The 57,671-nt window shown below is 34.7% G+C and carries 40 protein-coding genes (2 of these 40 running past the window's edge); 16 read left to right on the top strand and 24 right to left on the bottom strand.

Annotated elements, in window-relative coordinates; all coding sequences use genetic code 11:
* Together BLP44_RS00670 and BLP44_RS00665 are read right to left on the bottom strand one after the other, a co-directional pair.
* On the bottom strand, positions 1 to 1,511 hold the 5' portion of the coding sequence (locus tag BLP44_RS00670; RefSeq protein ID WP_091128248.1) for a 1-deoxy-D-xylulose-5-phosphate synthase. Its footprint begins 277 nt before the window's first position; the window shows 1,511 of its 1,788 coding nt (coding positions 1-1,511); its start codon is at positions 1,509 to 1,511; its stop codon lies beyond the left edge, outside the window.
* Positions 1,512 to 1,562: 51 nt separating this feature from the next.
* Complete coding sequence (locus BLP44_RS00665) at positions 1,563 to 2,198, bottom strand: energy transducer TonB (protein ID WP_091128244.1); 636 nt, start codon at positions 2,196 to 2,198, stop codon at positions 1,563 to 1,565.
* 61 nt (positions 2,199 to 2,259) lie between these two features.
* On the opposite strand from BLP44_RS00665, the gene BLP44_RS00660 reads away from it, so the two are divergent.
* The 4 genes from BLP44_RS00660 to pbpC all read left to right on the top strand — a co-directional run bounded on the left by BLP44_RS00660 (position 2,260) and on the right by pbpC (position 11,850).
* Entirely contained in the window at positions 2,260 to 2,703 is a 444-nt protein-coding gene (locus tag BLP44_RS00660) for a nucleoside deaminase (RefSeq protein ID WP_008466631.1), read from the top strand.
* Positions 2,704 to 2,714: 11 nt separating this feature from the next.
* On the top strand, positions 2,715 to 3,347 hold the full coding sequence (locus tag BLP44_RS00655; RefSeq protein WP_091128240.1) for a hypothetical protein: 633 nt from the start codon (positions 2,715 to 2,717) through the stop codon (positions 3,345 to 3,347).
* Positions 3,348 to 3,523: 176 nt separating this feature from the next.
* Entirely contained in the window at positions 3,524 to 9,214 is a 5,691-nt protein-coding gene (locus tag BLP44_RS00650; RefSeq protein ID WP_091128236.1) for an alpha-2-macroglobulin family protein, read from the top strand.
* A gap of 260 nt (positions 9,215 to 9,474) precedes the next feature.
* The gene (gene pbpC, locus BLP44_RS00645) at positions 9,475 to 11,850 is read left to right on the top strand and encodes a penicillin-binding protein 1C (RefSeq protein WP_091128229.1); all 2,376 of its coding nucleotides are present in this window, start codon (positions 9,475 to 9,477) and stop codon (positions 11,848 to 11,850) included.
* 2 nt (positions 11,851 to 11,852) lie between these two features.
* Here pbpC and BLP44_RS00640 read toward each other — a convergent pair whose 3' ends face one another.
* From BLP44_RS00640 to BLP44_RS00625, 4 genes are all read right to left on the bottom strand, one after another.
* Positions 11,853 to 12,614, bottom strand: coding sequence for a hypothetical protein (locus tag BLP44_RS00640; RefSeq protein ID WP_091128225.1), 762 nt, complete (start codon positions 12,612 to 12,614; stop codon positions 11,853 to 11,855).
* Between the two features lie 12 nt (positions 12,615 to 12,626).
* Positions 12,627 to 13,415 carry a hypothetical protein gene (locus BLP44_RS00635; protein WP_091128221.1) on the bottom strand — a complete coding sequence of 263 codons (789 nt, stop codon included), beginning with the start codon at positions 13,413 to 13,415 and terminating at the stop codon, positions 12,627 to 12,629.
* A 149-nt stretch (positions 13,416 to 13,564) separates the two neighbouring features.
* Positions 13,565 to 15,109, bottom strand: coding sequence for an Rne/Rng family ribonuclease (locus BLP44_RS00630; protein WP_066032867.1), 1,545 nt, complete (start codon positions 15,107 to 15,109; stop codon positions 13,565 to 13,567).
* Positions 15,110 to 15,489: 380 nt separating this feature from the next.
* Positions 15,490 to 15,780: an HU family DNA-binding protein gene (locus BLP44_RS00625; protein WP_007805026.1), complete on the bottom strand. Its 291-nt coding sequence runs from the start codon at positions 15,778 to 15,780 to the stop codon at positions 15,490 to 15,492.
* Positions 15,781 to 15,920: 140 nt separating this feature from the next.
* Between BLP44_RS00625 and mutY the strand changes: the two genes are divergently transcribed.
* Genes mutY through gldD form a run of 4 tightly spaced genes read left to right on the top strand, consistent with a single transcriptional unit; the run spans position 15,921 to position 19,329 of the window.
* Positions 15,921 to 16,967 (top strand): A/G-specific adenine glycosylase, encoded by a 1,047-nt coding sequence (gene mutY, locus BLP44_RS00620; RefSeq protein WP_091128218.1) that lies wholly within the window; start codon positions 15,921 to 15,923, stop codon positions 16,965 to 16,967.
* A gap of 36 nt (positions 16,968 to 17,003) precedes the next feature.
* Positions 17,004 to 17,444 carry a single-stranded DNA-binding protein gene (locus BLP44_RS00615; protein WP_008466647.1) on the top strand — a complete coding sequence of 147 codons (441 nt, stop codon included), beginning with the start codon at positions 17,004 to 17,006 and terminating at the stop codon, positions 17,442 to 17,444.
* 27 nt (positions 17,445 to 17,471) lie between these two features.
* Positions 17,472 to 18,776: a gliding motility-associated protein GldE gene (locus BLP44_RS00610; RefSeq protein ID WP_091128211.1), complete on the top strand. Its 1,305-nt coding sequence runs from the start codon at positions 17,472 to 17,474 to the stop codon at positions 18,774 to 18,776.
* On the top strand, positions 18,769 to 19,329 hold the full coding sequence (gene gldD / locus BLP44_RS00605; protein WP_091128208.1) for a gliding motility lipoprotein GldD: 561 nt from the start codon (positions 18,769 to 18,771) through the stop codon (positions 19,327 to 19,329). The genes BLP44_RS00610 and gldD overlap by 8 nt, the downstream gene beginning before the upstream one ends.
* Before the next feature lie 116 nt (positions 19,330 to 19,445).
* Here gldD and BLP44_RS00600 read toward each other — a convergent pair whose 3' ends face one another.
* The 6 genes from BLP44_RS00600 to BLP44_RS00575 all read right to left on the bottom strand — a co-directional run bounded on the left by BLP44_RS00600 (position 19,446) and on the right by BLP44_RS00575 (position 31,197).
* Positions 19,446 to 19,886: a hypothetical protein gene (locus BLP44_RS00600; protein ID WP_091128204.1), complete on the bottom strand. Its 441-nt coding sequence runs from the start codon at positions 19,884 to 19,886 to the stop codon at positions 19,446 to 19,448.
* Complete coding sequence (locus BLP44_RS00595) at positions 19,867 to 24,243, bottom strand: RHS repeat-associated core domain-containing protein (protein WP_091128201.1); 4,377 nt, start codon at positions 24,241 to 24,243, stop codon at positions 19,867 to 19,869. The genes BLP44_RS00600 and BLP44_RS00595 overlap by 20 nt, the downstream gene beginning before the upstream one ends.
* A 7-nt stretch (positions 24,244 to 24,250) precedes the next feature.
* Entirely contained in the window at positions 24,251 to 29,350 is a 5,100-nt protein-coding gene (locus BLP44_RS00590) for an RHS repeat domain-containing protein (RefSeq protein WP_091128197.1), read from the bottom strand.
* Positions 29,351 to 29,415: 65 nt separating this feature from the next.
* Positions 29,416 to 29,937, bottom strand: coding sequence for a hypothetical protein (locus BLP44_RS00585; RefSeq protein WP_244511644.1), 522 nt, complete (start codon positions 29,935 to 29,937; stop codon positions 29,416 to 29,418).
* A 67-nt stretch (positions 29,938 to 30,004) separates the two neighbouring features.
* Positions 30,005 to 30,538, bottom strand: coding sequence for an OmpH/Skp family outer membrane protein (locus tag BLP44_RS00580; RefSeq protein WP_091128189.1), 534 nt, complete (start codon positions 30,536 to 30,538; stop codon positions 30,005 to 30,007).
* A 281-nt stretch (positions 30,539 to 30,819) separates the two neighbouring features.
* Complete coding sequence (locus BLP44_RS00575; protein ID WP_008466652.1) at positions 30,820 to 31,197, bottom strand: heavy-metal-associated domain-containing protein; 378 nt, start codon at positions 31,195 to 31,197, stop codon at positions 30,820 to 30,822.
* A 102-nt stretch (positions 31,198 to 31,299) separates the two neighbouring features.
* Here BLP44_RS00575 and BLP44_RS00570 point away from each other — a divergent pair, with 102 nt between their 5' ends.
* Complete coding sequence (locus BLP44_RS00570) at positions 31,300 to 32,166, top strand: DMT family transporter (RefSeq protein ID WP_091128186.1); 867 nt, start codon at positions 31,300 to 31,302, stop codon at positions 32,164 to 32,166.
* A 150-nt stretch (positions 32,167 to 32,316) separates the two neighbouring features.
* Here BLP44_RS00570 and BLP44_RS00565 read toward each other — a convergent pair whose 3' ends face one another.
* Together BLP44_RS00565 and BLP44_RS00560 are read right to left on the bottom strand one after the other, a co-directional pair.
* Complete coding sequence (locus BLP44_RS00565; protein ID WP_170830202.1) at positions 32,317 to 34,365, bottom strand: M16 family metallopeptidase; 2,049 nt, start codon at positions 34,363 to 34,365, stop codon at positions 32,317 to 32,319.
* Positions 34,366 to 34,377: 12 nt separating this feature from the next.
* The gene (locus BLP44_RS00560) at positions 34,378 to 35,700 is read right to left on the bottom strand and encodes a M16 family metallopeptidase (protein ID WP_091128179.1); all 1,323 of its coding nucleotides are present in this window, start codon (positions 35,698 to 35,700) and stop codon (positions 34,378 to 34,380) included.
* 273 nt (positions 35,701 to 35,973) lie between these two features.
* Between BLP44_RS00560 and rplU the strand changes: the two genes are divergently transcribed.
* The 3 genes from rplU (at position 35,974) to BLP44_RS00545 (ending at position 38,139) form a co-directional block, all read left to right on the top strand.
* The gene (gene rplU / locus BLP44_RS00555) at positions 35,974 to 36,417 is read left to right on the top strand and encodes a 50S ribosomal protein L21 (protein ID WP_008466656.1); all 444 of its coding nucleotides are present in this window, start codon (positions 35,974 to 35,976) and stop codon (positions 36,415 to 36,417) included.
* A gap of 24 nt (positions 36,418 to 36,441) precedes the next feature.
* The gene (gene rpmA / locus BLP44_RS00550) at positions 36,442 to 36,702 is read left to right on the top strand and encodes a 50S ribosomal protein L27 (RefSeq protein WP_008466657.1); all 261 of its coding nucleotides are present in this window, start codon (positions 36,442 to 36,444) and stop codon (positions 36,700 to 36,702) included.
* A 141-nt stretch (positions 36,703 to 36,843) separates the two neighbouring features.
* A complete protein-coding gene (locus BLP44_RS00545; protein ID WP_244511643.1) occupies positions 36,844 to 38,139 on the top strand; it encodes a hypothetical protein in 1,296 nt (431 codons plus the stop codon).
* Positions 38,140 to 38,231: 92 nt separating this feature from the next.
* On the opposite strand, the gene BLP44_RS00540 is transcribed toward BLP44_RS00545, so the two are convergent.
* Together BLP44_RS00540 and miaE are read right to left on the bottom strand one after the other, a co-directional pair.
* Positions 38,232 to 40,994: an AsmA family protein gene (locus BLP44_RS00540; protein WP_091128171.1), complete on the bottom strand. Its 2,763-nt coding sequence runs from the start codon at positions 40,992 to 40,994 to the stop codon at positions 38,232 to 38,234.
* A gap of 48 nt (positions 40,995 to 41,042) precedes the next feature.
* Positions 41,043 to 41,624 (bottom strand): MiaE family protein, encoded by a 582-nt coding sequence (gene miaE, locus BLP44_RS00535; RefSeq protein WP_066032854.1) that lies wholly within the window; start codon positions 41,622 to 41,624, stop codon positions 41,043 to 41,045.
* 113 nt (positions 41,625 to 41,737) lie between these two features.
* Between miaE and BLP44_RS00530 the strand changes: the two genes are divergently transcribed.
* Positions 41,738 to 42,979 carry a glycosyltransferase gene (locus BLP44_RS00530; protein ID WP_091128166.1) on the top strand — a complete coding sequence of 414 codons (1,242 nt, stop codon included), beginning with the start codon at positions 41,738 to 41,740 and terminating at the stop codon, positions 42,977 to 42,979.
* A 72-nt stretch (positions 42,980 to 43,051) separates the two neighbouring features.
* On the opposite strand, the gene BLP44_RS00525 is transcribed toward BLP44_RS00530, so the two are convergent.
* Both BLP44_RS00525 and BLP44_RS00520 read right to left on the bottom strand, forming a co-directional pair.
* The gene (locus BLP44_RS00525) at positions 43,052 to 43,930 is read right to left on the bottom strand and encodes a helix-turn-helix domain-containing protein (protein ID WP_091129755.1); all 879 of its coding nucleotides are present in this window, start codon (positions 43,928 to 43,930) and stop codon (positions 43,052 to 43,054) included.
* A 98-nt stretch (positions 43,931 to 44,028) separates the two neighbouring features.
* Positions 44,029 to 44,559, bottom strand: a complete 531-nt coding sequence (locus tag BLP44_RS00520; protein WP_091128164.1) for a carboxymuconolactone decarboxylase family protein — start codon at positions 44,557 to 44,559, stop codon at positions 44,029 to 44,031.
* Between the two features lie 362 nt (positions 44,560 to 44,921).
* On the opposite strand from BLP44_RS00520, the gene BLP44_RS00515 reads away from it, so the two are divergent.
* Positions 44,922 to 45,152, top strand: coding sequence for a hypothetical protein (locus tag BLP44_RS00515; RefSeq protein ID WP_091128160.1), 231 nt, complete (start codon positions 44,922 to 44,924; stop codon positions 45,150 to 45,152).
* A gap of 93 nt (positions 45,153 to 45,245) precedes the next feature.
* On the opposite strand, the gene BLP44_RS00510 is transcribed toward BLP44_RS00515, so the two are convergent.
* From BLP44_RS00510 to porU, 6 genes are all read right to left on the bottom strand, one after another.
* Positions 45,246 to 47,093, bottom strand: a complete 1,848-nt coding sequence (locus tag BLP44_RS00510; protein ID WP_091128156.1) for a hydrolase/aminopeptidase — start codon at positions 47,091 to 47,093, stop codon at positions 45,246 to 45,248.
* 91 nt (positions 47,094 to 47,184) lie between these two features.
* On the bottom strand, positions 47,185 to 48,822 hold the full coding sequence (locus BLP44_RS00505; protein ID WP_091128152.1) for a pyruvate dehydrogenase complex dihydrolipoamide acetyltransferase: 1,638 nt from the start codon (positions 48,820 to 48,822) through the stop codon (positions 47,185 to 47,187).
* 4 nt (positions 48,823 to 48,826) lie between these two features.
* Positions 48,827 to 49,825, bottom strand: a complete 999-nt coding sequence (gene pdhA / locus BLP44_RS00500; RefSeq protein WP_008466667.1) for a pyruvate dehydrogenase (acetyl-transferring) E1 component subunit alpha — start codon at positions 49,823 to 49,825, stop codon at positions 48,827 to 48,829.
* Positions 49,826 to 49,984: 159 nt separating this feature from the next.
* Positions 49,985 to 50,467, bottom strand: a complete 483-nt coding sequence (gene cdd / locus BLP44_RS00495; protein ID WP_091128148.1) for a cytidine deaminase — start codon at positions 50,465 to 50,467, stop codon at positions 49,985 to 49,987.
* A gap of 82 nt (positions 50,468 to 50,549) precedes the next feature.
* Complete coding sequence (gene porV / locus BLP44_RS00490; protein WP_091128144.1) at positions 50,550 to 51,755, bottom strand: type IX secretion system outer membrane channel protein PorV; 1,206 nt, start codon at positions 51,753 to 51,755, stop codon at positions 50,550 to 50,552.
* Positions 51,756 to 51,795: 40 nt separating this feature from the next.
* Positions 51,796 to 55,632: a type IX secretion system sortase PorU gene (porU, locus tag BLP44_RS00485; protein ID WP_091128142.1), complete on the bottom strand. Its 3,837-nt coding sequence runs from the start codon at positions 55,630 to 55,632 to the stop codon at positions 51,796 to 51,798.
* Between the two features lie 212 nt (positions 55,633 to 55,844).
* Between porU and gldJ the strand changes: the two genes are divergently transcribed.
* Together gldJ and BLP44_RS00475 are read left to right on the top strand one after the other, a co-directional pair.
* Positions 55,845 to 57,530 (top strand): gliding motility lipoprotein GldJ, encoded by a 1,686-nt coding sequence (gene gldJ / locus BLP44_RS00480; RefSeq protein WP_008466671.1) that lies wholly within the window; start codon positions 55,845 to 55,847, stop codon positions 57,528 to 57,530.
* 116 nt (positions 57,531 to 57,646) lie between these two features.
* Positions 57,647 to 57,671: the beginning of a UDP-N-acetylmuramoyl-tripeptide--D-alanyl-D-alanine ligase gene (locus BLP44_RS00475; RefSeq protein ID WP_091128137.1), read on the top strand. It continues 1,259 nt past the right edge of the window; 25 of the gene's 1,284 nt are visible here — the first part of the coding sequence; the start codon lies at positions 57,647 to 57,649; its stop codon lies beyond the right edge, outside the window.

The raw sequence follows: 57,671 nt of genomic DNA, 5'->3' as shown, positions 1-57,671 counted from the left end.
TGGGCAATTTCGTTGGAATGGGTTGATTCTTTTAGCGCTTCTATAACATTATTTCCAATTGTTCCGGCCGATAGCACAGCAACTTTCGTACCATCTTTCAAGCATTTTGCTTCATTCCAATTTATTTTTTCGTAATGTCCGAAATTTTCTACTTCCCAATTTGGTAAGACTCCACGACCTCTTGGATATCGAATCGCAATAGGCTGATCTATTCCAAATTGAACCGTATATAGAATGTTTTGCAGTTCAATTTCGTTCAACGGAGCATAGATCACCATATTCGGGATTGAACGCAGATAAGCGATATCAAAAACACCATGATGCGTTGCACCATCTTCACCGACTAATCCGGCACGATCCAAACAAAAAATTACAGGTAAATTTTGCAACGCTACATCATGAATCACTTGATCGTAAGCACGCTGTAAAAATGTAGAGTAAATATTGCAATATACAATCATACCCTGAGTGGCCATTCCTGCGGCAAGCGTTACAGCGTGCTGTTCGGCAATGCCTACATCAAAAGCACGTTCTGGGAATTCGTCCATCATAAATTTTAATGAACTTCCAGATGGCATAGCAGGTGTGATTCCAATTATTTTTTCATTTTTTTTAGCTAAGTCTAAAATGGTCAAGCCAAAAACATCTTGAAATTTAGGCGGAAGGTTTTCTTCAGATTTTAAATGAATTTCTCCAGTCGAAGCATCAAATTTTCCGGGCGCATGATATTTTACCTGATTTTCTTCGGCTTGCTGCAATCCTTTTCCTTTTGTAGTTACAATGTGAAGGAATTTTGGACCTTTTATCTTTTTAAGACGATTTAATTCTTTGATCAATTTAGGAAGATCATGACCGTCTATTGGCCCTGAATAATCAAAATTCAAAGATTTAATAATATTATTTTGTCGCGGATTTTTTCCGTTTTTAACCGAGGTAAGATATTTTTTCAAAGCACCAACGCTCGGATCAATTCCGATGGCATTGTCGTTTAGAATCACTAAAATATTGGCATCTGTAACTCCAGCATGATTTAAACCTTCAAAAGCCATTCCGCTTGCAATAGAAGCATCGCCGATTACTGCAATATGTTCTTTATCGAAGTCGCCTTTTAATTTAGAAGCAATCGCCATTCCGAGTGCTGCAGAAATCGAAGTTGATGAATGTCCAACACCAAAAGTATCGTAAACGCTTTCGCTTCTTTTCGGAAAACCCGAAACTCCTCCAATCTGTCTATTGGTATGAAAAATTTCTCTTCTTTCGGTCAGGATTTTATGTCCGTACGCCTGATGCCCAACATCCCAAACCAATAAATCATCTGGTGTATTAAAAACATAATGCAAAGCAATTGTAAGTTCTACAACGCCCAAACTTGCTCCTAAATGACCTTCTTTTACAGAAACAATATCAATAATAAACTGACGAAGTTCTTGAGCAACTTGAGCAAGCTGTTCTTCTTTTAAAAGACGCAAATCGGCAGGATTGTATATGTTAGAAAGTAAATCGCTTTTCATTGTATGGTAAAAAGCAAATTTACGGTTTTAAATTTAATTTTCTTGCCGAGTCTACTTCAATAAAATAGGAACAGAATATTGCATTCTGACTTTTTTTCCATTTGATTCTCCCGGCTGCCATTTCGGGCATAAACTTAAAACTCTGATAATTTCTTTTTCTAAAGGTTCTTCAACTGCTGGAGAACATTCAAGAAATGAAACACTTCCGTTTTTTTCTACAGCAAATGCAAGCGTAAAATTAAGTTTCCAGTAATTTACATTTTCTGGCTTTTTATATTCTTTCATGAAGAAAGTATGAAATTGGTCGATACCGCCTGGGAACTCAGCGTTAGAACTTGAAAAGGGTTTTAGGGATGATGCTGGATCATCTTTTTTTACTTTATCAGGTTCAGAAGATTTATCTTTGGTAGATTCTCCAGATACTGTTAGTATATTTTTCTTTAATGTAGCTTGTTCAACTTTTAGTGTAGGCGATTGCGTTTGTTCTAATTTCTTTCTGCTTATAGTAGTATCTACAGTTTGTGATTTTGTTGCTGAAATATTTGTGACAACTTCAACATTTTTAATTTCTTGTTTTTTATCTTCTTTGTTTTGACAGCCGAAAAAAAATACAGTTATAACCGCAGACAGCATTGGCAAAAACAATTTGTAGTTTGTCTGAAGAGTTATTTTATGTTTTTTTTCCATATTCTATTATCACGATTTAAAAGTAATAAAAAATAAGTTCTAAAATCCTATTTTTGCATCTATGGAAAATCCTTTTACTGACGAATATTTCATGAAAAAAGCTTTGCAGGAAGCAGAAGCAGCTTTTGAAAAAGGCGAAATTCCTGTTGGTGCTGTTATAGTTGTAGCCGATAAAGTTATTGCAAGAAGTCATAATTTGACAGAATTGCTAAATGATGTTACGGCTCATGCAGAAATGCAGTCTATTACCGCAGCGGCAAACTTTCTTGGCGGAAAATATTTAAAAGATTGTACGCTTTATGTAACACTCGAGCCTTGCCAAATGTGTGCAGGAGCTTTGTATTGGAGCCAGATTTCTAAAATCGTTTTTGGTGCGCGAGATGAACAACGCGGTTTTATTAATATGGGAACAAAGCTGCATCCTAAAACTACTGTTGTTTCTGGTGTAATGGCAAACGAAGCTGCCGATTTAATGAAACGTTTCTTTCTCGAAAGACGTAAATAATACTAAATAACATGACAGATTTTTCAGTAATAAAAAAGCTATTTCATATTGCAGAGCCAAATGGTTTTACAAACGATGAAATTCAAATTGTAAAAGATATCTTCGGACAGCTTCCTAACGTTTTTGTTGATTATTATGCTGAATTAGGTAAAATTCAAAACTTAAATCATACACAGGATTTGTTGATTGTTCCAGAACGTTTTCAATATTATAAAAACGATGATTATTTGATATTTTATTCTGAAAATCAAAAGGCATGCGTTTGGGGAATTTATAAAGAGGATTTGTCAAAATCTAATCCTCCAGTTTACATGAGTTATGATGAAAAAGAATGGAGTCTGGAAACAGAAACTTTGACAGATTTTTTCACTGCAATGGCTTATTTACAAGCAAGTTTCGCATTAGATTTTACTTGTGATACATTTTATGAAATCGAACCAAATGAATTAGATTTCATTACTCAGAATTTTTCAAATAAAGGAGTCTTTTTCAGGCAATGGGTTGAAGGAATAAAATTCTATGGAAATTATTCAGATGATGTAATTGTTGTCATAAACGGCAATCAAATGCATTATTCCTCAAAGACCGAAGAACACTTTCTTGAGATGGATAAAGTGTTGTCAAAATTAGGTTCTGAGCTTTGAGAGCCATGATAAAACTTCAACAAAAGTTAAATAATCATTATTAGAGAATTTTCTTCTTAAATAAATCAAGAAATAATTTACTTTTATCGTGATTTAATTTGTATTTTTCTGTTGCATCTTATAGCAGTAAAATCTATCAAATTTTGAATTTGTTAACCATTTAACTCTCAATAAAAGTGAAGGCAAAAAGACTATTTCTCGTATTTTTAGTGGTTTTTATATTTGAATCCTGTGGACGCAAATCAGCTGCAGATTTCAATTCTGATTTTTCGTTATTCAAAGATTACATTACTAGTTTTACTGGCGGTATCGTTTCTGCAGATTCTGATATCCGTGTGGTTTTGGCTTTCGATAAAAACGATTGGAAACCTAATCAGGAATTAGACAGCGATTTGTTTGATATTTCGCCCAGTGTAAGCGGAAAAGTGATTGCACTTTCAACAAATACTTTGGCTTTTATTCCAGAGAAAAAACTAAAAATGGGAACAGAATATCAGGTTACTTTAAACTTAGATAAACTGACTGCCATTCCAAAAGAGAAAGAAAAGGAACTTTCGAAATTCAATTTTACAGTCAAAACAGTAAAACAGGATTTTACCATTAATACAGGCGATATTCAGTCGTACAGCAAAGAATATCAATATTTAAACTGCGCTTTAAAAACAGCTGATAATATTGATTTGGAAACCGCTCAAAAACTGGTTGAAGCCAAACACAATGGAAATAATCTTAAAATTAAATTTGAGAAAGTATCTGGTCCGGCAAAAGAATTCCGTTTTATAATTGATAGTATTCAGCGTCAAACAGAAGCTTCAAACTTGGAAATTATTTATGATGGAAGTGATTTCGATATTGATCAGAAAGGACAAATTGATTTCCCGATTACAAGCATCAATGAATTTAAAGTTATAAAAGTTGAAGTTCCAGACGGAAACAATCAGCAGGTTTTAATTAATTTCTCAGAACCTTTAGAAAAAGGACAGGATTTTGCTGGATTGGTTTCGATTCAAAACACTAATAATCTGAAATTTTCTACACAAGGAAATTTACTTAAAGTATATTTTACGAATCAAAATGCGCCTAAAAAAGAAGAACCCGTAGCAGTAGTTGCAGAAGAGCCAGCTCCCGTCGCTGTAGATTCGGCTGCTGTTGTGGTTGATTCAGCCGCAGTTGCTGTAGATTCAGCTGCCACAGTTGCAGAAGAAGTAGTTGAATATGTGCCAGACGAAGAGCCAAAACAAGTTGTAACGGGTGAATTATTGTTGGAAGTTTTTCAGGGAATAGAAAGCCAGTACGGTAAAAAACTGGAAAACAATTATAGTGAGAAAATCTCTTTTGATCAGATCAAACCAAATGTTCGTTTTGTAAAAAATGGAACGATTCTGCCAAGTTCAAACAATTTAAAATTAAATTTCGAAGCTGTAAACTTAAGCGCTGTTGATGTAAAAGTGTATAAGATTTACAAAAATAATATTCTGCAGTTTCTTCAATACAACGAATTAAACGGCGGACAAAACCTTAAAAAAGTAGCGCAGCCAATTGCCAAAACTACGCTGAATTTAAGGGAAAGCACGCTCGTAAATCTCTCTAAATGGAATACATATGCCTTAGATTTATCTAAAATTATCAAGCCAGAACCAGGCGCAATTTACAGAGTTGAATTTGTTTATAAAAAGAAATATTCGCTTTATAAATGCGAAACATCAGAAGGAAATGACGACGAAGCGGAGGAGGAAGAAGTAGATGAAAACGACGTGAATTACAGCGGAAACTCTTACGACGATTATTACTATTATGACGATTACGATTGGAGAGAAAGCCAAGATCCTTGTACAGGCTCTTACTATTACAATGCAAGAATTGCAACTAATATTTTAGCTTCAGATTTAGGAGTTATTGCAAAAAGAGGCGAAAATAAATCGTATATATTTGCTGTAAACAATATCGTTACAACAGAGCCGGTGTCAAATGCTAGAGTTGATTTGTATAATTTCCAACAGCAAAAAATAGCAACAGAAGCAACAAGCAGTGAAGGTATTGCATCTTTCCAATTGGACAAATTCGCTTATTTTGCTATTGTAACTTTAGGCGATCAATCGACTTATGTGAAATTGGATGACGGACTTTCATTATCTGTCAGCAATTTTGATGTTGCGGGTGAAACTTTACAAAAAGGGCTGAAAGGGTTTATTTACGGAGAAAGAGGCGTTTGGCGTCCTGGAGATAATTTGTATTTGTCATTTATTTTGAATGATGCTGCAAATAAATTGCCTAAATCACATCCGATTAAATTCAGATTAAACGATCCGAATGGTAAAACAGTTTATCAGACCGTTCAAAAAACAAACGATTTAAACCATTACGCTTTTATAGTGCCAACAAATCAGGATGCGCCAACAGGAAACTGGGAAGCGATGGTGAGCGTTGGTGGAGCTAAATTCTATAAGAGTATTAAGATTGAAACGATCAAACCAAATCGTTTAAAAATTAAAAATACCTTTAGCAGAAAAACACTTTCGGCTTCTTACCCAAACATGGATAATCTTGAAGTGACCTGGCTTCACGGCGCAATTGCAAAGAATTTAAATGTAGAAATACAGGCGAAATTCTCTCAGCAGGCAACTACTTTTAAAGGTTATGAAAAATATACTTTTGATGATTTAGCACGTCAATTCAGCACAGAAGAAATTAATATTTTCTCAGGAAAATTAAATGAAAACGGAAAAGCATCTGTAAACATTCAGCCAAGATTACAAGGTCAGGCACCGGGAATGCTTCGCGCTTCATTCATTACAAAAGTGTATGAAGAAGGAGGAGATTTTAGTACAGATGTGATGTCAACAACTTATTCTCCGTACAAAACTTATGTTGGACTTAAAACGCCAGAACTGAACAAGTACAGCATGCTTGAAACGCGAGCAAACAATCGTTTTGATGTAGTTACAGTTGATGAAAACGGAAGACCAAAATCAGTTCGTAATCTTGAAGTAAGAGTTTATAAAGTAGACTGGAGATGGTGGTGGGATTCTTCAAGCGATAATTTGTCCAATTATAATTCGTCAAATGCTACAACTTCATACAAAACCTTTGTAATCAATACAGATTCAAGCGGAAAAGGAAGTTTCCAGTTTGCTTTAACAGATGAGGAATGGGGGCGTTACTTAATTCGTATTGAAGACGGAGAAAGCGGACATGCAACTTCTTTAACGGTAAATATCGATTGGCCAATCTGGTCTGGAAAAACACGCAACAGAGACGCTTCTACAGCGAATATGTTGGTTTTTTCTACAGATAAAAAGAATTATGCCGTTGGAGAAAAAGCACAGATTTCGTTCCCTTCAAGTGAAGGCGGACGTGCTTTAATTTCTGTAGAAAACGGTTCAAGAGTAGTGCAGACTATTTGGGCTGAGACTAAAAAAGGAGAAACTAAAGTTGAGGTTCCAATTACAGGAGCGATGGCGCCGAATGTATATTTTAATATCACATTATTACAGCCACACGCTTCAACCAAAAACGATTCGCCAATTCGTATGTATGGGATTGTACCAATCGAAGTGGTAGATAAAAACACGATTTTGGCACCAACTCTAAATATGCCAGATGTATTAAGACCAGAACAGCCATTTACAGTAAAAGTGGGCGAGAAATCAGGTAAAGAAATGACCTATACAATTGCTGTTGTAGATGAAGGTCTTTTGGATTTAACTCGTTTTAAAACACCAAATGCGTGGGATAGCTTCTATGTTCGCGAAGCTTTAGGAGTAAAAACTTGGGACGTTTACGATGATGTAATTGGTGCTTACGGCGGAAAAATAAACCAAATTTTCAGTATTGGTGGTGATCAGGATTTAGGAGGCGGAAAAGCTAAAAAAGCCAACCGTTTTAAACCTGTAGTGCTGTATTACGGGCCATTCAAATTAGGAAAAGGCGAAACAAAATCACATCAGTTAAAATTGCCAAAATATATTGGTTCAGTTCGAACAATGGTTGTGGCGGGAGATGCTGCTACAAGCGCTTACGGAAGCGTTGAAAAAGCAACGCAGGTTAAGAGTCCGTTGATGGTTTTAGCTTCATTGCCAAGAAAAATTTCACCATCAGAAAAAGTGACATTGCCAGTAACGGTTTTTGCAACTGAAAATAAAATTAAAAACGTAACGATTCAGGTAAAAACAAGCAACGGATTGAAAGTAGCAGGAAGTGCAATTCAAAAACTAAATTTTGCACAGCCCGATGAAAAAATGGCGTATTTCAATTTAGTTGTCGGTTCTGCAACCGGAATTGCAAAAGTTCAGGTAATCGCAACATCTGGAAGTGAGAAATCAGTTTATGATGTTGAAATCGATATGACCAATCCAAATCCAGTTACGAGTACTTTTACAGATGTTGTTTTAACGCCAAATAGCACTAAAACAATTTCATGGAAAACTTTCGGAATTGCAGGAAGTAATAAGGCAAGATTAGAAGTTTCGTCTATGCCATCTATGAATCTGAACGGAAGATTACAGTTCTTAATTCAGTATCCTCATGGCTGTGTAGAACAGACTACTTCGTCAGTTTTCCCACAATTGTATTTGGGTGATGTGGCTGATATTGATGCGAAACGCAAAGATCTGATTCAGAAAAATATTGCTGCTGGAATTGCGAGATTGGGTAATTTCCAATTATCAAATGGCGGAATGCCTTACTGGCAAGGAAATACAATTGCAGACGATTGGGGAACTTCTTATGCAGGACATTTCTTGATTGAAGCTGAGAAAAAAGGATATGTATTGCCAATTAATTTCAAATCAAAATGGTTAGGTTATCAGCAGAAAGAAGCAAAACAATGGCGTTTTGAACCGAAATACGGAAATGACTTAGCGCAAGCATATCGTCTATATACTTTGGCTTTAGCAGGAAATGCCGATTTATCGTCAATGAATAGACTTCGAGAGACAAAAGGCATTTCGAACGAAAGTATGCTTCGTTTAGCAGCAGCTTATGTTTTAGCAGGTCAGAAATCAGCTGGACAAAGTTTGTTCTTGAAAACGAGTATTGACGGAAGTTCAGATGGATACAGCTACTACTACTATTACGGCTCAAGCGAGAGAAACAGAGCGATGGCTTTAGAAACCATGCTTTTATTAGACCAGAAACAAAAAGCATTTGTAACGGCAACGAAACTTGCCAAAGAAATGTCAGCTAACCAATGGATGAGCACCCAGACAACGGCTTATTGTTTATATGCAATGTCAAAATTTGCTGTGAGTAACGGTCCAAAAGGAATCAATATTCAGTTTAGTAAAAACGGAAAAGGAGAGACGATAAATACAGGTAAATCGGTTGCAGACCGAAGTTTGTCTGTTGCTTCTGGCACAAACAGTATTACTTTGAAAAACAATAAAGCTAATACAGTTTATGTTCGTGTATTGAATACTGGAATATTGCCGATAGGACAAGAAAATGCAGTGCAAAGCGATGTTACAGCTTCTATTGTTTTCAAAAATAGAAAAGGAAGCGTGATCAATGTTTCAAGAATTAATCAAGGAACGGAGTTTATTGCTGAGGTTACGATTAAAAACCAAAGAGGAGAAAGTGTTCAAAACGTGGCGTTATCGCAAATTCTGCCATCAGGATTCGAAATTGTAAATACTCGCTTCACAGATTATGGAGACGCTGTAAATAATATTGCAGATTACATCGACATTCGCGATGATAGAACGAATTTCTATTTCGGAATGAAAGCGAGAGAAACTAAAGTGTTCAGAATTCTGTTAAACGCATCGTATTTAGGATATTATTACTTGCCTGGATTGCAATGCGAAGCAATGTATGATAATACGTTCTTAGCGAGAACAAAAGGATTCTGGGTTGAGGTGGTGAAATAAAGTTGTTAGCCACGAATTCACGAATTAATTTGTCATAATTTAAATTCGTGGTGAATAAAAAAATCCTTTTAATCCGCGTAATCTGTGGCAAAAAAACTTTGCGAGCTTTGAGAAAAAAAAGTCTCCCGCAGATTTTGCAGATCAAGCAGATAAAATAAATTCTGCTCAATCTGCCGAATTTGCGAGAGAAAAACTTTGCGCCCCGATAACTATCGGGATTGCGTAAATCTTTGCGCCTTTGCGGTGAAAAAAAATAAGTATTGAAAAATAAATTAAAAGCATTCCTCCAGCGCATTATAAACTGGATTAAAAAAAACAAATTAAAATCGGCAATTGCATTTCTGCTCTTGCTGATTTACTATTTTTCGATACCCCGAACTTTATTCAAAGAACCCTATTCAACCGTAATAGAAAGCAAAGAAGGAGAACTTTTAGGGGCTAAAATTGCCCGAGACGGACAATGGCGTTTTCCAGCACAAGATAGCGTTCCAGATAAATTCAAGAAATGTATCGTTTATTTTGAAGACGAATATTTCTATAAACATCCTGGTTTCAATCCTGGGGCAATGATCAATGCTTTTAAGCAAAATAGAAAAGCAGGAAAAGTTGTCAGAGGAGGAAGTACTTTAACACAACAAGTTATTCGATTATCCCGAAAAGGAAAAAACAGAACGTATTTTGAAAAAATAATAGAAATTATTCTCGCAACGAGATTAGAACTAGGTTATTCTAAAAATGAAATTCTTGAAATGTATGCAGCGCATGCGCCATTTGGAGGAAATGTTGTTGGACTGGAAATGGCCTCGTGGCGTTATTTTGGCGTACAATCCAATCAGTTATCTTGGGCGGAAAATGCAGTTTTAGCCGTTTTACCCAATGCGCCAAGTTTAATTTATCCAGGAAAGAATCAGATAAAATTATTAAACAAACGAAACCGGCTTCTGCTAAAACTTCATCAGGAAGGCATAATCGACAAGCAGACGTATGAACTTTCGATAGAAGAACCTTTGCCTCAAAAACCGTATGATCTTCCTCAAATTGCGCCTCATTTATTGCAGAGAGTGGCAAAAGATGAAGAAGGAACAAGGGTAAAAACTACAATTGATTATGCTTTGCAAAATCGTGTTAATCAAATTGCACGATATTATTATAATCAGTACAAACAAAATGAAGTTCATAATCTGGCCATTTTGGTAATTGATGTGCAGAATAGAAATGTAATGAGCTATGTTGGAAATTCTCCAACGGATAAAGACCATCAAAAAGATGTTGATATTATTGATGCGCCAAGAAGTACAGGAAGTATTTTGAAACCACTTTTGTACGGTGCTATGCTTGATGATGGCGAATTGTTGCCGAATACTTTAGTGGCGGATATTCCAACGCAGATTTCGGGATATACGCCTCAGAATTTTAATTTAACGTTTGACGGAGCTGTGCCTGCACATCGTGCTTTGTCCCGTTCGTTAAATATTCCCGCAGTTTTAATGCTTCAGGAATTTACTGTAAATAAATTTTACGAAGAGCTTCAAAAGTTTAAATTAAAGAATATTAATAAAACGCCTGATCATTATGGTTTGTCGCTAATTTTAGGAGGTGCCGAAAGTAACTTATGGGATTTATGCCGAACATACGCCAATTTATCTTCAACGTTAAATTATTACACAAAGCATCAAGCGAAATACAGAACTAACGAATTTACAGAACTCAACTATAAAAACGATTTTAAGCCTGATTTTGGCTCAGAAACTGATCAGAAGAATATTTTGGGCGCAGGATCAATTTGGTTGACGTACAACGCAATGGAAGAAGTCAACAGGCCCGAAGGAGACGAAGCTTGGAAGTTTTACGACAGTTCGCTTAAAATTGCATGGAAAACGGGAACCAGTTTCGGAAACCGAGATGCTTGGGCAATTGGAACCAATTCCAGATATGTGGTCGGAATTTGGGTTGGGAATGCGACAGGTGAGGGAAGGCCAACTTTGACGGGAGTAACCAGTGCGGCTCCAATTTTATTCGATGTTTTTAATTTGCTGCCAAGACAAAGATGGTTTGATACGCCTTATAATGATTTGGCCGAAGTTGAGGTTTGCCGTTTAAGTGGCTATCTGGCAAAGGATAATTGCCCGAAAATTAAGCAATGGGTTACTAAAAAAGGAAAATCGACTAAAGTTTGTCCTTATCACAGAACAATTCATTTAGACAAAACAGAGCAGTTTCAGGTAAACAGCAGTTGCGAGAGTATCGATAATATTGTAACTAAAAACTGGTTTGTATTGCCTCCTGTTATGGCATGGTATTACAAAAGCCAGCATATCGAATATTTGCCTTTACCGCCATTCAAAGAAGGATGCGAAGGAACGCAAACTACTACAATGGATTTTATTTATCCAAAGGCGAATAGTAAAATCTATTTGACAAAAGATTTCAATAGTAATGTCCAGCCCGTGATTTTAAAAGTGGCTTATTCCGAAAGAGACAAAGAATTGTTTTGGTATGTTGATGATGTTTATAAAGCTACTACCAAAACGTTTCATGAATTACCCATTACGCCAACAACGGGAACACATTATATTACAGTTGTGGATGCCAGCGGAAATGAAATCAGAAGAAAAATTGAAATTGTGAGGGAATAGGTTTATTGTATGATGTTGAGTTTCGTGTACACGTTTTTGTTTTTAGAAATTCGAAACGAGATTGAAGCAGTAAATCCTTCATAAGTTGGAATCTTTTCTTTGTTGTATGCAAACGAATATCCTAAACCTAAATCTATCATATTAAATACAGTTAAACCACCTACTGCATAAGCATTTTTAGAGGAACTGCCTGCTTTTACAAATAGAAGATAGTCTGTATTGTATGATAAATGAATATCGGGAAGTCCATAATATTTGCCATTATAGCTGTTTGTAATTCCATATCCTGCGCCCAAAAAGAGTTTATTTTTGCTTTGAGTTAGGCAAAATTCTAAACCTCCTGTGAGAAGACTTTTATCAGCAATTGAATAATTCAAATATAGAATTGGCCATTCTGGAATTTTAAATTTTGAATTAGTATTGCTTTTCTTGTAATTGGAATTGTTGGCATCAATCATTTTTCCATCCTTGTTAAACCATTCCGCTCTGCCAAATAATTGTTCCGCTTTATAATCACTTGAATAGCCTTGAAATTGCAATTGATTATTGATTAGATAATAATCCTTAATAATAAAAAGAGAATCGATGTTTTTGATTTTATAACCTATAGCATCTTTTGTTTTTACTTTTAAAGGTTTAATTCGGTAATAAAAAGCTATTTCCCTGTTGCTTGTTTTCCAGTTTTTATCAAAAAAGATTGTGTCATTTTGAGCTGACAATGGAGCAAGTAACATTAAGAAGATTATAGTGATGCAGGTTTTCATTTTTTAAATTATTTAGTAGCCTATAAATTGGCTGTAAGCTCTTCTATTTCTTGTAAATCTTAAATTTAGACTCATCGTAAATCCTTCAAAAGCCGGAGCTTTATCTGAATTATACGGTAAGGAATATCCAAACCCTAAATCTATGAAATTCATTAGTGATAGTCCGCCCATTATATAGCCATTTTTGTGGGTGGTTCCAATTTTTGCAAATAATATGGAAATGTTTTGTGATAAATGCAGATCGGGTAAACTATAATATTGCCCATTGTAACTATTTGTAACACCATATCCAATACCTAAAAATAGTTTATTGTTGGTTTTGCAGTCTAAGCAAAATTCATAACCTGCAGTTAGAAGACTTTTGTCAGTGATGCTATAATTTATGTAAGTGATTGGCGGACTGGGCACTCTAAATGTTCCTGGAGCAGGTTTATTGAAATCTCTTGAGTAAAGAACAGTGCCGTCTTCCTTAAACCATTTTGCTTTTCCGACATTATCGTTTCCCTCCACATCTTTTGTGTAACCTTCAAATTGCAATGCATTATTTTTTACATAATAATCTTTAATAACATAAAGAGAATCTATATATGGTATTTTTCGTCCAATGGCTTTTCTTGTTTTTATTTTAACAGGTTTCAATCGGTAATAAATAGCAGAATCTTTTACAGTAGTTTTCCATTCCGAATTAAAATAAATAGTGTCATTTTGTGCCGATAGTTTGGATGAAAACAAAAAAAGAATAACCAGGTAATGGATGTTTTTTGTTTTGGCTAACGAAAAAAGACATGTAGTAGCTGTCATATAAATCAATTAAAATATGACAAACATAATGTATGGTATATAATTAGATGGCTGATAGAAGTTTTTTATATGCCATTATAGGACATAAAAATGAGATCCGAAAAAGCATAAAAAAAACCGTCCCGATGCGTCGGGACGGTTTGATGTTTTTATTCTGTAATAACATTTCCTTTTTTGTCATAGAAATGGTATTCTAAGTACGTGTAAGCGTCACGAGGTATGATTTTCACCCATTTCTTATGTTCAAAAAACCATTTTGAACGTAATGATGGAAAACCTTTGCTGAGGTATGCAGCCACAAACGGATGTGTATTAAGCACAACCTTGTTGTGGGTTTTTAAAAGTCTTTCTAAATCAGCGGTGATCTTATCAATGATTAAAATTGGAGCTTCAATTTCACCATTATGTTTGTTAGGATCTTCCTCTCTGGTTTTGATATTCACTTCTGGTCTTACTCGCTGTCTTGTAATTTGGACCAAACCAAATTTGCTCGGCGGTAATATTTTATGTTTTGCTTTATCGTCGCTCATTTCTTCTCGCAAGAAGTCGAACAAAACTTTCCTGTTTTCAGGATTAGACATATCGATAAAATCAACTACGATTATTCCGCCCATATCACGCAGACGAAGCTGTCTAGCGATTTCTGCTGCGGCAATCATATTCACTTCCATGGCTGTGTCTTCTTGGTTGGTCGCTTTATTAGAACGGTTTCCGCTGTTTACGTCAATAACGTGAAGAGCTTCGGTGTGTTCAATAATAAGATAAGCACCTTTGCTCATGGAAACAGTTCGGCCAAATGAAGTTTTGATTTGTCTCTCTATATTGTATTTCTCAAAAATCGGAGTATCATTTGATTGATAAAACTTAACAATCGATTGTTTTGAAGGTGCAATTTCTTGCAGATATTCCTTCGTTTGGTGGTACAACTCTTCATCATCTATTTGAATACCACTGAAGGTATCGTTAAATACATCTCTTAATATCGAAGAAGCTCTGTTAAGCTCTCCTAATACTTTTGATGGATGATGAGCAGTTGGTAATTTTTTACACATTGCAGACCATCTGCCAAGCAGGTTCTGCAAATCTTTTTCTAATTCGGCTACGTTTTTGCCTTCGGCTACTGTACGAACAATAACACCAAATCCTTTAGGTTTGATCGATAGAACAAGTTTTTTTAGACGATCCTTTTCTTTTTTGTCTTCTATTTTTTGAGAAATAGAAACACGATCAGAAAAAGGAACTAGAACGATAAATCTTCCGGCAAGAGAAAGCTCAGCACTTATTCTTGGGCCTTTGGTTGATATAGGTTCTTTAACTACTTGAACTAAGACAGATTGATTGGCACTTAAAATATCAGTAATGATGCCATCTTTGTCAATCTCTTTCTCAAACTGAAAGGTTTTTAGGGAGAAATCTTTTAATTTACCTGCGCTTACAAGTTTTATGAATTTCAGCTGAGAAGCTAGATTTGGACCCAAATCATGATAATGTAAAAAGGCATCTTTTTCGAAACCTACATTCACAAAAGCAGCATTAAGTCCCGCAACTGGTTTTCTGATTTTGGCAATAAAAATATCACCAACCTGAAAGTTGCTTTTTTCTTCTTCTTTGTGTAATTCAATTAGTTTTCCATCTTTTAATAAGGCAAAATCTACTGCATCAGAACTAGATCTAATGATTAATTCTTTATTCACACTGTAAATTTTTATCCAGACTTTTAGTTTCAGGTTTTAAGTTTCAAGTTTCAAGTTTTACAACTCATAACTTATGACTCATAACTCATAACTGAATTGTAAGGATGGATTAAACAATATTTTAACAGGTATTAACCCGGTGGAGTTAGTTGCCAGTTTTCAGTCTCAGTAAGCAGTTTAAGCTGCAAACTGTATTCTGTGACTGAGACTATCAAACTCCAATTTCAATGAACGTTTAAAAAGAAAAAAGTAGTTTAAAACTACTTTTTCTTTTTGTGGCGGTTAGCTCTCGCTCTTTTCTTACGTTTGTGAGTAGCTACCTTATGTCTCTTTCTTTTTTTACCACTTGGCATATTGTGTCAGATTTATGTTAATTAATATTATTTTGCTTCGTTGTTAGTTTTAACTCCTTCTACAAAAACTTTTGCAGGTTTAAACGCAGGAATGTTGTGTGCTGGAATTTTAATAGTAGTGTTTTTAGAAATGTTTCTTCCAGTTTTTTCAGCTCTAGTTTTAACGATAAAACTACCGAAACCTCTTAAGTATACATTGTCTCCAGTTTCTAAAGAAGTCTTAACTTCTTCCATAAAAGTTTCTACTGTTGCTTGAACGTCTCCTTTTTCAAGACCTAGTTTCTCTGAAATCTTCGCTACGATATCTGCTTTCGTCATTTTCTTTCCTATTTTATTTTATAAATGGTGTACTATTTTTTTGAGTTTGCAAATATAGGAATTAAAAAAATAATTAATCAAGCTAATTCGTTAAATTTTAATTACATAAACATTTACTTTTGCAATCTAAGTATTTTGCAATGAATTTTCATAACATATTGATAAAATGGTATTTACAGAATAAACGCGATTTGCCATGGCGAAAAACCGTCGATCCGTACCAAATTTGGCTCTCAGAAATTATGCTTCAGCAGACGAGAGTAGTGCAAGGAATGCCTTACTTTTTCTCATTTATAAAGGAATTTCCTACTGTAAAACATTTGGCAGATGCTCCAGAAGAGAAGGTTTTGAAACTCTGGCAAGGCTTAGGATATTATTCGCGTGCTCGAAATCTTCATAAAACGGCTCAATATATAAGTAATGATTTAAATGGAATTTTCCCTGATTCTTATAAAGAACTGCTTAAGCTTAAAGGGGTAGGCGAATATACCGCAGCGGCAATAGCTTCTTTTTCTTATAATGAACCTGTTCCTGTCGTTGATGGAAACGTATTTAGAGTATTGGCTCGTTATTTTGATATCGAATCTGATATTGCGGTTCCGGCAACTAAAAAAGAGTTCGCGGCTTTGGCACAAGAATTAATGCCAAAGGATAATCCAGCGCTTTTTAATCAGGCAATAATGGAGTTTGGAGCGCTGCAATGCGTGCCTAAAAGCCCTGAATGTTCTGTTTGCGTTTTTAACGAAAGTTGTGCTGCATTGCAAAAAGGAAAGGTAAATATGCTTCCCGTCAAATCTAAAAAGCTTAAAGTGACCAATCGATATTTTAATTATCTGATTTTGGAAGATGTTTTAGGAAATACATTAATTCAGAAAAGAACCCAAAAAGGAATCTGGCATAATTTATATGAGTTTCCGTTGTTGGAAACAGAATCTATTGTTGGTTTTAACGAAGTTTCCAAAAAAGCAAAAGATGAAATTTTTCCAGAATATACTATTATAAGTATAGAAGATTGCAGTAAATCGACCATTGTACATAAGCTTTCACATCAGCATCTGCATATACAATTCTGGAAAATCAAAGTGCAAGAAAAAATCGAAAACGGAATAGATTCCCAAAAATTAAAAACCTTTCCTTTTCCTATTGCGATATATAATTTTATAGAAAAGCAAGAAATAAATTGCTAAAAAAATGTATCTTTGGTAGAAATACCACCAAAAACTATGAACGGAACATTAAATAAAGTGATGCTTATTGGCCATTTAGGCGATGATGTAAAGATGCATTATTTTGATGGAGGAAACTGCATCGGACGTTTTCAGCTGGCTACAAATGAAGTGTATATCAATAAAACGACCAATGAAAAGATTACCTCTACAGAATGGCATAATTTGGTTGTGCGTAATAAAGCCGCAGAGATTTGCGAAAAATATCTTTCTAAGGGAGATAAAATTTATGTTGAAGGAAGAATAAAATCTCGTCAGTGGCAGACAGAAGATGGAACGACAAAATATACGACCGAAATTCAGGTTACAGAGTTTACTTTTCTGACAACCAAAAAAGAAACTGCTTATACAAAACAAAACCAGGATGTAGAGTCGGCAAAAAATACTAACTTTGATGCTGCTAACGAAGGGCTTCCAATTAATGATTTGCCTTTCTAAAGTGATGTTTAACTAATTTTATGCAATTTGGACCCAGAGCCCAGTTTACTTTTTTCTACCAATCTTGACGCCAATTTAATTATTGGTTTCGTCGGAATATTTGTTTTGTTATTTCTTTCAGCAATCGTTTCTGGTGCTGAAGTTGCTCTTTTTTCTTTGTCACAGCAAGATATCGACAATTCTTTAAACGATAATCCTGCAAAAGGAAAAATTATTTCAAATTTATTAGATAAGCCTAAAAAACTTCTAGCAACTTTATTGGTTGCAAATAACTTCTTCAATATCGGAGTAGTGATCCTATTTGCGTATATAGGACAAAATATTTTTGCCAATGTAGGTTCGCCAGCTTTTAAATTTACGCTAGAAGTAATTCTGGTTACTTTCTTAATTTTATTATTTGGCGAAGTGCTTCCTAAGGTTTATGCAAGCAGAAATAGCGTTCGATTTGCCAAACGTGTCGCTTATCCGCTGGCATTTTTAGATAAAGTGCTTTCTCCGATCAGTTTGCCTATGCGTGCTGTTACGATATATTTTCAAAACAAATTAGGAAAGCAAAAAAGTAATTTTTCTGTCAATCAACTTTCTCAGGCATTGGAACTTACCGATTCGGAAGGGACTTCATCAGAAGAACAAAAAATTCTGGAAGGAATTGTTTCTTTTGGAAATACCGATACAAAGCAGGTAATGAGTCCAAGAATTGATATTTTTGCATTGGAAATATCAGAAACATTCGCAGAAATTTATCCTAAGATAATCGAAACAGGATTTTCAAGAATTCCAGTTTATCGAGATAATATCGATCAAATTGAAGGCGTACTTTTCGTAAAAGATTTATTGCCTCATATTGATAAAGAAGAATTTGATTGGACTTCTTTGATCAGAGAAGCGTTCTTTGTTCCCGAGAATAAAAAACTGGATAATCTATTGAAGGATTTTCAGAGTTTAAAAAGCCATTTGGCAATTGTGGTTGATGAATATGGCGGAACTTCCGGATTGGTTTCTTTAGAAGATGTTATCGAGGAAATTGTAGGTGATATTAGTGATGAATTTGATGATGAAAATCTGAACTTCTCGCAAATTGATGAAAATAATTTTCTTTTTGAAGGAAAAATAAACTTGAAAGATTTCTACAGAATTGTAGATGTTGATGAAGATGTTTTTGAGGCTCATAAGGGAGAAGCCGAAACATTGGCAGGATTTATTCTGGAGATTTTGGGTAATTTTCCGAAAAAAGATCAAAAAGTGCCTTTTGAAAACTGTATTTTCACCGTAGAAACAGTAGACAAAAAGCGTGTAAAACAAATAAAAGTAACCATAAATAAAAATGCTTAATAAAATACTTTCAATAACAGCAATTTTGCTTGCGCTAACGGTTATAAGCTGTAAAAATGATGTTCTGCCTAAACCAGCGAGTTATCTGCGATTAGATTATCCAGAAGCAAAATATGTGAATTTTGAAAACACTTGTCCGTTTACTTTTCAAATGAATGAAGATGCTATTATAAAAGGGGAAAAAGAATGCGGTTTCGCCATTACCTATCCAAAGATGAAAGCGACCATTTATTTGACGTACAAGCCAGTAAATGGCAATATTGACAAATTACTGCGAGATGCCCAAAAACTGACTTACGAGCACGTTATTAAAGCCGACGATATTCTGGAACAGCCATATTTAAACCCACAGAAAAAGGTTTACGGAATGTTTTATCAAGTAGACGGAAATGCAGCGACAAATTCTCAGTTTTATGTGACTGACAGTACAAAACACTTTTTAATCGGTTCAATGTACTTTTACGCAAAACCAAACTTTGATTCGATTATGCCTGCTGCGAGTTATGTTAAAAACGATATGCAGCGTTTGATGGAAACGTTGAAGTGGAAATAAAAAAGAGGTCATTGACCTCTTTTTTGTGTATAATACAGAAATTGATTTTAATCATTTTATATTTTAAGAAATATAAGTTGCAATGCTTTTTTTATATCAAGAAATTAGTATTTAATTTATTGTTTTGGAAAAGTTAGATAGCATTTTTTACATATGAGCGAATTATTATTTTTGATATTTAGATTTGTCAATAATTCATTTGTCATGGGACAAAATTCCCAATTAAAATTTTCATCAACTGATCTGTCAATATCAAACCAATAGAAGACATAAATATTTTGTGAGTTAAGTTTTTCATTGAGTTTTGGAAGAATATCGATGATCTGAGAGTTTAGGCTAAAATTGACGTCATATATATTTTCGTTTTCACCAGCCAGCCATTTTAAATATTCTTTATGAAACTCTTTTTGCCATATCCTGTAATCTATGAATTTTTCTAAATATTTATACAGTATATTGTCTAATGGGACTGATTTTTCATCTCTCATATTCCATATTATTTCTTCTTTATTGGCCCACATTATTTTATATAATGTTTTATTTGCTAAATCTTCCATCAGTTAATAGTTTTTTTGCAGTTTGATAGTTTTTCTTGCCAGCCGCGGCGCCAGCTTTAATTTCTTCCCATGTTGATTCTAATAATTCCTCGGGAAAAACCTCTCTTACAGAACCCTTTCGATATTGTGTAATTATTTCGTTAGCTGTTTTTCCAGTATATTTACTGTCTAAATTTCCTCCTCCTTTTCCTCCAGGTGAATGCCCTGTTTTAGCAAAATGATCATTAATATCATTAATATCTTTAGCAGTATTAATTCCGCCTAATACTATAACGGAGGAACCGTGCGTTATTATCCCAACTCCTGCAGCGGATCCTGCAAGAGACAGTCCACCTGAAACAGGTACTAAAACAGCTCCGCCAGCAGCCATGACTCCACCAATAGCTACTTCACCTGCTCCCCATACCATAGAGGTAATATCACCTGCTAATTGTCCATAGATGTAATTTATCCTAGTGTTCGCATTACTCCATCGATCAGCGTTAAATCTTCCGGAACCAAGTATCATGTTTGAGCCTAATGCATTACCAAAACCAGAAATAGAAGCAATAAATTTCTCGCTGTAATTCACTATAAAATTTTTTGCTTTTCCAGAGAAAACAATAACTTCATCTAGTTTAACAGGCTCTGGACAACAATCAGATGTGAAGCCTCCATCTAAATCTATTAACCCAATGGGATTGTTGCCCATACCTAAATATGGACTGTCATATTGCCCATAAGGATCAGTTGATAGCCATCTTCCAATTCTTCCATCCCAAAGACGCAGCTGAAAAGCTTCCATTCCTGTTTCCTGATCTAATTCTTGTCCTTGAAATGCATAACGATAATTACTCAATGCATTACGAGAAGGTAATTGTTCTCCAAAAGGATAATAGTCAGCAAACGATTTAATTGCAGGAAGGCCACTTTCTTTTTCGATAACAGCTCTAACGTTTCCTAAATGATCTTTGATTTCATAGCTGGCAATCCCATTTGCTTTTTTGTAGATTCCTAGACGGTCTAATCCGTATATAGGTAATTCTACTTGTGTTATGCTTCCGCCATTAGGTAAATTATATACGGCTACAGTATTTCCAGATAAATCTAACTGATAGAAAGTAGTACTTTGTAAAGAGGAATTGCTACTATTATAACTTTCTTTTTTTACACGTTGGCCTCTTTCATTGTAAAAGAACTTCACTAAAGTATTAGCACCTTTTTTTACTTCTGTTACTAGTCCTTGTGTATTGTAAAAGTAATATAAATTCTCCGAAACATTTTGTATTAATTGACCAATAACATCATAAACATAATTTCCTGGTGATTGATTTTCTATGTCATTAACATCTGTTGTTACAGCTGCATTTTCGGTTATACTGTTTAGTTGGTTTTTTCCTGAATTAGTATAGTTGTAGGTCAGCTTGTCTACAATAGTTCCTGCTTCATTAGTCCTTTGCAGACTTTGAATATTTCCATTCGGATCGTAAGTTAGGCCTCCTTCTGCTAAACCAGCAATTGTACTAATAGCTGCAGTGCTTGAATTTGTATTTCCAAAAGTGGCACCAGTTAACCAGTTATTACGGTTATAATTGTACAAATACCCTTTTTGATTAGCGCTACTTCCACTATAATCTCCAGGAACACCTTTATTTGACCAACGTGCAGCCTTTATATTTCCGTTGTAATCAGAGCCTGCCGATGGAGAAGAAGTAATGTTTCGGCCAGTACGCAAATAATCACCATTATAATAGTCAAGTGTTAAACCAAAAACATCATTAGCATCTCCTCCTGGATCCTTAGAAGATTCTAAACTTGGGTGATTAATACTTTTTAATTGTCCTCCAAGAGTATAAACATAATCTAATCCTTGCGTTCCCTGAGCAATATTTACTCTCTTTAATTCACCAGTTTTATAATAACTATAATCTGCATGGGTTGTAAAGTTTGTATTGTCTGTTGATGTTTCTACTTTGGTTAATACATCATTTACATTATAGGTATATCTATGTGCAAATAATTCAGCAGCTTTATCTTTTTGAAATAAAACTTTTTTTATGTTTCCTTTGTAATCATATTCGTAATGAATGGTTTTCGCCCCAATTCCTTCATTGTATTGTACAATCCATTCTGCTCTTCCGTATAAGTCATAGCTGTACCAAGTAATAGAAGTAATGGCTGATCCTGGTTTAGTAAAAGTAACCGCAACATTTCCAGATAAATTATTCTGAGTATAATTGGTGCTACTTATTCCTGCGTTTGCTAATACACCGGCTAACGTTAAGTTGTTTGGTGTTGTAGGTAATGCTACAGAGGTTGCATTGTTTTCTGGATAATCATAAATAGTAAAAACTTGTTCAGAACGTGTTCCTGCAATTAAATCACCATCAGGATTCGTTGATGCAATAGACCAAATCCCACTGTTTCCTGTCATAACACCGCTTTCTTTTGGCCTCCCTAGCTCATCATAATCTGTATAAGAAACCTTAGAATCAGTTTGTAGGGCACTTTGTGAATATCGTATCTGTCCGTCATTTCTATATGCAAATTTACTAATTCCTTCGTCTGGATTCGATACTTCGATCAGTTGGTTTAAGCCATTGTATTTATAAGTTGTTGCAAAATTTGCAGAAGTCATATGGCTTGGGCTAGCTACTATGGTGGTGTTGCTGCTATAGCCATTTGGCTGTATTACTTTTATTAGCTGACCAGTTTTATTATAGACATTTACAGCATAATCATAATAGTTTACATTATAGGTTATTCCTAATGCTCCAGAGTCATAGGTTGGCTGTCCGCCAGCAATATATGTTTTAGGATCTGATGCTGGAGGTGTAAGAGCTTCAATTCTGTATGCATTTCCGCCAGTTAGGCCAGAAGTGATTAAACCTGTTTTTAAATCATATATTTTATATAAACCAGCGCCTCCAATTAAAGATATTCCTGATGTAATTCCTGAAGGAATATGAACATCAATATAACCTTGCGTGCCTATAAGTGAGACTACAGGATAAGCAGTTGAACCGCCTGATCTTGCTGTCGCTAACAATTTACCTTCTCCATCGGTAAAAGCTACATTTTCATTGCCATTTGCATCTACACTTACAGATTTATAAAACTTTGTAATGACTTCTTCTCTTCCTCCAGAAATGGCTCCCTCATAATAGTCCGATCCGTATACATAGTACATTTCTTGTGCGGCAGGAACAGTATAAGCATATCCAGTTTTCCATTCGCCATTTATTTTGTTTCCTCCAACAACGTTAATTACATTTCCAGGATTTAAAGAATCATAATTCGTTTGAGCAAAAGGATGTGTTGCCGTAGCTTGATATGGTTCGTCTGTATTATTGTCACTGTAATAATTTGCCAGACTTGGATTTGCTGAAACATCAGGCAGATTTGCTGCTGTAACTACAAAACTGCTTCCTGCTGAAGCAGTAACAATAAAATTATTGCTGTTGCTTAGTGTTATGGATGGTGCAGTAAGGATTACATTTAAACCCGAACTTACAGTTCCTGTAGCAGTGATTGACTGTGAAGCTTTATAAGTTCCGCTTGCTGTAATATTGTTTAATGAAAGAGTTGGTGGTGACGAAGAAGAGGCTACTTCACTACTGCTTTTTAAAAAGTTAGTTTTTCCAAAAGTATTCAGTGGAGAAGGAGCAATAAAAGAAGTTTTATCTACCCTTCCAAAATCATCATAAGTTGTTTCTGTACCCCATATCTTGTTTGTTACATAATCCTTAGATAAACTAACATCAGATTTTCCTAAATCATCAAAGTAAGCTCTTGAAGCTCCAGTTAGGTTTCCCTTTGTATCATATGAAATCTGATGAATCCAGTGAGCAGTATTGTCGCTTCCTTGATTTAAATAATCTCCAGCAGGTTTGGTGCAACTAATTATTGGCGAACCGTCCAAATCAGATCCAATTCCGTCTCCGTTAGTGTCTAAATACCATTTTGTATGGGGGTTGATGTCTTTATTATTATCATTACAATCCAGATTATTATCAACATAATCTGGCGGTGGATTGCAACCATATGATGGATAATTTGGGTCTCCAAATCCATCATGGTCTTTGTCGTAATACCATACATAATAGGTTACATTTGGGTTATTATCATCGCAATCATTGTTATTGCTGACCCATTTTACAGACGGTCTTGTGCAAGCCATTTGAGAGTAATTGGGATCTCCCGCTCCATCACCGTCATTGTCGTAAAACCATCCGAACTTTTCATATTCTTCACAATCTGGGTCTGTGGGCTCAATGATTCGTTGAGCTGTGGCTGGTTTTGAGGTTTCTTGAGAATAGGCAATAGTAAAATTAAAAAAACCGATTATGTACAGTAATATGTATAAGTATCTTTTCATAACTTGATTAATTTAAATATCTATTGTTGTATGTATTTGTTTTTGATAGTTTAAAACCTCCCGTGACTTGATTTGCTGCATCATCAAGTACTTCAGAGTACGTTTTTATTAATCTTCCTGCATTATCATATTCAAATCTAGTTGCCAAACCATTGTTTCCAATAATATGAGTTAGTTCATCCCATTCGTTATAAACATAACCAGTAATAGAAGACGAAATGGGACGGATCATTAGGTCATCAAAATAAACTATAGAAGTATCGGCTGATGTTAAATAAATGCTGTATACTCCCGAAGTTGCATTAACATAACCAACTTTTAAGACCCAATTTCCTGCTGGATAAGATTCTGAAAAATCTACTATAGTTCCGTTATTATTTATTCTGGCTTTTGAAGCGTTTGATTTTTCAACCCAAACAGATACTTTATATCTGCCAGCTCTGTGCTGACCACTTTTCATTGCTACTCCAAATTGAGAATTTGATGCTACTGCTATCGATTTTTTACCAGTATGAGAATAAGTTGTGTTAAAAGAAGCATTATTCATTATCACTTCTGGTTCAATGAAATTAGCGTAACCAGCTATTAATGAACTCTCACCACCCGCAAAGAACATTTCATTATATCCGGCATTTCCAACAGCAGTTATTTTGGTGTTATTATCGCCCATTTTGGTTGACACATAATTACCATTAATATCTTTTGTTTCAAGTGGCGCAGAAAAATGATCATATAAGGTTATTTCTGAGACTTGTTTCCATTGTGAAGGCTGACCCACACCAATAGTCCAATCAAAGTTATCGTCCTTACTTCCAGTTGTAGAATTATAATTGGTAAAAATGCCATTGATATCTTTGACACCATTCCATACATAAGTTTTATGTATTCTCCATATTTTTTGATCAGCAGGAGCTGTGACTGGAATATTTACTGAAGTTCCTGCCATGTCTTGGTAAGTCCAGATATTGCTCCAGGTTGTAATCCCTACACCGGTTTCTTTCCATGTTCCGTTGTCCTTAATATACGAATAATTAACCGCTGTCTGTGTTAGCATATTTTTATAGGTAGGGTTGTCAACTTTTGATCCCATTTCAGCATACTCATTCTTAAAATAAGCTGGAACAATTTTTGTTTTGAACGATTTACCGTCACTTGAGACAGTTCTTGTTTCGATAACCTGTCCGGTTAGGGGGTCAAATTGGTCAAAATAAGTTGTATTAGTATACCCACCTTGCATAGTTGTAGTACTTTGTAGATTAGTATCAATATTGGTAATAGAACTCACACTGTAAAAATTTTTATAAGTACTTGATACACTATTATTATTGTAGAAATTTTCTTGGATTACCTTCCCACAAAAATTGGATTGTTGAGATTGTCCCAATGAGAAATAATCTGTTATAGTCTCATAATTATTCTTTGATTGTTGTAAAATTTGATCTTTTGCATTTGAGACTTTAATTTCTTCAATTCTGCCTAGTGATTGCAAGTTATTTTTTACTGCCACATTTTTTAAAAATACATTTGTTGATGGATTTTCTTTTGAGGAACTTATTTGTAACAAATCACCGAAAGAAATTAAATTATTAGATTCACTAATTTCTTCAAGGACTTTAAATTTATATTGCTTTTTTATATCATTACTGGATTCCGTTACATATTCATAAGTTACGATAGGTCCAGGTAACAAAGAGATATAAGGTGCTTGTTGATTCACCATATAATTAGGTTCAGGATAATATGGAATTATACCTGAAGTTTTTCCAGTAATAGGATTGTTATAATTGTAATTTGTGCTGTATGTTTTTCCAGCATTGTCGTTTACTGTGATTTGTTTTACACGGATGCCGCTGTTATTATTAGGTGTAATTTTATTTCCAACAACGGTATGCCTCATCGAATATTGTCGATGTCCTGAACTACCATCCCATGCCAGTTCAAATCGTGGTAAATTTGAATTAGTAACTCCTGAATATTCATTTGAAGCATATAATGCTGAAACAGGTTCTGCTGAATGTTTAAAGACATCTCTGAAAGCAGGACTTGAAGCCATAACATCTACTATCATATAATTAAGAGATGAATTTAACTCAACTATTGTTGCATTTGCTTTGTCAATATTTACCGATGCTCTGTCATAACCGGCACTTGCATGATTGTACATTACTGAATACCACATATCCATAAAAAATGGTTTTGCAGCATCAAAATAATCCGCCAATCGTATTCCTGTAGCTGTTGGATCCTGATTATCTATTTCTATTTTTATTCTAGTGATTCCTTTAGGGGCATTTTGCATAGAAGTTACATCTTCACCCGCTCCTCTTGGAGGATCCGAAAGAAATGTAAACTTAAGTTTGCTCGTAAAAACTTTACCATTTTTAATAGCAACTTTGCCATAAGAATCTGGCTCATAAGTAATATTAATATTACCACCAGTCGGAGTAGTTATTTTATTTAAACTCCAAGCCTGAGGGATATTTTCATAATAACCAAAATCATTTTTTTTGGATAAATTATAACTATAATTGTATCCATAATCAAATTTAATAGGTGGAATTATGCCAATACCTTGTTTTCCTTTGAAATTTACGCTCTTTAACGTTAATTTACCGGTTGAAGAATTTGTTGCTCCATTAGCTAAAGTGTAATCATGATTGAAGTCAATAACTTTAAGAGCTTTATTTTCAAGATTTAATCCTGTAATATCATTCGTGTCAAATACATTGCTACTAAGATTAACACTATATTGTCTTAGATAATAATCTACTTCAACCCAAGATTCAGAGTACCAGCTCTTTGTTTCTGCTCCTATCGAATAATTATAAGTTTTAACGCTTGTTAAAGGTGTACCTCTATTTTTATTAAGAGTGTTGGCAACTTCGTTTTTTAACAATATTATTTTTTCTAATTTAAGAAGTGGATTCGAAGATACATTCATATAATTGGTCGAAGAGGTGCGATAATGATACATGTTTTTGTAAATCATTGCATTGCTTGCGTTATCTTCTCGGAGGTTTTTTATAAAAAGAGCAGTATGCGAGCGTGTCTTAATTTTGTCCAAATAGTAAATTTGCTTTCTTCCCCAGCTGTATTCTTTTACTTTATTAAACATATCGACAGGTTTAGATGGTGTTCTCCAGATATAACCATCAGACCATTTGCCATAATCAAAGCGAACCCAGTACCCGTAATCACCTTCATCTGGATATTTTCTATTTACATCGCTTTTTATATAATCTGGACCAGTAATGGCTGTCAATAACCAGTGGGTTGCATAAGGATTAACATGCATACGATCCATATGGGCCTTATCCTCGGTTTTATCACCAGCAATACCGTATAATCTTCGAACTTGTTCAGCTTGATAGACGCCTAAAGAATAATGGTAGGTTTTTCCATCAATAGAAGTTATTTTAAAACCACCAATTCCTGAGTCAAAATTACTATTAAATTTTTCTGATGTTGTATTGGCATATCCAATAGAGTTTAAATTTCTCGGAAAATTATTTTCAACATCTAAAAAACCTTTACTTGCTGCAACTCCTGAATTAATTTCAGCAATAGTAAAATATTCTATATATTGACCATCTCGTTTTCTGTTTTGAGTTTCATTGTAAGAATTTGCTTTGTAAATTAAGGTTTGATCTTGGCTATATGAATATCCATTAGGGATAGGACTAGGAGCAAGGGTATTTGTTAGTTGTACTCCTTGCCCCTCTGTATAAGATATTTTTGAAGGAAGAACATTTAGATAAGAATTAGCAGTATTGCAAAAATTGAATTGAATCGGCTTTATGGTTACTGACTTATTTAAATTAGATAAACTCGAATGATCATAATAAGCATACATATCGTAATTAACTTTCGAATCTACCCGAATTCCTGTAAATGGAATTACACGAGTATTATTTAAAATCATTGGAGCTATAGCACCGCTTAAGCCCTGTGAAGTTACATTATAATTGTCTAAGTTAGAGAAAATACCATTGTTACTGTTTGTGTAGGAGCTTTTCGAATTTTGTTCAAAAATAGCTTCAGTGTCTACTTCAAATGTGTCATTCAGGCGAACTGTATTAACTTTAACATTGAGATTTATTGATAAGAAATCGGTTGAATATGATGTATCAGGATCGTAGTGATAAAAGGCTCCGTCAATTGTATTACTGCCAACAGATAATAACTCCCAGGTTGTTGTGTTTTTACCAAAAGAAAAATAGCCATAAGGAGAGACTAAAGCAAAACTAACCTCTTTATTTGAAACATTATAGTCAGTTGCCTTAATCGAATTATTAAAAGCTATTGAAGCACTTGTCCCAAAACTTTGTATGCGACTATTTATACTCATTCCCGCAGAAGATAAACTAATTCCTATTCCGCTGGAAATTCCTTTTCCAGTTTTTTGTGAAATGCCTAAACTTCCATTGATTCCAGTTTGCCCATAACCAATTCCTAAACTTACAGAAGAATCACTACCTTTTGCTCCGATATCAACTCCTACACCAAAAGATCCATTAAATCCTACTGATGCGCTAACTCCAATTTGATCATTAAAACCAATCCCTACTGAGGCGCCATCAGTACCGATACTTCCATAAACCCCTCCCACACTAGCGCTGATACTTCCCCCAAGAGATCTGTTTGATCCCCATGAAACCCCGACACCCACAGACCATTCTCCAGGGACCCCATATCCTATAGAAACAGCTGATGAAGATGCACTTCCTCCTTCATCATAAGCATATTCTCTTACTAGACCGTCTTTCCAATCATCTGGATATCCATTAACATTTCGATTGATGGTTCCTGGGTTTAAAACCCAGCCCAAACCTACCCATGAAGCCTCTTGATCTACAGCAATACCTGCATGGTAGGATAATGCAATAGGATATCCTCCTTCTGGTGATGGCACATTTAACAAAGGGACTACATAAGTCATGTCTCCAGTAAGCAAGCTTACCATGTCTGTAGCATCTACAGGTTCAAAGCCAGATGCTTCGGGAGCATTCGGGCCTTGTGCGTAAAGATTTGGGATTGTGGTTAGGTTACAAATAAAAAAGAGTAATAAAAATGAAAAAAAATTATAGTTTTGGGTTAATTTATTCATAATATCAGAGTTGATTTTTATTGTATGGGGTTATTTGAGTTGTTTTTTAGATAATTGCAAAACAATTAGAATACTAATTGAGGTTCGTTTATTAAGGCTTTGGTATTTAATTTGAATTTAATATCTCCAGTTTCAAGTCCTAAATCTTCTATAACAAAATTTAGATACTCTTGGTTTAAATATTTTTCATCACGAGGATATACTATCATTATTGAAGTTGAGTTACTCATGCCATACATTCTTGGGTACATGAAGTCGGCTAAGGCTAAGGTGTCTTTGGATGGGGTGTAAACATGTAGTTTCTCCTCCATGCCAAAAGCTAATTCGTTTACCATTTGTCCGAATTTGGCTTTGTCTTGAGCAACACCGTTTAATAATTCCTGATCGTTTTTGGACATAGAGAGATTGAAATACATGTATTTATTGTATTGTCTTCTTAATTTCTCTATCTGAGCAGGGTTAGGTTTGTCTCCTAATTCTTGTTTTACAAGCAAATCAGTTGGTCTGTATTGTAAAACATAGTCAACATCGGCTACATTTTTTTTGTAAACGTAACCATTGTCTTCATCTTGTATATAACTGTTCATTTCCTCTTGCGTATCAAATTTTTTGTTGCAAGAGGAAATAAGTAGTGCTATAAGAAATAGTAAAAGTCTATTTTTTATCATATTCAGCATTAAGACCTTTTAATACTTCTTCTGTTAAGTCAGTTGAGTCATCGGCATACATGATGTTTCCTCCACCACTCGCACCGAATATGATTTTGTAGTTATGTTCTTTTCCGTATTCTTTGATATAATCGTTTATATCGTTAATTACGGTTTGAGTTACTTTTTTGTCTTCTTCTTGAATTTTTTTCTGAATAGCTTCTTGGTAACCATTAATTTGCTGCTGTTTGTTAGATAGCAACTCTTGTTTTAATTTCAACTCCTTCGGAGATAAGGTAGTTCTTTCTTTTTCGTAAGCTTTTAATTCGTTTTGCCAATTACTGATCAAAGAATCTACATTGGCTTTCATTAAAGCAGCTTTTTTATCAAATTCAGCTTTAGCAATTTTTGTTTTACTGTAGCCAGTAATCAATTTGTTAACATCTACATAAACTAATTCTGAACTTGATTTTGCAAAATAAATTGCTAGAATGCTTAAAAATACTGCAAAACCTGCAGCGTACAATGGTAATTTTTTCATTTTTGGTTCTTGGGATAATTTTAACAAAACTAATTAAATGTTTGTTAATTTAATAAGTTATTTATTGTTATTTGGTTAATTTTTGTAATCAATTGATATCTTGCTGTTTATGTTAAATTGCAGAGATTTTTAAATCCCAACTATATTTTGTCGCAAATATTAATTATTAAAATTATATTTCATTACGGGAAACCACATTCGATCACTTTTTTTTGAAAATAAAAGCGCAATAAAAAAGGCACTCATATTTGAGCGCCTTTTGAAGTTTGTTAATTTAAAATTTAAGACTTAAAATTCGAAACCTTATATGTTTTTCCGTCTCCAGTTTCTTGAACCACTTTAGTTAAAGATTCTGGATTTTGAATTGTTTTGTCGAAACTTACCGTTGCTGTTTTTTTGTCAAAATCAACTGTTGCTTTTTCAACTCCGTCAAGATTTGCTAATTCTTCTTCGATAGTTTTAGCGCATCCAACTGCACACGTCATACCGTCAATTGTAAAGCTTGCAGTTTGAAGATTTTCAGCTGCGATTGGTTTGTGTTCTTTTGGAGCACTTTTTTCTTTATTTACAACTTCAAGACTTTTGTCTTCTGCTTTTTTACAGCCAACGAACACTAAACCGGCGATTGCTGCAGCGAATAAGATTTTTGAAATTTTCATTATATATTAAATTTTAGATTGCTAATTACTTGTTTGCAAAATTAATAAAAAGAGAGAGGTCAGTTCGTAAAATAATTACAAATTTGCAGTAAAATGCAATTTATGGAAACAAAACAGTTAAAGTGGATTTACTTAGCGATTCTTTCTCTTATTTGGGGAAGCTCTTTTATTCTGATAAAAAAAGGATTGGTTGGTTTAACCGCTGTTCAAGTTGGATCGTTCCGTATTATTTTTGCTGCTTTGTTTTTGCTGATTGTAGGGTTTAATAGTCTAAAAAAGATTTCACGCCGTCAATGGAAATTTGTTGCCATAACTTCGCTTTTCGGAACTTTTATGCCAGCGTATCTTTTTGCTATTGCAGAAACTCAGGTAAATAGTTCTATTGTGGCGATTTTAAATTCGCTAACGCCTTTAAATACTTTGGTTTTAGGAATTATAGCATTTGGAATTCAATTTCAAAAACGACAAGTTTTGGGCGTTTTTGTTGGACTTTTAGGATGTCTGCTTTTGGTTTTAAGTGGAGATTCTGCAAGTGGAACTCAAAATTATTTCTATGTCTTACTAGTGGTTATAGCAACGCTTAGTTATGCTATCAATGTAAATCTGATTAAAAAATATCTGCACGATTTAAATTCTGTAAGTATCACAACAGGAAATTTTGCGGTTTTGCTTTTGCCTGCATTAATCATTTTAAGCACAACCGATATCAGCCAGAAAATACATTTTGCAGAAACGCAGCATTCTATACTTTTTGTGGCAATTTTGGGCGTTTTAGGAACAGGAATCGCGAATATTCTGTTCTTTAAGCTGATTCAAATGTCATCGCCAGTTTTTGCAACATCAGTAACGTATTTGATTCCGATAGTTGCTTTTTTCTGGGGATTGTTAGATAATGAATTCCTGACGCCAATTCAGTCTGTTGGTGCTTTTATTATTTTGATTGGGGTTTATCTGTCGGCTAAGAAGTGATTTTTGAATTATAAATTATAAATTATGAGTTATAAGTGGATTGGCTTCGACTCCACTCAGCCTGACAAACATGATGAAATAAAAAAGCTTTGTCAAAGTTTCAAACTTTGACAAAGCATTAAAATCTTAGCATCTTAGTACCTTAGCGTCTTATAAAAAATCTTTCTCAGAAACTCCTTCGTTAATCTTGATATCAGACATTTTAATATCCAATTCAAAGCCAACATTTTGAACTAAGTTAAAAGGAACTTTAACGCCTTTTACTTCTTTGTAATCGTTGAAATTAGTGATTTGTTCAACTGATTTTCCGCCTTGTTCGCGAACTTTAGATTCAGCTGTTTTTAATCCTGATTTAACGTCGTAATAATATTTTGTTTTGCCGTCTTTAATGACATAGGCATCGCTTCCGTTAATTGGTTCAATTCCTTCTACTTTTAGATCGGTTCTTTTTACAAGCTGCAATTCTTCAAAAGGAGCTGCATTGGCTTTCATTTCAGCTAAATCTTCGCCTTCAAGGTTTTTTCTTTGCCCTTGCTGTTCAACGTAAGCGCCTTTTTCGTTAACTACCTGTTTCATTAAATTCATCGTTCCCATAGAAAGCGAAACCATCATTTTTCCTTTTGAATCTAATTTAGATGTAAAAGTTAATGGAGTAGGGGCTTGCGGAATCGTTGTGGAACCATTCATATATAATGTTTTTACAGCTGTAACTGCTTGTTCTCCACCAATAGCTTTAATATAGTTTTCAAAAACTGTTTTTGCGCTAATATCTTTTGGTGCCTCTTTTTTTGCTGATGGTTTTTCAACAGGATTTCCGTATTTATCGAAATAAGAAATCGGAATCTGCAATTTTTCTAAACCAGGAATGACATCTGTACCTTTTCCAACAATAACAATTCGCATATTATCCAATAAAAAGTATTTGTTGGCAACGCGATAAATATCGTCAGCAGTAACATTGTTGATGGTTTGAATATATTTTTCGTAGAAATCAGCAGGAAGTTTTTCTGTTTCAATATTTAAGGCATAACGTGCAACAGCCTGAGGTTTTTCAACCTGCATTACAAATCTTCCAATATAACCTGCTTTTACGTTTCTTAAAACTTCTGGATCAACTCTTTCGGTTCTAATTCTTTTGATTTCTTTTACAAACTGAACAACTGCACTATCTGTAACTGTATTTCTAACAGCCGAAGATGCTTTGAATTTAGTTACATATTTTCCGCTTCCAATACTTGAATTTGCACCGTAAGTCCATGCGTGCTGCTCGCGAAGATTCATGTTTAAATAACTATTAAAATCACCTCCAAGAATCTGATTTGCAATAACAGCAGGGAAAAAATCTGGATCGCTCATTCTTAAATTTACAGTGTTTACCAATGAAATTTCAGATTGAACTGCATTAGGAACGTCAACAAAATCTATTTGTAAGTTTGAGACATTTGTCGGATTTGGGTAAGTGTTTTTTGGTGCAGCTTGTTTTTTCCATCCGCTGAAAAGTTTTTCAACAGCTGTTTTTACATCTTTAAATTTTACATCACCAATAACGACCAAATAAGCATTTTCTGGAACAAAATAAGTGTTGTAATTGTTTTGAACATCTGCAAGCGTAACATTTTTAACCGTTTCTTCAGAAAGGTATTCTCCTGCAGGATGATTTTTTCCAAAAGCTAAAACATCAACTACTCTATTTGAAATGGCAGGAACGCTTTTTTCGTCAGCTTTTAAACCTTCTAAAAGTTTTGCTTTTTCTTTGTCAAATTCTGTCTGAGTGAAATTTGGCTGTAAGGCTCCTTCTGCCAAAAGTTCTAAAACACGTCCCGAATATTTTGATAATGTACTTGCATAAGCACCTTGAGAAGTGAAATTGATATTAGCTCCGTAAAAATCAATTTCTTCGTTAAAAGCTTCTTTAGTTGTTTTTTTGGTTCCGTTTCCGATTAAGCTGCTAGTTAATTCATCAACCCCTTTTTTATTTCCTTCAGTAAATGGAGCATTATCTAAAGTAAGTGTATAGCTCACTCTTGGCAATTTGTGGTTTTCAACAACCAAAACTTTCATACCGTTTGCTAAAACAAAGGTCTGGGGTTTTTTGATGTTGACTACTGGGGCATTTCCTGGTTTGGGTTGTGGACGATCTTGTGCTTGCATAATTCCAGTTAGGAAAATAAGGATTAAAAAAGTATGTATTTTTTTCATGATTCGATATTCTTAGTTTTGAGATTTGGCTGCTGGAATATAATCTAAAATCAAACGCTGATTCGGGTTCAAATACTTCTTGGCAACTTCTCTAATTTCTTCTCTTGTAATCGAGTGATAGATGTCGATTTCGGTATTGATCAAATTAACGTCGCCATAAAGTAAATAATACGAAGCAAGATTTTCTGCAATTCCTTCCACGCTTGAATTGGCGTTTACATAATTGTTATCGAATTTGTTCTGTAATTTTTGATAATCTTTTTCAGAAATAAGATCGGTTTGGATTTTTACAATTTCCTCATCCATTTCTTTTAAAATATCATTAATGGTGTAGGGAGCCATCGGCAGGCCGTAAAGAATGTATGTTCCGTAATCTTCTTGGCTAAATCCTACTGCGCCAATCTGTAGCGCCATTTTTTTATCGTCAACTATTTTCTTGTATAGTTTAGAGCTTTTTCCGTCACTCAAATAAGAAGAAATTAAGTCTAATACTCTAGCGTCTCTAGTTTTCATTGAAGGCGTTCTGTATGAAGCCACAATCATCGGAATCTGAATGTTCGGATCTTCGTAAGTAGCCTTAATGGTTTGTGTAATTGGCTCTTCAGTAAAAGTTTGCTTTTTAACTTCTTCACCTCTTGGAATTGGTCCGAAATATTTCTGAATCCATTCTTTTGTTTTTGTTTTTTCGAAATCTCCGGCAACCACTAAAACGGCATTGTTTGGTGTGTAGAATTTTTTATTAAAAGCCTGAAATTCTTCCAGAGTTGCCGCGTCCAAGTCTTTCATTGAACCGATAGTCGTCCATCTATAAGGGTGATTTTTGAACATGTTTTTCTTAACCTCTGCCAGAATATTTCCATAAGGCTGATTGTCGTAACGCATTCTTTTTTCCTCTTTTACAACTTCATTTTGTGTATCTACGCCAACTTTGTTGATGATAGGATGCATTAATCTTTCAGATTCCATCCATAAGCCAAGCTCTAAGCTGTTAGAGGGAAAAACTTCATAATAATACGTTCTATCGTCAGAAGTGTTAGCATTGTTAACTCCACCATTTGCGGTAACGATTTTCATCCATTCCCCGCGTTTTATATTCTTAGTTCCTTCAAATAATAAATGCTCAAAGAAGTGTGCAAAACCTGTTCGGTCGGGACGTTCGTCTTTTGATCCAACATGGTACATTACCGAGGTGATAACAACAGGAGCAGACGGATCATTGTGTAAAATGACATGCAGTCCATTGTCTAAATCGTATTCTTCAAAAGCTACTTTTTGGGCATGAGCCACTCCGCCAAGCATTAATGCTGCACTTAACATCATTATTGATTTTTTCATAAAGATTAATAATTTTAAAATATCAACAATAGTAGGTAGACAAGAGTTGATTTTAGTTACATCAAAAATAGTTTTTTTTAGTTATGTATTGCAGAATTGTTTTCAAATAAATGCTATTTTAACAATCTTTTACTTTAAATTAATTTTGTTTTCTGTGCGGAACTGCTTGAAAAACAAGGATTTTTTAGCAGAAAATATTTTTGCTTTTATGGGTTGCATAGTAAATTATTAGTTGTATATTTGCAACCTTAAAATTCAATAAATCAATTTGATATGTATGCAATCGTAGAGATAGCAGGGCAACAATTTAAAGTAAGCAAAGACTTAAAGGTTTATGTTCACCGTTTAGCTAACGAAGAAGGTTCAAAAGTTTCTTTTGACAAAGTTCTTTTGTTAGATGACAATGGAAATGTAACTTTAGGCGCCCCAGCTATAGAAGGTGCTTCAGTAGAAGCTAAAGTGTTACAACACTTAAAAGGAGATAAAGTTATCGTTTTCAAAAAGAAAAGAAGAAAAGGGTACAAAAAAAGAAATGGTCACAGACAATATCTTACTCAAATTGTAATTGAAGGTATTACTGCAGCAGGAGGAACAAAAAAAGCAGCAGCTAAAAAAGCAGTTGTAGCAGAAGATGCAGCAGCTACTGAAGAAGTAGAAGCAGCTCCAAAAGCAAAAAAAGCAGCTCCAAAAGCAAAAAAAGAGACTACTAAAGAATAATAACAATATTTAAACTCATACGTCATGGCTCACAAGAAAGGTGTCGGTAGTTCGAAGAATGGTAGAGAATCAGAATCAAAACGTCTAGGCGTTAAGATTTATGGTGGTCAAGCTGCTATTGCTGGAAACATCATCGTTAGACAAAGAGGTTCAAAACACAATCCAGGTGAAAACGTTTACATCAGTAAAGATCACACTTTACATGCTAAAGTTGATGGAGTTGTTAAGTTCCAAAAGAAAAGAGATAACAAATCTTATGTATCTATTATCCCATTCGAGGCATAATAATCATAGATTACTTTTTATAAAAAACCCGTTCTGAAAAGATCGGGTTTTTTATTTTTAACACATTGTGATTTAGTAAAAAACTTACATTTGTAAAATTGGGGATAATTGGATATCTTCAAACTCTTTAAATGTTATAAGTTGAAAAAAATATTCTTATTTGCCCTTTTGTTCTGTATAAGCACTTACGGTAAAGTTGTATCAGATAGTGTTGCTATTCATTTGAGTGTTTTAAGCAATAAGCAGAAAAATGTTCTGTATGAATTTGAAGTTCTAAAAAAGAATGGTTTCAATACAGATAAGTTTTGGAATGCGCATAAAAATGAACTTCCTGATTTAAGTAATAATCTAAGAGATGAGCTAGCAAAAGAGATTTTTCTAAATTCAGATATTGTTTATACTCCGCAAAAAGATTCTGCTGTTCAATTGTGGATGCAGACGCAATTGCTAACCAATTGGATGTTTTATCTTGCTGCATTTATAGCTATTTGTGCTGTTATTGCTTTGTTTAAAAAATATTGGAGTCTACTAATTCGATTTTTGGTGAATCATTTGGCTCCTATAGTAAGGATTTTGTTTTCACCGGTTTTACTGACTCTTGAATTGCTTTTAATTGGAGCAGCTTGTGTAATTTATGGCTGTATTGTTGAAGAATTTGTATTGCGAACCGTAATTATACATCTAGGCTTGTTTTTATTATGGAGCCAGTCTACGGCCTTATTTACAAAAGAATATTGGATTAAAAGATATGTTTACGAAATAGAAAATAACTTTTGGGGCAAAGATTCTTGGGAAACCATAAAAACGATATGTTTTCCGGCTTTTATAGTTACAATTGCACTTTTATATGTGCTGTATAAAGTTCCTGCCGATATTTTTTATAATTACGAAGTAGTTTTGTCTGGAATTGCTGCGGTTTATGCTTTGCCTTTCTGGCGTTCCTTAGAAAAATATATTTATCCTGTTTTATTTCCCTTTTATGAAGAAGATGATAGAGACAGAAGCGTTAATTCTCTTGCGGCTTGCACTGTTGTTGCGGTTATTGTCACGATAGTATTGGCACTGCAAGAAAATCTTATTTTTTATAATATTATCTCGGCTCTAATTGGTTTATTGACTTTGTCATTTTTAATTTTATCATTAAAAATGAATCATAAATACAGTTTTAGAAACTATTATTTTATACAATTAGTCACGCTTCTGTTTTTTAGCGCCGTTTTTATGTACGGTTTTTATCTTCACTTAAACGAAGTGATCTGGTTTACAATTATAGGATCAACTTTGCTTATAATACTAAAGTACATGGAAGCTTTTTCTTTTTTCTCAGATTGGAAAAGGGGAAGAGGCTGGGCCTGGAAACTTCTTGGTTTAGCTTTACTATTGTGGCTGATGGGTAAAGGGATTTTGTTTGTTTCAAAGCAAATATTTGCAGTTTAGTTATCTGTAAAAGAAAAACCTTTGTCAAAGTTTTAAACTTGACAAAGGCTATAAAGATTTTTCGTGTGATTGGAATTTGGAATTTAAAACATTTATTCCTCAGTATCCTTAGTTTCTTCCAGATCTTCTGTTTTCTTGCCCACTTTTACTTTCGGATTATCTTGAGTTCCGGTAACCGTTAATGGAATTCCGAAAATGCCAAAAGGAGGCAATCCTAAGCGCATTTTTAAGTTCAGTTTTCCGTCTAGGCTTGTTGTGCCTTCAATTCTTGGTCTAAAGCCTGCAAACTTAAATTTAAAGCGGTCTACCGTTATAATATTGTTCTTAACCGTTGTTTTAATGTCCACTTTAGAAAGATCGGGATTTTTCATCGATTCAGAATTGGTTTGCTTGCTTACGGCATTAAACATTTTCAAACCTCTGACTTTTACATCTTTTACAGAAAGAGTGCCGCCACCAATAAGAGAAGGATAAACAGGATCCATATTTCCGTTTAAACGGCCTTTAAGCTGGTAATCTAATGAAACAATTCCTTGCGCTTTTTCTGCGGCACTTGCCATTTTTCTGAAAACTTCGATTTCATTATACGCTCGTTTTATATCAAAATCGGTTGCTTTTATAGCGTAATCAAAATTGGCTTTTTGTGGCGTTACAGCTTGATAATTGGCATTCATAGAAACGTTGCATCCAATTAAATTAAAGCCAGTATTCTGCATGGTCAATTTGCCATTTTTCATAGTTAGATTTCCAGTTGCATTTTGAAGATTTAATTTGTCAAAATATACTTTTTGAGCATTGGCAATCAACTGTAAGTTTAAATTGGTTGGAATAATGATAACGCCAGTCTGAGTGTTTTCAGATGGTTTTGCTTCTTTCTTAGGAGCAGAAGTCTGTGTTACAGATGTATTTGGACCTACGCTCGACATGAATTCGTCAACATTGATATATCGAGAAGTAACTTTAAAAGAACCTTTTAAAACGCCTGTATTAGTCATTACGTAATTGAAAACGTTCTGTAAATATCCATTCAATTTAAAATCAGATTGCCCGTATGCAGCAAGGAAATTATTGAAAGACATTTTATCCTGATTGATTTTAAAAATTCCTTCTTTGATAATAAATTTCTTTGGGAGGTATTCAGAAGCAATTCCGATATTTCTTAATTCGAGCGTTCCTTTATTGTTTAATTTGCTGTAATTGCCTTTTTCAGCATCACTTTGTTTTCCTTTTAAAGATACGTCGGCTTTTACAAAACCATCTAAATCAAGACCTTTCTGAGAGAAAACTTTGTAAATTCGGCTGATATCCAATTCGCCTTTGGCTTTTACATCATAAGTCAAATCGTCAAAATTGCTTAAGTCGGCCTGTACAAAAACAGGTTTGCCTTCAAAAGTAAATTGAGTTGGCGTTAAGTTTACTTTTAAATCGGCAAATGTTCCTTTCTGGTTTTCTATTTTCGATTTAATTGTAATATTGGTAATAGGATTTGGATAATATGGCGTTTTTAAATATCCATTGTCCAAATTAAGAACTCCATTTGTAACAGGAAAACGTTTGTTTTTTTGATCAAAGATTCCGTTTGCTTTTACATCGCCTGCCAAAGTTCCTTTTAATTCGATATCAGGAATCCCAAGTGCCTTGATTAATTTCTCAAGATCAATTTTAGCTTTAAAATCAGCATTAATATCTGGCGTGTTTACGCCTTTAATCAAGAATTTCGATTTTAAATAATCCTGATTGATGTTTAGCGATAAGTTTTTTGCGTCAACAATTACTAAATCTGGGTTTAGAGAAGGGACAGTTGTTTTGATGTCTAAATTCAAATGTGAAATTGGAAATGCGCTTTTGTTATAATTGACAAAACCGTCAGTTACTTTTACATCCAAATCTAAATCCGGCGCAATGTTTTCAGAAGTAATATATTTTCCTTTTAAGGTCAAAAGCAGATCTGTATTGCCTTTTAAATCTGTTTTAGAAAGCCATGTAATGTATTTTGGAGGCAATGCTGTAAAGACGTCATAAAGTTTGCTGTTATTGGATTTAATAACGAAATCCATATTGTAGCCGTCCTTTAAAATATCGAATTTTCCTTTAAAATCGACCAACAGCTGGTTGATTTTAAGGTTGTTTTGCTGGAAAAAGAAAGAAAGCGAGTTGATATTTACTTTTGTAATTAAGTCAGCATCAATCTTTTTGTTCATTAAATATGGTTCGTCTTCGTAGACGATATTTAATTTTTCGATGTTCGCTTTAGAATATAAATCGAAAACAGCTTTGTTTAAATCTCCTTTTCCTAAATAGTTAAATCCGTATGCGTCAAAATGGACTTTAGTCGATTTATCATCATAAACAATTTTACTGTTTAAAATTTCGATTCGTTCTAGTTTTAGCGCTGTATCACTGCTGTCTTTAGCTTTAGAAGCTTGTTCTTGTGATTTGTAGATGTTGTAATTCGCTTCTCCTTCCGGATTTACTTTTACGTTTATAAAAGAATCTGATAAATAAATCTGATCAATTTTTACCGATTTGCTGAAAATCAGGCTCGCTACATTTATTCCGAAAGAAACCTCTTTTGCGGTAATGAATTTTTCGTTGGTATACGGAGCCGAACCATTCAAACTTAAGTTGTCTAAGGTCAAGGTAAGTGATGGAAAATGGTGAAAAAATGACACCGAAACATCAGAATAATTCAATTCTGCACTTAACCTTTCGTTGGCAGTTTTCTTGATTTGTTCTTTAATCTGATCCTCAAAGACGATAGGCGTTAAAAATAATAATCCGATAATTACCGCAAAGGTTATTCCGGTATACTTCGCAATTTTAAAAACGATTGATCTGGATTTATTTTTCTGCATAGCGAATTGTGGTTTTTATATTAAAATAGAATTGAAAAAGAATATAATTTATCCGTGAACGGTTTCACTTTTACCATAATTGGTAATGATAGAACCTTCATATTCAATCCATTCCTTCCATCTTTTATCAATGTCAATATTGTCTTGATATTTTCTGGCAAATCCTAAAAAAGTAGTGTAATGTCCTGCTTCAGAAATCATTAAATCGCGATAGAATTTAGCCAATTCTTCGTCTTTTATATTTTCTGAAAGCACTTTAAAGCGTTCGCAGCTTCTGGCCTCAATCATTGCCGAAAACAATAATCTGTCGCAAAGAGCATCTCTTCTGCTTCCGTCTTTTTTCATGAATTTGAAAAGTTCATTTACATAATGATCTTTTCGTTCACGTCCCAAAGTAAGTCCGCGTTGTTTTATAATGTTATGAACCATCTGAAAATGTTCCAGTTCTTCTCTGGCAATTTCAAGCATTTCGGTTACCAATTCTTCGATTTCAGAGTTGTAAGTGACGATACTAATCGCGTTTGAAGCCGCTTTTTGTTCGCACCAGGCGTGATCCGTTAAAATTTCTTCGATATTTGACTCAACGATATTTACCCAGCGAGGGTCTGTAGCTAATTTTAATCCCAACATAATTTCCCAGCATTTAGATTTTGCAAAATTAGTGTTTTTTTGCGACCGAATTTCAGGAAATTGGGTGCAAATCCGCGGAAAAAAGCATTATTTTGTAATGTGAAACAAAGTTTATGAATCAAATAAAAAAACTTTTAATTGTTGGGTTTGTCTGGCCCGAGCCAAAGTCTTCTGCAGCAGGCGGAAGAATGATGCAATTGATTTCTATTTTTAAGGAAAATGGATTTGAAATCACATTTGCAAGTGCGGCTCAGGACAGCGATTTTATGGTTGATTTGTCTGAATTTGAAGTAATAAAAAAAAGCATTGAACTTAATTCTTCAAGTTTTGATGATTTTGTAGCCGAATTAAATCCAGATGTTGTCCTATTTGATCGTTTTATGGTCGAAGAACAGTTTGGTTGGCGAGTTGTTGAAAAATGCCCAAATGCAATCCGAATTTTAGATACGGAAGATTTGCATTGTCTGCGAACCGCAAGGCAAAAAGCTTTTAAAGAAAATCGAGCTTTTGAGCTTCAGGATTTACTGTCTGAAGAAGTAGCAAAACGAGAAATTGCCAGTATTTTACGTTGCGATTTATCTTTGATTATATCAGAATTTGAAATGAATATTCTGAAAGAGGTTTTTAAAATCAATGAGGATTTACTCTTTTATCTTCCTTTTTTGGTTGATGAAATGAACGAAGAAGATTTGCTACAATTGCCTTCTTTTGAAAACCGAAATGATTTTGTTTTTATTGGAAATTTTCTTCACGAGCCCAATTGGAATACCGTTCAATATCTAAAAGAAGCCATTTGGCCTACTATAAAAAAAGATTTTCCAGAAGCAGTTTTGAAGGTTTATGGAGCTTATCCTTCGCAAAAAGTATTGCAGTTGCATCAGCCTAAAAACGGGTTTTTCATTATGGGAAGGGTAGAAGATGCTAATGAAATTGTGAAAAATGCCAAAGTAGTTTTAGCACCAATTCGTTTTGGAGCAGGATTAAAAGGAAAATTGCTAGAAGCCATGCAATGCGGAACGCCAAGCGCAACAACATCTGTTGGTTCTGAAGCTATGCATGATGGTCTGCCTTGGAATGGTTTCATTGAAGATAATCCAGCAGAATTTGCTAAAAAAGCTATTGAACTTTATCAAAATGAAAATCTTTGGAAAGAAGCTCAAAAAAGCGGAATTGCAATCATCAATAAATGTTATCAGAAAAGTAATTACTCAAATGAATTAATTTCATTGGTAAATTCTCTTTTGATTGATTCCAAAAGTCATCGTCTTCACAATTTTATGGGAAATCTGCTGCAGCATCATGCGTTTAAAAGTACAATGTATATGTCCAAATGGATTGAAGCGAAGAATAAATAATCTCAGTTTTCAGGTCAGTGATTACTGATAAACTGCGACTGAAAACTGCGACTGAAAACTGAAAACTCTAAACTAAGCTTCCATTTTGCCAAAACCTACTGTTTCACGATAAATTTGAGGAGAAACATCGGCATTCGTCTTAAAGAAACGGCTGAAATAATGCTCATCGTCATAGCCTAATTCGTACGCGATTTCTTTTACAGTTTTGTTGGTTAGATAAAGTTCTCTTTTAGCTTCAATAATAATTCTTTCCGAAATTAAATCAGTTAAAGTTTTATTGAAATAATTCTTAGACAATTTCGCTAATGCTTTTGGAGAAATATTCAATAATTCGGCATAATTTCCGGCTGAATGTTTGGTTTTAAAATTCAATTCAATCGCATCTTTTAAGCTTTGAAGAATGACAGGTTCTTTAGAATCTGGAACCGATTTCATTTCTTCCAATTGCTCTGTTTTTAGCCTTGAAGCCGTAATTAGAAAAATCTTTAAATAAGAAATTAGCAATTCATATTGTGCCAATTCTGCGTTTTGAATTTCAGCTTTCATTTGATCAATTACCATATTAAAAGTTTGCGAAGCTTGTTCTGTAACTTGAACATATGGAGGTTGGTAAATATTGTTGAATAACACGCCGTTGCAGGAAACCTCTTTTTGGTGCATATGAATGCAATAAAAATCAGGGTGAAAATGAATGGCAATTCCTTCAATTGGTTCGCTTACACAAAGCATAAAAGGCTGATACGGAGAAAAGGCGAGAAGTGAGTTTTCTTCAAAATGATGTTCTGCAAAATCAGCTTTTACTTTGCCTTTTCCTTTGGTGACCCAAATCAAAGAATAATAATTGTTGCGCTGTAAATGGTCGAAATGGCTGTTATCATCAAAAGGAAGAATCTTGAAAGCCAAATTACCATTCTGCGGATTGATTAAAGTAAAAACATTTTGAGAACTCATGATTTCTTTTGTTTTAGAAAGTATAAAGATAGCCATGAAATAAATTCACAGCTATCTTTATAAATTGTTTTTTGTTATAGTAAATGTGTAAATCTTGATTAGACTGTTGGGAAGTCTATTTCAGTATTTGCTACATTATTAAAGTAGTTTGTTAAAACGTTTAAAGCTACGTGACCGATAGTTTCTGCAATTTCAGCATCAGAAACTCCTGCATTTTTGGCTTTATTTACATCTTCATCGTTTACTAAACCGCCTTTACTGATTAGTGTTTTGGCCAATTGTAAAATCGCTTCTGTTTTCGCGTCATCAGAATTTCCAGATCTTGCTGCTTTTAAAACTGCTGGATCTGCTTTTACTAATTTTTCTCCAATATAAGTGTGTGCTGCTAAACAGTAATCACAAGAGTTGCTTTCTGAAACTGCTAAAGCGATTAATTCACCAGTTTTTGCGCTTAATTTTCCGTGGCTCAAAGCGCCACTTAAGTTTAGATATCCTTCCAGAACCGCTGGAGAATTCCCCATTGTTCTCATCATGTTTGGTACAACGCCTAGTTTTGCTTGAACTGCGTTGAATAAATCTTTAGTTTTTCCTGTTGCTTCTTCTGGGTTTAAAGCTGTTAATCGTGCCATTTTATTTAATTTTTTAAAGTTGTTATTTGTTGTTGTCTTTTGACATTACAAAGTTGCGACGATTGCAGATTTTAAAACATGGAGAATGTACGCTATGTGATGGATAATTTTCCCTGATGTTTTTTAGGAGCTATTTCCCGCTATCCGTTCCAATCTTTTGTGCCGAACACCGGCACAAAAGGATTTCCACTTCTATCGGGGCTAGGGCACTCGTTTTTATAAGATTGTTTTCGTTTAGTTTGTCATCCTGATGAAGGAAGGATCGCACTTAGAAATTCTGCAAACAATTAACACAATCTTGTCATTTCTGTAAAGGTTAGATATTTCGGTAACAAAATTTACCTTTAATAAATTTTGTTGTGATGAGAAATAACAGTCAGGATTCAACATTAGAGAGAAACTATTTAGAAAAGTATCGTTTTTTGATAAAAGAATATGAGCAGGTAAAAAACAAGACCCATCCCGTTCATAAAAAAGCCAATCGAAATGATAAATCTGTTACCGAAATAAGTGACTTTTACAATTTCGACGAAGGAGAAATCTTCGCGAGTAACTCCGCAATGAGAATCCAATCTTTGTTGAGCTTCTTGTGAAGATTTCTTCTTCGTCGAAATGACAAATAAGGTGTAAAAAAAGAGGCTGTTCTTTAGGAACAGCCTCTTTTTAGAGTTATAATTTTGAAAAAACTATTTCAAAACACTTGCAGCATCCTGAATAGTGGTTGCATGATAACCAGATTTTGCTTTGTCAAAAACTTTTTTGGCCCAAACTTTTCCTTCTGGAGTTTTGACCATTTCTTTGTAAAGCATCATGATAGATCCAGTTCTGCTGCTTCCAATTAAGAATTGCTCAATTGCAGGATCAGCAGCTTTATATTGATGACGAATGGCTTGAACAAACCATTGACGTTTAATAATAAAATTACCTCCTTTAGTAAAGTTGAATTCTTTATCAATTGCTTCCATTTCTTTTGCTGTAATATCAGCTGGAAGATGATCTATAAAATGTTGTTTTTCCGCAGTTGTGGTGATTTTTTTGCTTAAACCTGCAACGCCCGTTTCTCTCCAGCTTTTTTGGATGGCATCAATTGCGTCAAATTCTGCTGAACTTACAGGAACGATGTTTGATGGAATTCCAGGTTTGTAAATCCAATTGTCTAATTGGATTTTATCTGCTAAAGCTTTATCGTCTTTGATAAGATTTTCGTTTAAATACTTTACAAAATCTTCTGTTGTGATAGATTGAAAAGCATGAGAATCAAAATAATTTTTGATAAACGGATCAAATTTATCGCGTCCAACGGCATTTTCAATAACTCTTAAAAAAGAGTATCCTTTTACATAAGGAATCATGCTAATTCCGTCGTCAGGATTTCTTCCTGTCAAACTAACTTTTAATCTTGTATCTGGATTTGTATCTCCATATTCAGCAACATTATCAACCAATTCTTTGTTGGTGATAACGTTTTGCATGTCAAATTCTTTTTTTCCGAAGATTGCTTCTCCAATTCTGTGTTCAACATAAGTAGTGAAACCTTCGTTTAACCAAATATCATCCCAAGTGGCATTTGTAACTAAGTTTCCGCTCCAGCTGTGTCCTAATTCGTGTGCAAGCAAACTTGTAAGCGAACGATCTCCAGCCAGTACTCCCGGAGTTAAGAAAGTCAAGTTTGGATTCTCCATTCCGCCATAAGGGAAACTTGGAGGTAAAACCAAAACATCATAACGTCCCCATCTGTATGGTCCGTATAATTTTTCTGCTGCATTTACCATTTTGCCTAGCTCAGCAAATTCATAAGCAGCGCTTTTTAAAACAGATGGTTCTGCATAAACTCCAGTTCTTTTGTCTATTGCCTGAAATTCGATGTCTCCAACTGCAATTGCCATTAAATAAGAAGGAATTGCTTTGTCTTGTTTGAAAGTATAAACTCCAGTGTCATTTTTCTTCTGCGGATTTACAGCGCTCATAACCGCTAATAAATCTTTCGGAACCGTAACTTTTGCATTGTAAGTAAAACGAACTCCTGGCGAATCTTGACATGGAATCCAAGTTCTAGACCAAACGCTTTCGCCTTGAGAGAAAACAAAAGGTTTCTTTTTGTCTGCAGTTTGTTCTGGTTTAAGCCATTGTAGTGCAACACCATCTTTAGTGGTGTTGTAGTAAATGTTTACTTTAGTCGTGTTGGGTTCAATAGTGATATGAAGCGGTTTCCCGTGAAATTCTGTGTCTTTTCCAAGCTCGAATTTAGTTTCTTTTTCTTCGTCGCCTAAAGTTACTTTGGTAATATTTAAAGTGTTTTCGTCGAAAATAATTTCATTTCCTTTACTGATGTTATCAATTGTCCAAGATGCTTTTCCTGAAATGGTCTGAGTGTCAAAATCAACTTTGATGTCCAAATCAAGATGTTTTGCAACAGCAAGTTCTGGTTTAGAGTAACTGTGTTCGTCTGTAACAGCAGCAGTTTTTTCTGTTTTCTCTTTTTTCTGGCAGGCAATTGCTGTCAGAAATAAAGTGACAAGAATTAGTTTCTTCATTTTGCGAGGTTTTGAATTTGAGGATGAAAATTAAATAAAAAATCCCATTTTGAATAAACAAAATGGGATTTAATTATAAAATTAACAACGATTACGCCAACATTGTAACTGGGCTTTCGATGTATTGTTTTAATGTTTGTAAGAACTGAGCTCCAGTTGCACCGTCAATTGTTCTGTGGTCGCAAGCTAATGATAACATCATTGTGTTTCCAACTACAATTTGACCGTTTTTAACTACTGGTTTCTCAACAATTGCTCCTACAGAAAGGATTGCAGAGTTTGGCTGGTTGATAATTGAATTGAATTCAGTGATACCAAACATACCAAGGTTAGATACTGTAAAAGTACTTCCTTCCATTTCTTGTGGTCCTAATTTTTTGTTTTTAGCTCTTCCAGCAAGATCTCTCACTGAACCTCCAATTTGAGATAAACTCATAGCATCTGTAAATTTCAATACAGGAACTACTAATCCGTCTTCAACAGCTACAGCAACACCAATGTTTACGTGGTGGTTGATGATGATAGCATCTTCTTTCCAAGTAGAGTTGATTTTTGGGTGTTTTTTCAATGCTAAAGCACAAGCTTTGATCACCATATCGTTGAAAGATACTTTTGTATCTGGAACGCTGTTGATAGCAGCTCTGGCTTGCATAGCTTCGTCCATACTTACTTCGATCACTAAGTTGTAGTGAGGCGCAGTAAATAAAGATTCAGAAAGACGTTTTGCAATGATTTTACGCATTTGAGAATTTTTGATCTCTTCTGTGTAAACTTCACCAGCAGGAACGAATACTTTTGGAGCAGCAGGAGCAGATGATTCTTGTTTAGCAGCAGGTGCTGAAGCAGCAGTTTGTGCCTGAGGAGATGGAGTAAAGTTTTCGATATCGCTTTTTACGATTCTTCCGTTTTCTCCAGATCCTTTAACTTGGCTTAATTGAATTCCTTTATCAGAAGCAATTTTTTTAGCTAATGGAGAAGCTAAAATTCTTCCTCCGTTTGAAGTTTCAGCAACAGCTTGTGTAGCTTGCGCAGCAGCAGCTTTTGTTTCTTCAGCAGCAGGAGCACTTGCGGTTGCAGCGCCACCAGCAGTAAAGTTATCAGCAACACCAGAAATGTCAGTTCCTGCAGGTCCGATGATAGCTAATAAACTGTCAACAGGAGCAGTGCTTCCTTCTTGAATTCCGATGTATAATAATGTTCCAGCATTGAAAGACTCAAACTCCATAGTAGCTTTGTCAGTTTCAATTTCTGCTAAAATATCTCCTTCAGCTACAGTATCGCCCACTTTTTTCAACCAAGTGGCTACTGTACCTTCTGTCATTGTATCACTTAAACGTGGCATAGTTACTACTACAACACCTTTTGGTAATTCAGCTGCAGCTTTTGCAGGAGCAGCAGCTTCAGTTTTTGCTTCAGCAGCAGGAGCATCCGCTTTTGGAGCTTCAGCAGCTGGAGCGTCACCACCAGCTAAAAGAGCAGAAATATCTTCTCCTTCTTTACCAATGATTGCTAATAATGAATCAACAGGAGCAGTTTCTCCAGCTTGAATTCCGATATGTAAAAGAGTTCCTTCGTTAAAAGATTCGAACTCCATTGTTGCTTTGTCTGTTTCAATTTCAGCTAAGATATCACCTTCGCTTACTTTGTCGCCTACTTTTTTAAGCCAAGTCGCTACCGTTCCTTCAGTCATAGTATCGCTCAAACGAGGCATAGTTACTTTAATCGCCATGATATTATAATTTATGAGGTGTAAATGGATAGTCTTCCTGTGCGTATACTACATCGTATAATTGTTGTAAGTCTGGATATGGAGATTCTTCAGCAAATTTCGCACACTCTTCAACTAAGTCTTTAACTCTTTGGTCAATTACTTCAATTTCTTCTTCAGTAGCATATTTTTGATCCAAGATTACATCAAGAACTTGAGTAATTGGGTCGATTTTTTTGTACTCTTCAACCTCTTCTTTAGAACGGTATAATTGTGCATCAGACATAGAGTGTCCTCTGTAACGGTACGTTTTCATTTCAAGGAAAGTTGGTCCATCTCCGCGACGAGCTCTTTCGATAGCTTCGTGCATTGCTTCAGCAACTTTTACAGGGTTCATTCCGTCAACAGGTCCGCAAGGCATTTCGTAACCTAAACCTAATTTCCAGATGTCAGTGTGGTTTGCAGTTCTTTCTACAGAAGTTCCCATTGCATAACCGTTGTTTTCAACGATAAACACAACTGGAAGTTTCCATAACATTGCCATATTGAAAGCTTCGTGAAGAGAACCTTGTCTAGCAGCTCCGTCACCAAAATAAGTTAAGGTAACACCGCCAGTGTTAAAATATTTGTCTGCGAAAGCAATACCAGCTCCCACAGGAATTTGAGCACCAACGATTCCGTGCCCACCATAAAAACCATGTTCTTTAGAGAAAATGTGCATAGAACCTCCCATACCTTTAGAAGTCCCTGTTGCTTTTCCTAAAAGTTCTGCCATTACGTTTCTAGGATCAACTCCCATACCAATTGGCTGAACGTGGTTTCTGTAAGCAGTGATCATTTTGTCTTTGGTCAAATCCATAGCGTGCAATGCGCCAGCTAATACAGCTTCTTGACCATTATATAGGTGTAGAAAACCTCTAACTTTTTGTTGGATGTATAATGCTGCAAGTTTGTCTTCAAACTTTCTCCAAAGCAGCATGTCCTCATACCACTTTAAATATACCTCTTTTGTAACTTCTTTCATCTGAATTCTTTCTTTTGCTAAAGTTGTTTGTGTTATCGATTATTGTGCCTGTAACGCAAAATAGTTTCCTCCCACAAATTTGCGCCCGAAAGGTCGGGATGCAAAAATAAGACATTACATTTAAGAACTAAAATTAAATGACTACTTTTTGGCTTTTTTTTACAAGAACTTTTTGTCGAACATCAAAGGGAGTAAGTTTTTCAAAGATGAAGATTTGTAAACTTCGCCAATTTCTCCCATAAAATAGATTTCTATAGGAGTGTCTTGTTTTATCTCATATTCTGCTATTGATTGCCGGCAAGATCCGCAAGGCGGAATAGGAGCAGTGGTCTGATTGGTGTCTGAAGCTGCTGTAATTGCCATTTTCAAGATTTTTGCTTCAGGATAAGCGCTTCCCGCATAAAAAATAGCGGTTCGTTCAGCGCAAAGTCCAGAAGGATAAGCCGCATTTTCTTGATTGGAACCTAAAATAACTTTTCCATTATCTAGAAGTAACGCAGCGCCAACTTTAAACTTTGAATAAGGTGCATAAGCTTTTTTTCTGATTTCTACAGCTTGATTCATTAAATCCTGAATTTCGGCTGGAAGTTCATTTAAATTATCAAATATTGTAAATGAAGAGGTTATATTGATTTCTTTCATCTGTTTATAAGGGAAAAAAAATCCAAATTCCTAAAATGCCGGAATTTGGATTGAATTATTTTTTATTGTAATCTTTTTTTCTTTAGTAATTGTCGTATTTGTCTCCAAAGTTAAACGTTAAAGAGAAACGAAGTGTGTTTTCTAATGGATTTTTTATTTTAGACGCAGAGAATAGGTACGAAACATCAATTTTCATGATGTTGTACTTAAATCCTGCTCCTAAAGAGAAAAATTGCTTAGCACCTTTCTCTGGGCTTTCGTGGTAATATCCTAAACGGAAAGCAAATGCATCTTGATACATGTATTCTCCAGCGATACTGTAAGTTACCTCTTTCATTTCTTCTTTAAATCCGCCTGGAGCATCGCCAAAAGATTTGAACATTCCTTCAAACCAGCCAATATCGTTATAATTTCTATAGCCAATATCTGTTGCTTCTTGTTGAGAAATATCTTCTGGATCGTCATAATCTCCGTCGCCATTTACGTCAACTGGTGTTCCGATTCCTGGAGGTGTTGGAACTAAAAGTTTAGTAAGTTCAGCGCTTAAAGTAAGTTTGTTATAATCGTCAAAAATAAAATCAAATCCTCCTCCTAATCTTAAATTGGCAGGTAAGAAGTTTGAGCTTACATTGTCATTGTCGTAACTGATTTTTGGCCCCATATTCTGAAGGTTGATACCAGCTCTCCATCTTCCGTTGAAATCCTGATAAGCAATTTCTTCTGATTGATAAAAAGCGGCTACATCAACAGCAAAAGAGCTTGCAGATGTGGCGTCAACTTCTTCTGAAGCAACTTTTAAATTCGAATTAATAAAACGCGCAGCAACAGCCATAGAGAATTTGTCGCTTAGTTTAAGCGAATATGATCCGTCTAAAGCAAATTCGTTAGGATTAACTTCTCTTACTGCCTCATTCGGATCTCCAGTATATCTTAGCTCGATTCCTCCAAAACCAAAATAACGGAAACTTCCTGCAAACGCGCTTCGTTCGTTGATTTTGTTGTAATACGTAACTTGACCCAATGAAATATCATTGGCAAGATCGGTTAAATAAGGAGTGTAGCTGATAGAAAGACCTTGTGCATCTTCAGAAAATGCATACTTAGCAGGATTCCATTGTTGTGAGAAAACGTCTGCAGAAGTGGCAACACCTTGGTCAGCCAAACCTGCTGCTCTAGCATCAGCAGCGACTAATAAAAATGGCACTCCAGTGACTATAGGCCTTGATTCCTGAGCCTTTGAAGTGTAAATGCTAAAAATACAAATTAATAAAAGTGATAGTTTTTTCATTTATTGGATTAGTGTTTTGGTGATGCAAATATATATAATATTATAGGATGACAAGCTTTTCGTATTTTTCTGCTTTTTTATTTGTTAAATTAGATTTTACAGTCAGTTTGTAAATATACACTCCTTTTCCGATTCTATCGCCAAAATCGTCTCTTCCGTCCCATGTTATTTCTCTAGATAAAAATCCTTCTGTCGTAACGGTTTGATTTTTTGTCCAGACTACTTTTCCTGTAATAGTCATTACCTGAACTTGCACATCTAATGGCTCATAAGGTCTATTATGAGAAAACCAAAATTGTGTATAAGTTGAAAATGGATTTGGGTAATTAAGAACGTGTGATAATGTCAAGGAATCGTCTCCTACAACTGTAAATTGGATTTCACTCGTAACGGGATTATTGTAAACATCCCAAGCAGTAAAACTTATGGTGTGCAGTCCAGGAGCTAAATTTCGGAATGGAAAACGTAGATTTCCGTTAGTGTAATCGTCTAATTTTGTTTGATAGTAATCGTTCAAAATATAAGGATTACTCACGTCTCCATCTAAAATAGCGACAATATCATGGCCGATTCCGCTTGCTGTATTTATTCCGTTCTCGTCTTCTAAAAATGCCAAAAGAAATGGCGATTCATTTGTAATTCCTCCCGATACAAAAGTTTCATCGTTCATATATAACTTCACTTTTGGACTTATATTGTCCTGCGGTGCATTTTCGTTTATTCCTCCAATTTTAATTGTGTTGTTGTAGCCAGTTTGGTTTTCTAATGATTCATTTCTTTTCGAATAAAAGCTGATTCTTCCATTGTCTACAGGTATTCTGATGTCTCTAGGAACCACAAAACTAAATTCAAATTGTCCGTTGGTGACAGATGCATTTCCTCTAAAAATAGTTTCCCCAAGTGTTTTAAATTGCATTGGCGGGCTAAAACCATCATTGTTTAAAGTAGTATTTGTAATTAGTTTGTCAAATATAGCTGTGGCTAATTCTCCATTGTAATTGCTTAAAAGAGTGTTATTTTCATCTGTGATTTCTCCTGAAATTTTAATTTTTGATAATGATTTTAAATCAGGAATAGTTTGTGAAATCACAATATCGTTTACTTTCGTTAAATTAATTCGTGGTTTTGGAATAGAAAGCATTAAAGCGGGATCGCCTATATAAAAGACAACATTGCTCGAAGAGCTCGGATTTTCATTTTTGGATATTCTTAAAGATTCGGCGATAGTGTTATATTGATTTGAGCCATAAGAAAGAAGATTTTTGCTAATTGTTTTGTTGAATTCTTCAGCATTTGTCTGTCCGATTTCTCTAACAGTGGTCAGCATTGAAATTGCGCCTCCTTTTGGATTCCAATACACGTATTCTCCAGCTGTTGGTCTTGTTGGGTCGTCAAAACGGGAAAATTCGCATGTAATGGTAATGAATAGGGGATATTTGTACTGATTGGCAAGGTTTTGCCCGTCAGATTTCTCCCAAATTCTTTCGCTAGCCAGTCCATCTTCGCCACCATGTCCTAAATAATTAAATATAAGAGCGCCTTTTTCAAAAGCATTAAAAAAATCTGTTCTTGCTTTCGGATATCGCGATCCACCAGCGGAAGCTTCCTGTGTATAGGCGTCCAAAAAGATTTTATCGATATTAAAAAAAGGCTTTTCAGTAGCGATTTGATCTGCGAGAGCATTTTGGTTTGCTTGTAAAGTCTGGTCGCCAGATCTATCAGAGTCATCGCTAATTAAAACGATATTGTTTCTCCAATTTCCATAAGATTTTGTGTCATGATATTCTATGACTTTGTTTACCATTTCCTGAGCTTGTGCGTTGTCTGAAACCAGCATTCTTCCTAAAGCAATATCAATCCCAGCAAGAGACGGAATAATAACTCCTTCGTTGGAGTCCATTAGTCCATAAAAATCATCAGAGGGAAATGAAGCTTCGCCTACAGTATTGCTTATTAGAGATTGATATATAGGTACAATATTAGTGTTATTTGGAATTCTGTCTTTGTAGTCATACGAAGCGTCTCCAAATAAATTTAAGTAACGTACTCTCTTATCTGATGAAGAAGCATTGTCGTAAATATATTTGACACAATTTCTAATAGCGGCAATATCTTGTTTGCCTGAAGAAAATTCTTGATAGATGTTTTCTAAAGAAATAACTTTTACGTTTAAGCCGGAGTTTGTTCTATGAAAATTGGCTAATCGCTCGGCTTGAGACGCTAAAGATTTTGGGGTCACAATAACATAATCAATATCTTGAAAAACATTTTGACTGTTTCTAAAAAGTGTTCCTTTTAAATTCTGATTGGCAATTTTTGATTGATTTTCTTTTAATGGAGCGTAATAATCAGAAGGATCTATGGCAACGTATTTTCTAACTTCTCCTAAATTAGCTTTAAAGCTAAAAGAAGACTGATTGGCATTTTCAATTTTAGAAACATTATATAGGTCTGTGACGTCCCAGATTTGCGTTATCGGTGATGCATTTCCAATTGTGTAATTGACGATTCCAGCCGTAGAGCCTGCTGCATTGTGTTGAAAATGGAATTGCTTGCCAGTGCCTAACAGTTTTCGTTTTGCGGTTAAGTTGATGTAATCCAAATAGCCTTTTGATCCTGGAACACCATTATTATTATAGGTAAGTTTTATTTTGATATTGTCGGCTCCGGTAAATTCGGTATTTGAAGGGAGCTTTCCTGTTGTGTATTTGGTGTCAGAGTTGGCTATTAACGGCGGAAAGCTTATCGAACCTGCATTTTGTCCGTTGGCTGTTATGGCAAAAGAAGTGGTGGTTAATGATGCAGCTGCTGCGCTTACCTCCATTTTTACAGGTACAGAAGTGTCGAGGTTTGGAAAGCTGAAGGAGAATTCCTGTTCTTGGTTAATATCAAATGATTCTCCGAGCCACTGGCGTCCAAGATGCACAATATTGGTTTGATCAATTTCGTGGTATTGATAGTCATCAAACGTGTTTAACTCTAAAGTGCTGTTTCCTGTCGGCTGATTTAGATTTTGAATGCGTTTTCCATCTCCTCCAGAAGCGGTAATATAATAGTAGGATTTGCTATCATATAAATTTAAGTTGGTCTGGCTTTCAGAATTCCAATTGTCAGTTCCTTCGGCATAAAAAAGAATATAATCTTCATTGTTAAAAACACCATCGTTTTCGCCAGCTATCTGTATGGCATTTTCTGTTAAGTCATTGGGATAATAAGTGCTGTTGGCAAGAGGAAGCATTCTTCCGCCATTTCCATAAATTTTTATTCTTCTTGGGTCAACTTTAGAAGCGTCAAATCCTAAACTTTGTAAAAAAGACCTGTCTATTCTGTAAACGCCTGATTTCTGAATATAAAACCGATACCATTCGCCAGAGGCCAAAACAGAATTTATTATTGCTGCCGATTTTTGAAATGAAGAAGTCGATGCGGTTCGTGAGTTTGAATTGCTAATAAAGTAAGAAAAGGATTTTATGCGTTTGTAGCTGTTTCCTTCCTTAATTATAGGAGACAAAGAAAGAAAAGAATATTTTATATCTCTTGCGTTTGTAATTATTACAGATTCATTTGGCTTTTCAGGTATGTTTTCGGGTGTTAAATCTCCTAAATCAGCTCGAGAAATTGATTCGTAAACTATGTTGTTAATTTGTGCTGAACTGCCGTTTGAAATGCCAGACTGATTTAAGTTTTGAAGCAATGTTATGCTTTTTTTTGTAATGTCGAAGCGGAAACTGCTTCCTGAGAAGTATGGAATTATAATTTTGTTTTCGCCATAATTTACCTCTTTCTTATTTTGCCAATCGATTGTTATCGTCCCATTTAACTGTGAGAATGAGAGAATTGGGATTAAAAAAATGTAAATTAGAAATGCTTGCTTCATCTGTTAAAAAGGCGAAATTTAATTAAAAAATAATTAGTAAGTAAAAATATAGTATTTCATGTTATAGTAATAATAAAAAGTATATTTTTGCGTTCGTAACTAAAGGTTATTTTCTGGTAAAAAACAGCTAAATAAAATTATTAGAACAGATGTTGCCAATTAAATGTTAATTATTATATTGCAGCACCTAAATTTATCACCTAAGAATGAGTATGAAAGTAAACAAAATTGTAGTCTTGCAGTTAATGATGTCAATGGTATTGATGTTGGGCACGGCTAGTTGTAGCAAAAAATCGAGTTCCACTCACGCTTCTAGAGCTACTGGCTGGGATGTAGATAGTCAGAATGGAACTGCTGCCAGAAATGCAGGTAAAAAACAACAGGCTGGTCCTGGTTTAGTTTTTGTTGAAGGAGGTACGTTTACTATGGGTAAAGTACAGGATGATGTTATGCACGATTGGAATAACACGCCAACTCAACAACACGTTCAATCATTCTATATGGATGAAACTGAAGTTACGAACGGTATGTACTTAGAATACCTAGAGTGGTTAAAGAAAGTTTTCCCGCCAACAGAAGAAAATTACAAAAACATTTACGAAGGAGCATCTCCTGATACATTAGTTTGGAGAAATCGTTTAGGATACAACGAAACGATGACTAACAACTATTTAAGACACCCATCTTATGCTAACTATCCTGTAGTTGGTGTGAACTGGATTCAAGCAGTTGAATTTAGTAAATGGAGAACAGACCGTGTTAACGAGGCTGTTTTAGAGAAAAACGGATATCTTAAAAAAGGAGCTAAAACAAATGATGTTAATGCTGAAAATGCATTTAATACTGAAGGATACTTAATGTCTCCAAGTACATCACGTGGTGCAAGCGAAGAAATCGTTTTAAAGAAAAATCCAACTGGAAGAAGACCTAAAGCTGGTAAAGACGGTGTTGTGCCAGAAGAGAAAAATGTTTACGCACAACGTTCATCTGGAATTATTTTACCAGAATATAGACTTCCTACAGAAGCTGAGTGGGAATATGCGGCTGCAGCTGACGTTGGACAAAGAGAATACAATATCTACAAAGGACAAAAGAAATATCCTTGGTCTGGAGATTACACACGTTCTAACAAACGTAAAAACAGAGGTGATCAATTGGCTAACTTTAAACAAGGAAACGGTGATTACGGTGGAATTGCAGGTTGGTCAGATGACGGAGCAGATATCACAAATGCTGTGAAAAGTTATGCGCCAAACGATTTCGGTCTATACGATATGGCAGGAAACGTTGCAGAATGGGTAGCTGACGTTTACAGACCTATCATTGATAACGAAGCAAATGATTTCAACTACTATAGAGGTAACCAATATGCTAAAAACAAAATTGGTAAAGATGGTAAAATTGAAATTGTTACAACATCTACAATTAAATATGACACTTTAAGTAACGGTAAAGTTATTGCAAGAAACCTTCCAGGAGAAATTGCTCAAGTACCTGTTGACGAACAAGAAACTTATTTAAGACAAAATTTTAGCCAAAGCGATAACATCAACTACAGAGATGGTGATAAGCAATCTTCTAGATTTTTCGATTTTGGTGATTCAGAGTCTGGGCCAAAAGCAGATCAGGCAATGTACAACTCTCCTAAACACAATGTTACAACAGACAGTTTAGGAAAAATGATTAGAAAATATGATAACTCTAGTAAACGTACAACTTTAATCGATGATAAAGTAAGAGTTTACAAAGGAGGATCTTGGAGAGATAGAGCTTACTGGTTAGATCCAGCTCAAAGAAGATATTTCCCTCAAGATATGGCAACTGACTATATTGGTTTCAGATGTGCAATGTCTAGAGTAGGTTCAAAATCTGAAAAAAGAAAATCTCCTAGAAACTAAGATTTAGGAATTCAAATACTAAAAATTCCAAATTCCAAAAGCTGAATATTCAGTCTGGAATTTGGAATTTTTTTATTGTTTTTTTCTACTTTTATGACTTATTAAAAAATATATAAATGAATATTCAAGACATTCATAACT

The sequence above is a fragment of the Flavobacterium anhuiense genome, from assembly GCF_900101855.1.
GTDB classification, from domain to species: domain Bacteria; phylum Bacteroidota; class Bacteroidia; order Flavobacteriales; family Flavobacteriaceae; genus Flavobacterium; species Flavobacterium anhuiense.
The sequence above is the reverse complement of the archived record's forward strand: the minus strand, read 5'-3'. Positions and strand labels throughout refer to the sequence as shown.

Excerpts from the sequence above, each read along its gene's own strand:
- BLP44_RS00665 (WP_091128244.1), bottom strand. The coding sequence starts at position 2,198 with ATGGAAAAAAAACATAAAATAACTCTTCAGACAAACTACAAATTGTTT.
- BLP44_RS00660 (WP_008466631.1), top strand. The coding sequence starts at position 2,260 with ATGGAAAATCCTTTTACTGACGAATATTTCATGAAAAAAGCTTTGCAG.
- BLP44_RS00655 (WP_091128240.1), top strand. The coding sequence starts at position 2,715 with ATGACAGATTTTTCAGTAATAAAAAAGCTATTTCATATTGCAGAGCCA.
- BLP44_RS00640 (WP_091128225.1), bottom strand. The coding sequence starts at position 12,614 with ATGAAAACCTGCATCACTATAATCTTCTTAATGTTACTTGCTCCATTG.
- BLP44_RS00635 (WP_091128221.1), bottom strand. The coding sequence starts at position 13,415 with ATGACAGCTACTACATGTCTTTTTTCGTTAGCCAAAACAAAAAACATC.
- BLP44_RS00625 (WP_007805026.1), bottom strand. The coding sequence starts at position 15,780 with ATGACGAAAGCAGATATCGTAGCGAAGATTTCAGAGAAACTAGGTCTT.
- mutY (WP_091128218.1), top strand. The coding sequence starts at position 15,921 with ATGAATTTTCATAACATATTGATAAAATGGTATTTACAGAATAAACGC.
- BLP44_RS00615 (WP_008466647.1), top strand. The coding sequence starts at position 17,004 with ATGAACGGAACATTAAATAAAGTGATGCTTATTGGCCATTTAGGCGAT.
- gldD (WP_091128208.1), top strand. The coding sequence starts at position 18,769 with ATGCTTAATAAAATACTTTCAATAACAGCAATTTTGCTTGCGCTAACG.
- BLP44_RS00600 (WP_091128204.1), bottom strand. The coding sequence starts at position 19,886 with ATGGAAGATTTAGCAAATAAAACATTATATAAAATAATGTGGGCCAAT.
- BLP44_RS00595 (WP_091128201.1), bottom strand. The coding sequence starts at position 24,243 with ATGAAAAGATACTTATACATATTACTGTACATAATCGGTTTTTTTAAT.
- BLP44_RS00590 (WP_091128197.1), bottom strand. The coding sequence starts at position 29,350 with ATGAATAAATTAACCCAAAACTATAATTTTTTTTCATTTTTATTACTC.
- BLP44_RS00585 (WP_244511644.1), bottom strand. The coding sequence starts at position 29,937 with ATGAACAGTTATATACAAGATGAAGACAATGGTTACGTTTACAAAAAA.
- BLP44_RS00580 (WP_091128189.1), bottom strand. The coding sequence starts at position 30,538 with ATGAAAAAATTACCATTGTACGCTGCAGGTTTTGCAGTATTTTTAAGC.
- BLP44_RS00575 (WP_008466652.1), bottom strand. The coding sequence starts at position 31,197 with ATGAAAATTTCAAAAATCTTATTCGCTGCAGCAATCGCCGGTTTAGTG.
- BLP44_RS00570 (WP_091128186.1), top strand. The coding sequence starts at position 31,300 with ATGGAAACAAAACAGTTAAAGTGGATTTACTTAGCGATTCTTTCTCTT.
- BLP44_RS00565 (WP_170830202.1), bottom strand. The coding sequence starts at position 34,365 with ATGAAAAAAATACATACTTTTTTAATCCTTATTTTCCTAACTGGAATT.
- BLP44_RS00560 (WP_091128179.1), bottom strand. The coding sequence starts at position 35,700 with ATGAAAAAATCAATAATGATGTTAAGTGCAGCATTAATGCTTGGCGGA.
- rplU (WP_008466656.1), top strand. The coding sequence starts at position 35,974 with ATGTATGCAATCGTAGAGATAGCAGGGCAACAATTTAAAGTAAGCAAA.
- rpmA (WP_008466657.1), top strand. The coding sequence starts at position 36,442 with ATGGCTCACAAGAAAGGTGTCGGTAGTTCGAAGAATGGTAGAGAATCA.
- BLP44_RS00540 (WP_091128171.1), bottom strand. The coding sequence starts at position 40,994 with ATGCAGAAAAATAAATCCAGATCAATCGTTTTTAAAATTGCGAAGTAT.
- miaE (WP_066032854.1), bottom strand. The coding sequence starts at position 41,624 with ATGTTGGGATTAAAATTAGCTACAGACCCTCGCTGGGTAAATATCGTT.
- BLP44_RS00530 (WP_091128166.1), top strand. The coding sequence starts at position 41,738 with ATGAATCAAATAAAAAAACTTTTAATTGTTGGGTTTGTCTGGCCCGAG.
- BLP44_RS00525 (WP_091129755.1), bottom strand. The coding sequence starts at position 43,930 with ATGAGTTCTCAAAATGTTTTTACTTTAATCAATCCGCAGAATGGTAAT.
- BLP44_RS00520 (WP_091128164.1), bottom strand. The coding sequence starts at position 44,559 with ATGGCACGATTAACAGCTTTAAACCCAGAAGAAGCAACAGGAAAAACT.
- BLP44_RS00515 (WP_091128160.1), top strand. The coding sequence starts at position 44,922 with ATGAGAAATAACAGTCAGGATTCAACATTAGAGAGAAACTATTTAGAA.
- BLP44_RS00510 (WP_091128156.1), bottom strand. The coding sequence starts at position 47,093 with ATGAAGAAACTAATTCTTGTCACTTTATTTCTGACAGCAATTGCCTGC.
- BLP44_RS00505 (WP_091128152.1), bottom strand. The coding sequence starts at position 48,822 with ATGGCGATTAAAGTAACTATGCCTCGTTTGAGCGATACTATGACTGAA.
- pdhA (WP_008466667.1), bottom strand. The coding sequence starts at position 49,825 with ATGAAAGAAGTTACAAAAGAGGTATATTTAAAGTGGTATGAGGACATG.
- cdd (WP_091128148.1), bottom strand. The coding sequence starts at position 50,467 with ATGAAAGAAATCAATATAACCTCTTCATTTACAATATTTGATAATTTA.
- porV (WP_091128144.1), bottom strand. The coding sequence starts at position 51,755 with ATGAAAAAACTATCACTTTTATTAATTTGTATTTTTAGCATTTACACT.
- porU (WP_091128142.1), bottom strand. The coding sequence starts at position 55,632 with ATGAAGCAAGCATTTCTAATTTACATTTTTTTAATCCCAATTCTCTCA.
- gldJ (WP_008466671.1), top strand. The coding sequence starts at position 55,845 with ATGAAAGTAAACAAAATTGTAGTCTTGCAGTTAATGATGTCAATGGTA.